The 57671-nt window shown below is 70.0% G+C and carries 51 protein-coding genes and 1 pseudogene (1 of these 52 running past the window's edge); 9 read left to right on the top strand and 43 right to left on the bottom strand.

What is annotated here, in order from left to right; translation table 11 throughout:
* The 3 genes from ACOJUJ_RS29955 to ACOJUJ_RS29945 all read left to right on the top strand — a co-directional run.
* On the top strand, positions 1-384 hold the final stretch of the coding sequence (locus ACOJUJ_RS29955) for a patatin-like phospholipase family protein (RefSeq protein ID WP_420130601.1). It extends 849 nt beyond the left edge of the window; the window shows 384 of its 1233 coding nt (coding positions 850-1233); its start codon lies beyond the left edge, outside the window; its stop codon occupies positions 382-384.
* Positions 385-501: 117 nt separating this feature from the next.
* A complete protein-coding gene (locus tag ACOJUJ_RS29950; RefSeq protein ID WP_420130600.1) occupies positions 502-726 on the top strand; it encodes a type II toxin-antitoxin system Phd/YefM family antitoxin in 225 nt (74 codons plus the stop codon).
* Entirely contained in the window at positions 723-911 is a 189-nt protein-coding gene (locus ACOJUJ_RS29945) for a type II toxin-antitoxin system VapC family toxin (RefSeq protein ID WP_420130599.1), read from the top strand. Before ACOJUJ_RS29950 ends, ACOJUJ_RS29945 begins: the two co-directional genes overlap by 4 nt.
* A gap of 311 nt (positions 912-1222) precedes the next feature.
* Here ACOJUJ_RS29945 and ACOJUJ_RS29940 read toward each other — a convergent pair whose 3' ends face one another.
* Positions 1223-1732: a DinB family protein gene (locus tag ACOJUJ_RS29940; RefSeq protein WP_420130598.1), complete on the bottom strand. Its 510-nt coding sequence runs from the start codon at positions 1730-1732 to the stop codon at positions 1223-1225.
* A 105-nt stretch (positions 1733-1837) separates the two neighbouring features.
* Between ACOJUJ_RS29940 and ACOJUJ_RS29935 the strand changes: the two genes are divergently transcribed.
* From ACOJUJ_RS29935 to ACOJUJ_RS29920, 4 genes are all read left to right on the top strand, one after another.
* On the top strand, positions 1838-2593 hold the full coding sequence (locus ACOJUJ_RS29935) for a DUF72 domain-containing protein (RefSeq protein ID WP_420130597.1): 756 nt from the start codon (positions 1838-1840) through the stop codon (positions 2591-2593).
* Entirely contained in the window at positions 2590-3168 is a 579-nt protein-coding gene (locus ACOJUJ_RS29930) for a hypothetical protein (protein WP_420130596.1), read from the top strand. The genes ACOJUJ_RS29935 and ACOJUJ_RS29930 overlap by 4 nt, the downstream gene beginning before the upstream one ends.
* A gap of 11 nt (positions 3169-3179) precedes the next feature.
* Entirely contained in the window at positions 3180-3965 is a 786-nt protein-coding gene (locus ACOJUJ_RS29925) for an alpha/beta fold hydrolase (RefSeq protein ID WP_420130595.1), read from the top strand.
* Positions 3966-4090: 125 nt separating this feature from the next.
* Positions 4091-5269, top strand: coding sequence for an acyltransferase family protein (locus ACOJUJ_RS29920; RefSeq protein ID WP_420130594.1), 1179 nt, complete (start codon positions 4091-4093; stop codon positions 5267-5269).
* A 199-nt stretch (positions 5270-5468) separates the two neighbouring features.
* On the opposite strand, the gene ACOJUJ_RS29915 is transcribed toward ACOJUJ_RS29920, so the two are convergent.
* The 34 genes and pseudogenes from ACOJUJ_RS29915 to ACOJUJ_RS29750 form a co-directional block, all read right to left on the bottom strand.
* A complete protein-coding gene (locus ACOJUJ_RS29915; protein ID WP_420130593.1) occupies positions 5469-5684 on the bottom strand; it encodes a type II toxin-antitoxin system HicB family antitoxin in 216 nt (71 codons plus the stop codon).
* Positions 5681-5869 (bottom strand): type II toxin-antitoxin system HicA family toxin, encoded by a 189-nt coding sequence (locus tag ACOJUJ_RS29910; protein ID WP_420130592.1) that lies wholly within the window; start codon positions 5867-5869, stop codon positions 5681-5683. Before ACOJUJ_RS29910 ends, ACOJUJ_RS29915 begins: the two co-directional genes overlap by 4 nt.
* A 335-nt stretch (positions 5870-6204) precedes the next feature.
* The gene (locus ACOJUJ_RS29905; RefSeq protein ID WP_420130591.1) at positions 6205-6726 is read right to left on the bottom strand and encodes an HPP family protein; all 522 of its coding nucleotides are present in this window, start codon (positions 6724-6726) and stop codon (positions 6205-6207) included.
* Positions 6723-10445 carry an ABC transporter permease/M1 family aminopeptidase gene (locus ACOJUJ_RS29900; protein WP_420130590.1) on the bottom strand — a complete coding sequence of 1241 codons (3723 nt, stop codon included), beginning with the start codon at positions 10443-10445 and terminating at the stop codon, positions 6723-6725. Before ACOJUJ_RS29900 ends, ACOJUJ_RS29905 begins: the two co-directional genes overlap by 4 nt.
* A gap of 281 nt (positions 10446-10726) precedes the next feature.
* Positions 10727-11590: pseudogene (locus tag ACOJUJ_RS29895) on the bottom strand (ABC transporter ATP-binding protein); the annotation flags it as partial.
* Between the two features lie 14 nt (positions 11591-11604).
* Entirely contained in the window at positions 11605-12354 is a 750-nt protein-coding gene (locus ACOJUJ_RS29890; protein ID WP_420130589.1) for a hypothetical protein, read from the bottom strand.
* Positions 12355-12752: 398 nt separating this feature from the next.
* Positions 12753-13535: a methyltransferase domain-containing protein gene (locus ACOJUJ_RS29885; protein ID WP_420130588.1), complete on the bottom strand. Its 783-nt coding sequence runs from the start codon at positions 13533-13535 to the stop codon at positions 12753-12755.
* The gene (locus tag ACOJUJ_RS29880) at positions 13532-14434 is read right to left on the bottom strand and encodes an alpha/beta fold hydrolase (RefSeq protein WP_420130587.1); all 903 of its coding nucleotides are present in this window, start codon (positions 14432-14434) and stop codon (positions 13532-13534) included. The genes ACOJUJ_RS29885 and ACOJUJ_RS29880 overlap by 4 nt, the downstream gene beginning before the upstream one ends.
* A gap of 43 nt (positions 14435-14477) precedes the next feature.
* Positions 14478-16163 (bottom strand): urocanate hydratase, encoded by a 1686-nt coding sequence (gene hutU / locus ACOJUJ_RS29875; RefSeq protein WP_420130586.1) that lies wholly within the window; start codon positions 16161-16163, stop codon positions 14478-14480.
* Positions 16164-16303: 140 nt separating this feature from the next.
* Entirely contained in the window at positions 16304-16864 is a 561-nt protein-coding gene (locus ACOJUJ_RS29870; RefSeq protein ID WP_420130585.1) for a Uma2 family endonuclease, read from the bottom strand.
* Between the two features lie 41 nt (positions 16865-16905).
* The gene (locus ACOJUJ_RS29865) at positions 16906-17502 is read right to left on the bottom strand and encodes a Uma2 family endonuclease (RefSeq protein WP_420130584.1); all 597 of its coding nucleotides are present in this window, start codon (positions 17500-17502) and stop codon (positions 16906-16908) included.
* 107 nt (positions 17503-17609) lie between these two features.
* Positions 17610-19133, bottom strand: a complete 1524-nt coding sequence (hutH, locus tag ACOJUJ_RS29860; RefSeq protein ID WP_420130583.1) for a histidine ammonia-lyase — start codon at positions 19131-19133, stop codon at positions 17610-17612.
* A 192-nt stretch (positions 19134-19325) separates the two neighbouring features.
* Positions 19326-20204, bottom strand: coding sequence for an SDR family oxidoreductase (locus ACOJUJ_RS29855; RefSeq protein ID WP_420130582.1), 879 nt, complete (start codon positions 20202-20204; stop codon positions 19326-19328).
* Between the two features lie 373 nt (positions 20205-20577).
* The gene (locus tag ACOJUJ_RS29850; RefSeq protein ID WP_420130581.1) at positions 20578-21759 is read right to left on the bottom strand and encodes a hypothetical protein; all 1182 of its coding nucleotides are present in this window, start codon (positions 21757-21759) and stop codon (positions 20578-20580) included.
* A gap of 569 nt (positions 21760-22328) precedes the next feature.
* Positions 22329-25301: a putative LPS assembly protein LptD gene (locus ACOJUJ_RS29845; RefSeq protein ID WP_420130580.1), complete on the bottom strand. Its 2973-nt coding sequence runs from the start codon at positions 25299-25301 to the stop codon at positions 22329-22331.
* A 38-nt stretch (positions 25302-25339) separates the two neighbouring features.
* Positions 25340-26113, bottom strand: a complete 774-nt coding sequence (gene tatC, locus ACOJUJ_RS29840; RefSeq protein ID WP_420130579.1) for a twin-arginine translocase subunit TatC — start codon at positions 26111-26113, stop codon at positions 25340-25342.
* Between the two features lie 395 nt (positions 26114-26508).
* Complete coding sequence (nrdR, locus tag ACOJUJ_RS29835) at positions 26509-27060, bottom strand: transcriptional regulator NrdR (RefSeq protein WP_420130578.1); 552 nt, start codon at positions 27058-27060, stop codon at positions 26509-26511.
* 30 nt (positions 27061-27090) lie between these two features.
* On the bottom strand, positions 27091-27861 hold the full coding sequence (gene ybgF / locus ACOJUJ_RS29830; protein WP_420130577.1) for a tol-pal system protein YbgF: 771 nt from the start codon (positions 27859-27861) through the stop codon (positions 27091-27093).
* Positions 27858-28469, bottom strand: a complete 612-nt coding sequence (locus ACOJUJ_RS29825) for an OmpA family protein (protein WP_420130576.1) — start codon at positions 28467-28469, stop codon at positions 27858-27860. The genes ybgF and ACOJUJ_RS29825 overlap by 4 nt, the downstream gene beginning before the upstream one ends.
* A 596-nt stretch (positions 28470-29065) precedes the next feature.
* Positions 29066-30364, bottom strand: coding sequence for a hypothetical protein (locus tag ACOJUJ_RS29820; RefSeq protein WP_420130575.1), 1299 nt, complete (start codon positions 30362-30364; stop codon positions 29066-29068).
* Between the two features lie 23 nt (positions 30365-30387).
* A complete protein-coding gene (locus tag ACOJUJ_RS29815) occupies positions 30388-31329 on the bottom strand; it encodes a hypothetical protein (RefSeq protein WP_420130574.1) in 942 nt (313 codons plus the stop codon).
* Between the two features lie 4 nt (positions 31330-31333).
* Positions 31334-31750 carry a biopolymer transporter ExbD gene (locus tag ACOJUJ_RS29810; protein WP_420130573.1) on the bottom strand — a complete coding sequence of 139 codons (417 nt, stop codon included), beginning with the start codon at positions 31748-31750 and terminating at the stop codon, positions 31334-31336.
* A gap of 2 nt (positions 31751-31752) precedes the next feature.
* Positions 31753-32457 (bottom strand): MotA/TolQ/ExbB proton channel family protein, encoded by a 705-nt coding sequence (locus ACOJUJ_RS29805; RefSeq protein ID WP_420130572.1) that lies wholly within the window; start codon positions 32455-32457, stop codon positions 31753-31755.
* A gap of 295 nt (positions 32458-32752) precedes the next feature.
* Positions 32753-34069, bottom strand: a complete 1317-nt coding sequence (hemA, locus tag ACOJUJ_RS29800; RefSeq protein WP_420130571.1) for a glutamyl-tRNA reductase — start codon at positions 34067-34069, stop codon at positions 32753-32755.
* A complete protein-coding gene (locus ACOJUJ_RS29795; RefSeq protein WP_420130570.1) occupies positions 34051-34692 on the bottom strand; it encodes a precorrin-2 dehydrogenase/sirohydrochlorin ferrochelatase family protein in 642 nt (213 codons plus the stop codon). Before ACOJUJ_RS29795 ends, hemA begins: the two co-directional genes overlap by 19 nt.
* The gene (locus tag ACOJUJ_RS29790; RefSeq protein ID WP_420130569.1) at positions 34689-35513 is read right to left on the bottom strand and encodes a cytochrome C assembly family protein; all 825 of its coding nucleotides are present in this window, start codon (positions 35511-35513) and stop codon (positions 34689-34691) included. The genes ACOJUJ_RS29795 and ACOJUJ_RS29790 overlap by 4 nt, the downstream gene beginning before the upstream one ends.
* An 85-nt stretch (positions 35514-35598) precedes the next feature.
* Positions 35599-36624 carry a LysM peptidoglycan-binding domain-containing protein gene (locus ACOJUJ_RS29785; protein ID WP_420130568.1) on the bottom strand — a complete coding sequence of 342 codons (1026 nt, stop codon included), beginning with the start codon at positions 36622-36624 and terminating at the stop codon, positions 35599-35601.
* Positions 36625-37301: 677 nt separating this feature from the next.
* Positions 37302-37781 carry a hypothetical protein gene (locus ACOJUJ_RS29780; protein WP_420130567.1) on the bottom strand — a complete coding sequence of 160 codons (480 nt, stop codon included), beginning with the start codon at positions 37779-37781 and terminating at the stop codon, positions 37302-37304.
* Positions 37778-38287, bottom strand: coding sequence for a hypothetical protein (locus ACOJUJ_RS29775; protein ID WP_420130566.1), 510 nt, complete (start codon positions 38285-38287; stop codon positions 37778-37780). The genes ACOJUJ_RS29780 and ACOJUJ_RS29775 overlap by 4 nt, the downstream gene beginning before the upstream one ends.
* A 654-nt stretch (positions 38288-38941) precedes the next feature.
* Positions 38942-40363 (bottom strand): hypothetical protein, encoded by a 1422-nt coding sequence (locus ACOJUJ_RS29770; RefSeq protein ID WP_420130565.1) that lies wholly within the window; start codon positions 40361-40363, stop codon positions 38942-38944.
* A 269-nt stretch (positions 40364-40632) separates the two neighbouring features.
* Positions 40633-42024 carry a hypothetical protein gene (locus tag ACOJUJ_RS29765; protein ID WP_420130564.1) on the bottom strand — a complete coding sequence of 464 codons (1392 nt, stop codon included), beginning with the start codon at positions 42022-42024 and terminating at the stop codon, positions 40633-40635.
* A 92-nt stretch (positions 42025-42116) separates the two neighbouring features.
* Positions 42117-43241 carry a winged helix DNA-binding domain-containing protein gene (locus ACOJUJ_RS29760; RefSeq protein ID WP_420130563.1) on the bottom strand — a complete coding sequence of 375 codons (1125 nt, stop codon included), beginning with the start codon at positions 43239-43241 and terminating at the stop codon, positions 42117-42119.
* A gap of 283 nt (positions 43242-43524) precedes the next feature.
* Positions 43525-44943: a Dyp-type peroxidase gene (locus ACOJUJ_RS29755; RefSeq protein ID WP_420130562.1), complete on the bottom strand. Its 1419-nt coding sequence runs from the start codon at positions 44941-44943 to the stop codon at positions 43525-43527.
* 64 nt (positions 44944-45007) lie between these two features.
* Complete coding sequence (locus ACOJUJ_RS29750) at positions 45008-45475, bottom strand: hypothetical protein (RefSeq protein WP_420130561.1); 468 nt, start codon at positions 45473-45475, stop codon at positions 45008-45010.
* 432 nt (positions 45476-45907) lie between these two features.
* Here ACOJUJ_RS29750 and ACOJUJ_RS29745 point away from each other — a divergent pair, with 432 nt between their 5' ends.
* Positions 45908-46261, top strand: a complete 354-nt coding sequence (locus ACOJUJ_RS29745; RefSeq protein ID WP_420130560.1) for a mannan-binding lectin — start codon at positions 45908-45910, stop codon at positions 46259-46261.
* A 302-nt stretch (positions 46262-46563) separates the two neighbouring features.
* Positions 46564-47856 (top strand): mannan-binding lectin, encoded by a 1293-nt coding sequence (locus ACOJUJ_RS29740; RefSeq protein ID WP_420130559.1) that lies wholly within the window; start codon positions 46564-46566, stop codon positions 47854-47856.
* Positions 47857-48042: 186 nt separating this feature from the next.
* On the opposite strand, the gene ACOJUJ_RS29735 is transcribed toward ACOJUJ_RS29740, so the two are convergent.
* The 8 genes from ACOJUJ_RS29735 to ACOJUJ_RS29700 all read right to left on the bottom strand — a co-directional run bounded on the left by ACOJUJ_RS29735 (position 48043) and on the right by ACOJUJ_RS29700 (position 57486).
* Positions 48043-49116: a CgeB family protein gene (locus ACOJUJ_RS29735; protein WP_420130558.1), complete on the bottom strand. Its 1074-nt coding sequence runs from the start codon at positions 49114-49116 to the stop codon at positions 48043-48045.
* Positions 49113-50195: a CgeB family protein gene (locus ACOJUJ_RS29730; RefSeq protein ID WP_420130557.1), complete on the bottom strand. Its 1083-nt coding sequence runs from the start codon at positions 50193-50195 to the stop codon at positions 49113-49115. Before ACOJUJ_RS29730 ends, ACOJUJ_RS29735 begins: the two co-directional genes overlap by 4 nt.
* Positions 50186-51382, bottom strand: a complete 1197-nt coding sequence (locus tag ACOJUJ_RS29725; protein ID WP_420130556.1) for a CgeB family protein — start codon at positions 51380-51382, stop codon at positions 50186-50188. Before ACOJUJ_RS29725 ends, ACOJUJ_RS29730 begins: the two co-directional genes overlap by 10 nt.
* A gap of 535 nt (positions 51383-51917) precedes the next feature.
* Complete coding sequence (locus ACOJUJ_RS29720) at positions 51918-53027, bottom strand: glycosyltransferase family 4 protein (protein WP_420130555.1); 1110 nt, start codon at positions 53025-53027, stop codon at positions 51918-51920.
* Positions 53024-53977: a Gfo/Idh/MocA family protein gene (locus tag ACOJUJ_RS29715; protein WP_420130608.1), complete on the bottom strand. Its 954-nt coding sequence runs from the start codon at positions 53975-53977 to the stop codon at positions 53024-53026. Before ACOJUJ_RS29715 ends, ACOJUJ_RS29720 begins: the two co-directional genes overlap by 4 nt.
* Before the next feature lie 499 nt (positions 53978-54476).
* Positions 54477-55466, bottom strand: a complete 990-nt coding sequence (locus ACOJUJ_RS29710; RefSeq protein WP_420130554.1) for an MDR/zinc-dependent alcohol dehydrogenase-like family protein — start codon at positions 55464-55466, stop codon at positions 54477-54479.
* A gap of 258 nt (positions 55467-55724) precedes the next feature.
* Complete coding sequence (locus ACOJUJ_RS29705) at positions 55725-56966, bottom strand: tyrosine-type recombinase/integrase (protein ID WP_420130553.1); 1242 nt, start codon at positions 56964-56966, stop codon at positions 55725-55727.
* Between the two features lie 184 nt (positions 56967-57150).
* On the bottom strand, positions 57151-57486 hold the full coding sequence (locus tag ACOJUJ_RS29700; protein ID WP_420130552.1) for a hypothetical protein: 336 nt from the start codon (positions 57484-57486) through the stop codon (positions 57151-57153).
* Between the last annotated feature and the right edge of the window lie 185 nt (positions 57487-57671).

Below are 57671 nucleotides of genomic sequence, written 5' to 3'. Positions count from 1 at the left end.
ATCGGCCTGCTGCTGGACGCCATCTTCCTGGAGCTGGTGGACCAGGACGTCGCGCGAATGGAGCGGATGAACGCGGTGCTGGAGCGCGTGCCGCCCGAGCGGCGTGAGGGGATGCGCATCGTGGAGGTGCTGGTGATGCGCCCGTCCAAGGACCTGGCCCGCATCGCCGCCGAGTACGAGCCGCGCCTGCCCCGCGGCTTCCGGCTGCTCACGCGCGGCCTGGGCACCCGCGAAACGCGCTCGCCCGACGTGCTGAGCATGATCATGTTCCAGGACGACTACGCCAAGCGCCTGATGGCCCTGGGCGAGTCCGACGCCGAGCGCCGCGCGGAGGAGATCGACCGCTTCATCAACGGCCACGCCGGCGAGGGCACGGGAGCGTAGATGATCGTACCGTTGCGCCGATGGGGGGCTGCGATCGCCACGAAGGCGCCCGACTTGCTGTGCAACGGAAATGGATCGGCGTATCTTTGAAGAACGGGCGCTTGCAAGGAGGGAGATATGGTCCCGGTTTCAGTTGAAGAGGCGCAGGACCGCCTGCCGGAGTTGATGGATGAGGCTGCAGGGGGTGAGGAAGTAGTCATCGCCCGCGCAGATGGCTCCTCGTTTCGGCTCGTACCCCTCGAGATTGCTCCCCGGCCGCGCTTCGGCAGCGCTCGCGGGCTGTTCACGATGGCGGATGACTTTGATGCGCCGCTGGAAGACTTTCGGGAATACGAACAGTGAACCTGCTTCTGGACACGCACGCACTGCTCTGGTTTCTGGCGGGAGACTCCCGGCTCACCGCGAGCGCACGGATGGCGATCGAGGATCTGGAGAATACGCGCCTTTTCAGTATTGCGGGCGCGTGGGAGATTGCGATCAAAGCCAGCCTGGCAAGCTCACCCTCACCGGTCCTTTCCACGAGCTGATCCCTGTTCAACTGCGGGCGAACGGCATACACCTGCTCCCAATCCGTCCGGAGCACCTGAATGGCCTGCTTGCCCTGCCGTTTCACCACCGTGATCCGTTTGACCGCATCCTCGTCAGCCAGGCGGTCTCCGAGAACGCGACCTTGATAAGCGCAGACGCCACGCTCGACAGGTATTCCGTACCGCGACTCTGGTAAGCACCAAAGACACAAACCGCCGTCCTTCCCGGGACGGCGGTTCGCATTTATTCGGAGGTCCCCAGCCAGCGCGGGGTACTGCATCCAGCTTTGTTCAACCGGAAGATCGGCCCGTCAGTTGCCCTGGCTGGAGGGTGGGGTCATGCCCTTGAGGCGCATGTAGGTGACGATGTTGCCGTAGTGCTCAAAGTCGTGGGCGGCGTTCATCGTCAGCACGCCCAGCTTGGTCATCGGGCGGCCGAAGAAGGTCATGGACTGCATCGCGGCCTCATCGCTCAGGTCGTATGCGGCGTCGCAGTACGCGGTGGAGGCGCGCAACGCCTCGACGAGCGCCGCCTTTTCCGTCACCTGCTCCCAGTTCTGCTGGCTGGGGCTGGCCTCGCCCTTGATCGCGGAGCAGAACATGTACTGCGCGTTGACCACATGGCCCACCACCTGCCCGAAGCTGCGGATCTCAGGGGTGGGCTTGAACCCGTAGTCCGCCTCGGGCATCTGCTCGGCCGCGGCGAGCACCCACGCCGCGCCCTGCGCGAACAGCGGCTTCACCGAGCCGGCGGCGGTGGGTGCCTGGGCGGCCGCGGGAACGGCACAGAGCGTGAGAAGGGCGACCATGATGCGCTTCATCGGAGCCTCGTCTGGAAATCGTGGAGGGGCGTGGAACGGTCGAAAGGACGGAGCAAGCGCGTGAAGATGGGCGGCGAGCCACACGAAAGGCAACCCTCTCCTTCCATGGAGGGCGTGAGCCGCTGCCTGGTGGGGTGCGCCGGGTGGACGCTGCCGCGCGACGTGCAGCCCGCGTTTCCCGCGGAGGGCACGCACCTGGCGCGCTACGCGGCCCGCTTTCCCGCCGTTGAAATCAACTCGTCCTTTCACCGCCCGCACCGCGCCAGCACCTGGGCGCGCTGGGCGGCGAGCGTGCCGCCCGGCTTCCGCTTCTGCGCCAAGCTTCCGAAAACCATCACCCACGAGCTGCGCCTAGTGGACGCGGACGACACGCTCGCCACCTTCCTGTCCGAAGCCGGCGGCCTGGGCGACGCGCTGGCGTGCCTGCTCGTGCAGCTTCCCCCCAGCCTGCAGTTCGACGCGGCGGCGGCGGACGCCTTCTTTGCCTCGCTCCGGGGCCGGACGGACGTCGCGGTGGTATGCGAGCCGCGGCATCCCACCTGGTTTGGGGGGGATGCGGACGATCTGCTCGCGCGATGGAAGGTTGCGCGCGTGGCGGCGGATCCGGCGCGCGTCCCGGAGGCGGCGGAGCCCGGCGGATGGCGCGGCCTGGCGTACTACCGGCTGCACGGCTCGCCTCGCACCTACTACTCGGCGTATGATGCGGCGTATCTGGATGCGCTCGCCGCCCGCATCCGCGCCGACCTGGACGCGGAGCGCGAGGTGTGGTGCATCTTCGACAACACCGCCGCCGGCGCCGCCACGCAGAACGCGCTGGACCTGGTGGCGCGGCTGGAGGGGACGATGGAGGAGCGCGGATGATCCGTAAGTTCCTGGCCGACCCGCAGGCGTGGGCGCAGGAGGCGATCCTGCGCGCCCAGTCGGAGCGGCGCCGCATCCACGGCATCGACGTGTGGCTGATCAACGACCGCCAGTTCGCCACCAGCGACGAACTGTTCGCCAAGATCGCCGCGTCGCTGCAGCTGGTGGCCGACCACGCGCCCTGGCGGCTGAAGGCAATGCGCCGCGACTTTGCCCGCATCTTCATGCACCGCCAGGACGGAGTTCGCGCGATGTTCGACCTGATGCGCAACTGCAGCCTGGACACGTACTTCGTCGCGACGTTCGCGGCGGAGCAGGTCGCGTCGTCCATCGTGCACGAGGCGGTGCACGCGCGGCTGCGCAACGGCCGCACCATCCCGCGCGACCTGATCGCGTGGGAGGAGCGGCTGTGCCGCAAGGCGGAGCTCGCCTTTGGCCTGCGGATTCCCGACGGCACCGCCGTGGTGGAGCGCGCCCGCGCCGCCCTTGCCCTCTCAGACCACGACGTTGCCCCGCTGGCCGGAGACATCCAGCTGCGCCAGCGCCGCCCGCGCGGCAACGGCGGCCTGGCCTGACGCGCGGCGTGATGGACTCGCTGCACGTGGGCGGCACGCGCCTGGAGTGCCGCTGGATCGGCCCCGCGCCGGACGAGGCGCCAACGATCGTCTTTCTTCACGAGGGCCTCGGCAGCGTAAGCCTGTGGCGCGATTTTCCGGACGCGCTGGCGGAGGCGGCCGGCTGCGGAGCGCTGGTCTACTCGCGCGCCGGCTACGGCCGCTCCGATTCCATCGCGCTCCCCCGCCCCGTCCGCTTCATGCACGACGAGGCCGAGGTGCTGCGCGCCGTCCTGGCGCAGAGCGGCATCCGCGAATCCATCCTGCTGGGCCACAGCGACGGCGCCTCCATCGCGCTGATCGCCGCGGGCAGCGCGCCGCCGATCCCCGGCCTGCGCGCGCTGGTGCTGGAGGCGCCGCACACCTTTGCCGAGCCGTGCGGGCTGGAGAGCATCGCGAAAATCGCGGACGTCTACCGCACCACCAACCTGCGCGAGCGCCTGGCCCGCCACCACGGCGACAACACCGACGTGGCGTTCTGGGGATGGAACTGCGTCTGGCTGGATCCGGACTTCCGCGTCTGGAACATCGAGGACGTGCTTCCCGGCATCACCGTCCCCGCTCTCGTCATCCAGGGCGAGAACGACGAGTACGGAAGCTGGAAGCACGTGGAATCCATCCAGCGGCAGTCGAGCGGCCCCGTGGACACGCTGCTCCTGCCCCGCTGCGGCCACGCCCCGCATGCCGAACAGCGCGATGCGACGCTGGCGGCGATGTCGCACTTCATCCGCCGCGTTCTCGATCCCGCCGGATCCTGACAGCGGTTGTCCATCCTCAGCACGTCCAATAGTTTACCGCGCAGATCCTCTCTGATCGGCGTACCCCCCTCCTTCGATCCCCGCGCTCGTTGAAACCTCCGGCCTCCGGGTTGCCGGCACCCACCGTGACCCTGCCCCTCCCGCCCACCGAGCCCCACGGCGGCACCGCGCCCACGGACGAGCCCGCACACATCCCCGCGCTGGACGGCCTGCGCGGGTGCGCGGTCCTGGGCGTGCTGCTGCTGCACTTCACCTCCGCGATGGGCGCACCGGCCGGCGCCCCCGCCCGACTCGTCAAGCAGGCGTTCAGCCTGGGCTGGACGGGCGTCGATCTCTTCTTTGTGCTCTCCGGGTTCCTGATCACCGGCATCCTGGCGGACGCGCGGAACACGCCGCACCGCTACCGCACCTTCTACATGCGCCGCGCGCTGCGCATCCTGCCGCTGTACTACGGCTTCGTGGTGCTGCTCTTCGCCGTCCCGCCGCTGGTGGGCGCGCGGGCGTACACCACCACCTTCGCGGACCAGCTTCCGTACTGGCTCTACCTGCAGAACTTTCGCCCGCTCCCCAACGCAGCGCTGGACTTTGCGGGGCACCTGTGGAGCCTGGCCATCGAGGAGCAGTTCTACCTTGTCTGGCCGCTGGTGATCTTCACCCTCTCCCGCACGAACGCGCTGCGGGTGTGCGCCGCCTGCCTGGTGGGCGCGCTGGCGTACCGCGTCACGGCCGTGCTCGCGGGGGCGGATCTGCACGCCGTCTACTTTCAGACGCCGGCGCGCCTGGACGGCCTGGCGCTGGGCGGCGCCATCGCGCTGATGCTGCGCGGCGCCGGTGGGCGCGCACGGCTGCGGCGGATCGCCCCCGCGGCGCTGGCCGCCTCCGCCGCGGCGCTGGCGGGCGCGGCGCTGCATCCGTCGGGCTTCGATCCCGGCGGCGCGTACATGGTCGCCGTGGGATACTCGGCTCTGGCGTTCTTCTTCGGCGCCGTGCTGGTGCTGGCGCTGGACGGCCGCTCCGCGCCTCTGCCGCGGCTGCTGTCCGGCTCGGTCCTCCGCTTCTTCGGCCGCTACAGCTACGGGCTGTACGTGCTGCACGTCCCGCTTATCGGGCTGGGGCGGCTGGCCGGCGCCTCTCCCGACCGTTTCGCCGGCACGCGGTGGGAGTTCCCCGGGCTGCTGGGCTATACTGCGCTGATGACCGCCGCGTCCATCCTGGCCGCGCTCGCCTGCTGGAACGCGTACGAAAAGCACTTCCTCAAGCTCAAGGCACGCTTCACCTACCGTCCTCCCGCAGCCGCGTCCTGAAGGAACGCGCCTGATTCCCACTCGCGTAACGGTGGGTATAGTCGCTCGCTGTCATTCTGAGGAAGGCGCCCACTGCGCCCCCGCGGAAAGCGCGGCACGCTTTTGTGTATACGGACAGGACCACGCGCGCGCCTTCCTCAGAATGACACCGATCCTCCGGATCGTGTCGATACTTTTTTCGCATTCCTTAGCACCCGGATCAGGAGCCGATGTGCACGTGCGCGTACTCGGTGCGCGGCTCGGGCACCCGCTGGCCCTGGTCCAGCAGGCCCAGCAGGTGGAACTCTACGGCTTCGCGGATGTTGGTCTCCGCCTCGTGGCGCGTGGCCCCGGTGGTCACGCAGCCGCGCAGGTCGGGCGTGTACGCCGAGTAACCCGTCGCCGTGGGCTCCAGCACCACCAGGTAGCGTCTCATGGCGCCACCCCCGCCTGCTCCAGCACACTCCGCAGGGCGCCGGGAGCCAGCTCGTCCGTCAGGTGCCGGCGGATGGTGAGCACGCCGGGCTTGGCCGGGTGAACGTACTGCCGGTGCGGACCGCGCAGCCGCACACGCGTCCACCCGTCCTTCTCCAGCCGGAGGATCAGATCGGGAAGCTTCATCTTCACCACGGGGGTTCAAGGTTCGCCATGCAACCTTCAACGATGCCCCAAAGCTAAAAACCTCCCGGCATCCCTCCAAACCGCGACCCGCCAACTCGCGTACCTGTTTTCCGCCACGGAGCCATCCCCGCAGACCGGCCGTAAGTCCCGTATTCTCAAGCACAAGCAACGGAGCTGGCGGATGGACCGACTCCGCTGGCTCCGTTGAATCCGTGCGACACCGCTCCTTTGGTGCTCACCAGCCTACCTCGTCGTGTCGAGAGCGGGACGCGGCGTGCGGTCTCGCCGCGCACGGTCCCGCCGCGCACCGCGAACGCGGGGTGTCCGCGACACGGTCATGGATTGGTGGCCGCGTATCGCCCCATCATCCACATCGCGGCACGCTGCATCAGCACCAGCCCGGCGGTGATGGCGACGGCAAGCCCGAACAGCGCCACGTTGCTCTCGTCGCCCGCGCGCAGGGCAAAGCTCAGCGCGGTGCTCACGGCGGGCGGGTGCACGGCGTCGGTCACGATCATCAACAGGATGGTCAGCACCATCGCCACCGCGGCCGCCTGGTAGCCGGGCCCCAGCACCACGAACCCCGCCAGCCCGATGAACGCCGCCGCCAGCTGCGAGATGACCAGCGTGCGGACGCGGTTGGTGCCGTGCTCCGGGTCCAGGTAGATCAGGAAGGCGCTGGACGCCAGCGAGGCGAACAGCAGCCGCTGCTCGCTCAGCACCTCCACCATGAACAGCACCAGCAGCACCGTCGCCGTGGGCAGCGCGGCCAGCATCAGTTCGCCCTTCAGGTGCAGCCGCTGCCGGACCCTGCGCGTGGCGCGGTCCCCCGGCCGCAGGCTCTCCTGCTCCGTCACGGCCGCGCCGGACGGCCCTGCGCGGGGTCGGCGGTGCCGGGCGGCCGCGGACGCGAGCCGTTCCGCCGGCCGGTGTCCGCCGGGGTGCGGCGGGGAACGGGCGTGCCGGGGCGGCGGGTGATCCCCGCCACGTTGTCGTCCACCTCGCGGTCGATCAGCTTGTGCAGCGGGTCGATGCCGGCCCGCCGCGGCCATTCGTCCACGACGATGCGGAAGGTGCGCTGGCGGCCGTCGTAGCGAAACTTGCGCAGCGAGATCGGCTCCTCCTCATCCGCGCCAAACACCCCGATCTCCACCAGGTCGTCCATCGGCACCGGCGTCTCGTCGCCCAGCGGGCCCGCGCGCAGCTTGCGCCCCGTCACCGTCACGTCCACCTGGTAGCGGCCGTCGCCCAGGTCCGTCCCTTCCGCGCGGGTGGCGCGCAGGTCCCACAGCGTCACCGTCTCGAACAGGTCCTCGACCACCGGCTGCAGCGAGTCGGGCGTGGCCGCGCGCAGGTGGCGCAGCAGGTCCTGCGACGTGGGATAGCGGCCGCGCATCCCACGCGCCTCGGTGATGAACGCCCGCAGCGCGCCGTTCACCCGCTCCTCGCCCACGTAGTCGCGCAGCGCGTACATCGCCAGCGCGCCCTTGTTGTAGTGGATGTACTGCTGGTTTTCGACCAGGGCCAGCGGCATCTCCGCGCGGCGCTCCGTGGTGCGCCCCTGCAGGTAGCCGTCCAGCTCGTGGCGAAGGAATCGGCCGATCTGCCCGCGCCCGTACTCCTTTTCCATCACCATCAGCGCGCCGTACTCCGACAGCGTTTCGCTCAGCATGGCGCTGCCCTGCACGTCGGCGCCCACCACCTGGTGTCCCCACCACTGGTGCGCCACCTCGTGCGCCGTGACGAAGAACGGGTAGTCGATGTCGTCCGCCTTGACGTCGGCGATAAAGCCGATCCCCTCGCTGTAGGGGATGGTCCCCGCGAACGACTGCGCAAAGTCGCCGTAACGCGGAAACTCCACGATGCGCACCTGGCTGTGCTGGTAAGGGCCGTACCAGCGCGTGTAGTAGTCCAGCGACGCCTTTACCGCCTTGATCATCCGGTCCACGTTGTACTCGTGTCCCGGGTGATGAAAGACCTCGATCTCCACGCCCTTCCAGCGGTCCTTCTTTACCGCGTACCGCGCGCTCAGGAACGCGTAGAAGTTCAGCATCGGCACGTCCATCACGTACCGGAAGTACCGCCGGCCGCCCTGCCGCCACTCCCGCTCCAGCCGCCCCGGCGCCAGCGCCGTCTGGTCCGCGGAGGTCGACACCGTGGCCGCGAAGCGGATCCAGTCCGCGTCGCGCGAGATGAAGTTGCGCGCCCGGCCGCGGGGATCGTCGATCGCCGCCACGCGGGGGCGCGGGGGCAGGCCGTGCCGCTCGCGCGCACCCTCGTCCGTCAGCTCGCCCTCGGCGTTGTAGCCGATGCCGGGAAGGTACTGGCTGTTGAAAAAGGTCCCGTTCTCCACCACGGGAAAGAACGACGGCTCGTCCTCGAACCCGCGCGCGTCGTGCGCCACCTCGAAGCGCAGCTCCGTGGAATCGCCCGGCGCCAGCGGGCGGGCCAGGCGATAGGCGTAGTAGCCCTTCTCCCTGTCCGCGATGATGCGCCGCGCGGGCACGCCCAGCTCCATCCGGCGGATGATGAGCGTGTTCAGCAGGTCCACGTGCACCTGGTCCACCGGCCGGCCGCCGCGGTTCACCAGCCGGTACGTGCCGCGCACGCGCAGGTCGCGCCGCTCGGGATAGATGTCCACGTCCAGCGTGACGGCGGTAACGCGGGGCTGCGGCAGCGTTTCGAAGCGCTTGTACCGCTTCTCGTACTCCGCGGTGATCCGCTCCCCCTCGTCCGCCGTCTCCCACTCGTTCAGCTGCACCGTGTTGTAGACGATAAAGCCGCCCGTCCCCAGGATCAGCGCCAGGGCCAGCGCCGACGCCATCAGCGCCGGACGGCGAAAGCGCGCCCGTGCCAGCCGCATGCGCCACGGGCCGCCCGTCTCCATCCCCCGCACCCAGAACAGGTTGCTCGCCACCGCCAGCAGCACCGCCACGCCTGCCCAGAACAGCGTGTACCACCAGAACGGCTGCACCGTGTGGCCGTACCCGTTCATGTCGCTGTAGAACGTCTCGGGCGTGAACGAGTAGTGGAACAGGTTGTGGGGAAGCACCGTGCCGTGCAGCCAGGGCGCGCCCACGTAAAAGACGATGGCCAGCAGGTGTCCCACGTACTTGTGGTTCACCAGCGACTGGATGGTCATCATCAGCACCGCCAGCAGCGCCAGGTTGGGCAGCGCCATCCCGAACAGCTCGCGCAGGTACAGCACCGGCTCGAAGCGGAAGTAGCCCTTGGCCGCCTGCACCAGCATCCCCGTGACCATCGCCACCCCCAGCAGCACCGCGCACATGGCCACCAGCGCCAGCGTCTTGGCCAGGAACGGAATCCAGGTAGGCACGGGGAGCGCGTCGTGGATCTGCGCCGCGCCCGTCTCGCGCTCCTCCCACACCAGCTCTCCGGCGTAGATGGTGATGATGATGACCAGGAACAGCGCGAACATCCCGCCCAGCATCTCCAGCACCTGGTAGGTTACCGGAAAGGTTTCGGTGCCGTAGATGCTCCCCAGCTCCGTCGCCATGATGAGGACGAAGGAGACGCACACGCCCGCCAGAATCCAGAACCACACCCCGCGCAGGATGCGCCGCGTGCCGTCGCGCGTGACCGCCGCCAGCTGCGTCAGCTGCGCCCGTGTGCCAAAGAAGCGCCGGGGCTGCGGAAGCGTGAGCCGCGCCGCCAGCCACGGCGCTTCTTCGCCCGCACCCTGCGGCGGACGTCCCGTATCTTCCTTCGCGAACTGGGCGAAGCGGAACTGGTGGATGCCGTACGCGAGGATGCCCAGGCCCACCGCCAGCCAGAGAGCACGGTTGGCCAGCAGCGGCGCGGTAAGGGGGATGCCGAGCGCGTTCTGCTCCGCCACCGTCCAGTAGCGCGTGGCCCAGCGCAGCGGCGCCGCGCCAAACGGGTCGGACAGGTGCGTCACCCAGTCTTCATCGATGGCGCTGGCGAACAGGCGCGACACCGTCCACCCCAGCAGCAGCACCATGCCGCCCACCTGGTTGGCCAGCACGCGCCGGGTGAGCGCCGCCAGCACCAGGAACAGCGCCGCCGTCAGCAGCACGTTGGGGATCACGACCAGCGCGAACGGCGCCGCGTACGCGTCCAGGCGAAACGGGCCAATGCGGTCCGCGTCGGTGAACGGCATGGCCGCCGCCACCATCGCCCCCAGCGGAATGGCCAGGAACACCAGCAGGTTGGTGACGACCGTTCCCAGGTAGCGCCCGCCCATGTACGCCGTTTTGCTCACCGGCGTGGTAAAGAACAGCGGGTGGATGCGCGTCTCGAAGTCGCGGTGCACGGCGCGCCCCGCCAGCGCGCTGGTGATGGGGACGGCCAGGATGGAGATCACGGCGATCAGGTTGGCCAGCGGCCGGGGCGCGTTGGCCAGCTGCACCCGCGAGCCCAGGTCGAAGTCCGGCCACACGCCCGCCATCGCCGCCATCATCACGAACGTCAGCGCGAACAGCAGCCCGGCGTACACCCAGGTGCTGATCAGCCGCAGCTCGCTTCGCACCTCGTACTTCGCGATCAACCACAGCGTCTTCATGCCGACGACCCCGGCCGGCGGAACAGCGCCCACGGGTCCTCTTCCTTGCGCGGCGTATCGTCTTCAGCCGACGGAAGTGGAGGCGGAGGATCGTCGGACGGCGGCACGTCGTCTTCAGCCGCGGCGGGACGGGCGGGATCGATCCGCGCCGGCGCGGAATCATCGGATCGCGCGACGTCCCCGCCCCGCATCGAAGCGCCGGGATGCGCGTCGTCTCCGCCCCACGCGGAGTCGCCAGGATGCACGTCATCCCCACCGCGCGCCGCGTCCTCGTCGAGCCGCACCATCACCGGCCTGGGGCGGGCGATGCCGATCCCCCGCATCACGGTGAAGTAGACGTCCTTCAGGTCCGGCTCCACCGGCTGAAAGCTGTCGTCCGGCGGCGCGTCGCCGTGCACGTGCACCACCGTGCGTCCACCGACCAGCGTGGTGGAGATGACGACGTGCTCCGCCTCGAACGCCTTAAGCTCCTCGCGCGCCACCTCGCGGCGCCACACGCGGCCGCGGACGGCGCGCACCGCCGCCTGCGGCTCGGCCTCCAGCAGGATCTCGCCCTGGCGGATGATGGCCATCCGCTGGCACAGGTCGCTCACGTCCTCCACGATGTGCGTGGACAGGATGACGACGGCGTTCTCGCCCAGCTCGCTCAACAGGTTCAGAAAACGCGCGCGCTCCGCGGGGTCCAGCCCCGCAGTGGGCTCGTCCACGATGATCAGCCGCGGGTTGCCGATCAGCGCCACCGCGATCCCGAAGCGCTGCCGCATCCCGCCGCTGAACGTGCCCAGCCGCCGGCCGCGCGCGTCCCACAGGTTGGTCTGCTCCAGCAGGGAGCGCACGGTTTCGCGCCGCTCGCGGCCGTCCGTGACCCCCTTGAGCACGGCGAAGTGGTCCAGCATCTCCTCCGCCGTGGCGCGCGGGTACAGGCCAAACTCCTGCGGCAGGTAGCCCAGCGTGCGGCGCACGGATTCCTTGTCGCGCAGCACGTCGATGTCGCCCAGTGCCGCGCGGCCGCTGTCCGCCTCCTGCAGCGTGGCCAGAATGCGCATCAGCGTGCTCTTGCCCGCCCCGTTGGGCCCCAGCAGCCCGAACATCCCCGGCGCGATGGTCAGCGACACGTCGCGCAGGGCGTGCACGCCGTTGGGATACGTCTTGGACAGGCGCTCGATCTTCAGTTCCACGGCGTCGCGGGAAGTCAGGGGGTCAACAGGGGGATCAGCGCCCCCAGCAGGTCGCGGGGTATGCCCTCGAACACCACGCCGGCCATCAGCGTGCGCACGGGCTGGTCGTTCAGCCGCACCATGTCCACGCTGCTGTCGGCGGGGAACGCGTACGCCCGCGCCGTCCCGAAGGCGCCGGAGACGTACAGATGCAGCCCGTGGTTCCCGCCGGTGCGGTAGGCGATGGCGGGAGCCCAGTAGCGCGGCGCCAGCTCGTCCGGTTCGCCCGCGTCGCGCGGTTCGGAGCTGGACAGGACGTAGTCCGGCGGCCGCCGGTACATCCACACGAAGCCCTGGGTGGTGTAGAACCCGGACCCATCCTTGGCCCGCATGCGCCCGGCCTGCACGTACGGCATGGCGTGCGTGCCGCCCAGCAGCACGCCGGCGCCCATGTCCAGCGGGGACACGCGTGTCGGCGCCTGCACGTACAGGTCCAGCTCCGACGAGATCAGGTTGATGGACCCGTTCACGCCCACCTGGTAGCCGGGGCGGGTGCCGCTGGCCGCGCGCCCGGTGTGGACGCCCAGCGCCCCCTGCGGAATCAGCGCCAGGTCGCACGTCAGGGTGTCGCACGGCGAGAAGCCCGCCCCGGCGGTAACCACCACGTGCGTGCCCCCCAGCACCGCCGGCCCGTGCGTAACCGTCGGCGCGCACGCCGCCGTGCCCGCCAGCGCCAGCAGCGTAACGATCGTGCGCGACGACAGGCGCGGGATCTGTGACTTCAATGCCCGGTCAGTTGATCGTGGATGTGGACGAAGATGCCGACGCCCTGCCACTCACCTCGGCGGTCGAGTCGGCAGAGGGCTCTCAAGATCGCGCATCAGGTGATCCGATCGGCGTGCGCTCCGCCGCTTCGGAAGCTCATCCGCCGATCCTCATGCCCGTCAGAAAAACGCGGATGGCCCCCTGCCGCATTCATTCTACCTCCCGTTCCCGACATCCCCAATCCGGCTGGTGCCGCGTCGGACGAGGAAACGGCACGAGCAAACTCCGTTAACTCCGTTGACTCCGTGTGAGGCCTATCTTGTTGTGAACTCGACACGAATCGGAGGAACCGGCACGTAAAACTCTGCTAACTCTGCTGACTCTGCGTGAGCCCCATTCTTTTTGCGGACGCGCACGATTACTCGCGACGTCCGGAAACCAGGACCAGCGTGGTGAGCGCAAAGAAGGTCCCCGCCTCGCCCAGCGCCCGCCAGCTCTCGTCCAGCCGGCGCACCTCGTCCGCCGTCATCACGCCGGCGCGCACCGCCTCTTCCCCCGCCACGTCCAGCCGCGAAAGCAGCCGCCAGAGCGCGTAGTCGGTCACGTACAGCGGCAGCGCCTCCGGCGTGACGTCCGCCAGTCCGGCGCGCTTCGCCATCCCGTACAGCCGCCGCCCGGAGTAGCCGTTGGCCAGGCACAGCTCCGCCAGCACGTGCGCCATCCGCCGCTCCAGTTCCGTCTCCGGCGTATCGACCGAGCGCGTCCCCCAGTCCGTGTCCACCAGCACCACCCATCCGCCGGGGCGCGTCACCCGCACCATCTCCGCCACCGCGCGCTCCGGCTCCGCCAGGTGCAGCAGCAGCCGCTCGCTGCGCACCCCGTCGAACGCGCCATCCGCGAACGGAAGCGCCGTCGCGTCGCCCACCCGGTGCTCCACCCGCCGGTCGACGCCGGCCGCACGCGCGCGCCGGTCCGCCTCCGCCACCATCTCCGGGTCGCGGTCGATGCCGGCGACGTGCCCCGACGGCCCCACGATCTCCGCCAGCGGCAGCGTGTCCGTCCCCGGACCGCACCCCACGTCCAGCACCGACGCGCCGGCGGACAGCCGCAGCCGTTCGTAGCTGCGCCGCTTTCCCTCCGCCGCCAGGCGCGCCGCGGCGTCCAGGTAGGCGGGGTCCACGTACCCGGTGCCGTGCGTCACGTCGGGAGGGGGGTGAGGGATGATGCGAAGGCGCGGATCTCGGCCGCCACCCGCTCGCGCGTCGTCAGGTAGAAGTAGTGCCCGCCGTCGACGGCCACCACGCGGCCGCTCGGCGCCTCGGCGAGAAAGCGCGCCTCCGACGTGCGCCGCCACGGCTCGCGCACCGTGCGCAGGTACGCCTCGGCACGCTGCAGGTCCGCGCGCGACATCGGCATCCGCCAGCCGAACTGCGTCTGCACGGATTCGTCCGCCACCAGCGCCAGCGCCGGGCAGCGGAGCGCCGCGTACGGCGTGGCGTGCAGCCCCGCGTCGTCCAGCAGCCCCATCAGCAGCTCCCACCGCCACGCGGCCGTATCGCCACCGGGGTGGGCCATCAGGTCCGCCTCCAGCGCGGGGCACCAGAATCCGGGGACGTAGCGGCTCATCCACTCGCGCGTCCCCTCGCGGTCCCCGAAGTCGGGGCGCGGCGGCGGCGGAAACGGGTTCTGCGTCATCACCTCGCCCCAGCGCGCGTAGTCGTGCAGCGCGTCCAGGTACACGATCCCGCGCACCCGCTCCGGGCTGCGCACCGCCAGCCGCGTCGCCACGGTTCCCGAAAGCGAGTGGGCGACGACGATGGCGCGTTCCAGCCCGTGGCCATCCATCACCGCCCGCACGTCGTCCGCAAAGCTTTCCACCGTGTAGCCGCCGGCGGGCGTCGCCGAGTGGCCGTGCGCGCGCGGCGTGACCGCGATCACCCGAAAGTCGCCCGCCAGCGCCGGGGCCAGCTCGCGGAACACGTGCGCGCTCTGCCCCAGCCCCGGCAGCAGCACCAGGCCGGGGCCGCCTCCCTCCCAGCGCAGCACGTGCAGCCGCACGCCGTCGCGCGTGACGAACGCGTTCGCCGGCGTGCCGCTCACGGCGGAGCGCGCCAGGGAGGGCGATGCGGCCGCCGCGCGGCGCTCACCCGCCCGCCATGCCCTCGCGCATGGGGATGCGAACCCCCTCCCGCTGCGCCGTCTCCACCGCGTCGTCGTATCCCGCGTCCGCGTGGCGGATGACCCCCATCCCGGGGTCGTTGGTCAGCACGCGCTCCAGCCGCTCGCGCATTTCCGGGGTGCCGTCGGCCACGATCACCTGCCCCGCGTGCAGCGAGTTGCCGATCCCCACCCCGCCGCCATGGTGAAACGATACCCACGAGGCGCCGCTGGCCACGTTCACCAGCGCGTTCAGGATCGGCCAGTCGGCGATGGCGTCGCTGCCGTCCTTCATGGCCTCCGTCTCGCGGAACGGCGACGCCACCGACCCCGTGTCCAGGTGGTCCCGCCCGATCACGATCGGCGCCGAAAGCTCGCCCGACGCCACCAGATCGTTCAGCGCCACGCCAAACCGGGCGCGCGCCCCCTGCCCCAGCCAGCAGATGCGCGACGGCAGCCCCTGGAACGCCACCTTCTCCCGCGCCTGCGTGATCCAGCGCCGCAGGTGCTCGTCCTCGGGAAACAGCTCCAGCACCAGCTCGTCCGTGCGGTGGATGTCGGCCGGATCGCCGCTGAGCGCCACCCAGCGGAACGGCCCCTTCCCCTCACAGAACAGCGGCCGCACGTACGCGGGGACAAAGCCGGGAAAGGCGAACGCGTCGGCGTACCCGGCGTCCCGGGCCTGCCCGCGCAGGTTGTTGCCGTAGTCGAAGGTGATGGCGCCGCGGCGCTGCATTTCCACCATCGCCTCGCAGTGCACGCGCATGCTCTCCATCGAGCGCCGCTGGTACTCCGCGGGGTCCGCGATCCGCAGCGCGTCCGCCTCCTCCGTCGTGAGCCCGGCGGGGACGTAGCCGTTCAGCGCATCGTGCGCGCTGGTCTGGTCCGTCACCACGTCCGGCGTTACCCCGCGCCGCACCAGCTCCGGCAGCACCTCCGCGCAGTTGCCCACGAGGCCCACGGACAGCGGCTCGCCCCGGTTGCGCGCGTCCATGATCCAGCCCAGCGCCTCGTCCAGATCGTGCGTCATGCGGTCGCAGTAGCGCGTCTGGATGCGCCGCTCGATGCGCCACGGCTCCACCTCCACGCACAGCACCGCGCCCTCGTTCATCGTCACCGCCAGCGGCTGCGCGCCGCCCATCCCGCCCATTCCGCCGGTGAGCGTCCACGTTCCGCGCAGCGAGCCGCCAAAGTGCTGCCGCCCCACCGCGCCAAACGTCTCGTACGTCCCCTGCAAAATCCCCTGAGTGCCGATGTAGATCCCCGATCCGGCCGTCATCTGGCCGTACATCGTCAGCCCCTGCCGCTCCAGCTCGCGGAACGTTTCCCAGTCCGCCCAGCGCGGCACCAGGTTGCTGTTGGCGATCAGGACGCGCGGCGCGTGCGTGTGCGTGCGGAACACGCCCACCGGCTTGCCGCTCTGCACCAGCATGGTCTCGTCGTCCGCCAGCGTGCGAAGGGTGCGCACCATGGCGTCGAACGCCTCCCACGACCGCGCCGCGCGCCCCGTGCCGCCGTAGACGACGAGATCGTCCGGCCGCTCGGCCACGTCGGGGTCCAGGTTGTTCATCAGCATGCGCAGCGCGGCCTCCTGCTGCCAGCCGCGGCAGGAAAGCTCGTTTCCGCGCGGCGCGCGGACGGTGCGTGGTTCGGCGAGAGTGGCGGTGGTCATGTGCGTGCGTTTGGATTGAAAACGGATGAACTATAACGTCTGGTTATAGTTCGTCCGTCCGTGATGACAATGCCTGGCGCGGCCGCGGGTGAGCGGTCGTTCGCAGGTGCAGGAGATACGGAGGTCGATCAGCATTCGGGCTACTCCAGATCGGACAGCAACTCGCTCATCACAAGTTCGAGCACCGCCCCACCCTCTGCCGGCTGCCAGCGCACGCGATCCGCGACTGCGATCGGCTGATCCGCATCCTCCTGCAGCCGATAGACTTCGATTCGAGGCCGGAACGGATCGACGATCCAGTACTCTGGTATTCCGTGGCGCGCATAACACTCGCGCTTGATTCCCCGGTCGCGGGTTTCGGTGAACTCCGACAGCACTTCGACCACCAGTTGGACGAGGGGCCCGGTCTTCGCGCTGGCATACGGCGCCCGCCGGCCTGGGAAGACGGCGATATCGGGTACCAGGTAATCGGCGTCGGCGAACACCAGCGGCGGCCGAAAGAGCACCCTTCCCACACGCTCCCGCTTGGCGAACGCGCTCAGTTCCACGAACACGCCCGCGCTGAGATCCTGGTGAGCCGGCGAGAGCCAGGGTGTCAGGTACAGCCCACCGTTAATGATCTCGAACTTCCCGTGCTCGTCCAGGAGCCAATCGGAATCCGTGTAGCTCCACCCGGCTTGCGCAGCCATCACGTTGTTCATCGCGCGGCTCCTGCAGCGTCTGTTCGGCGGATACGACCAGCTCAGCTCGTGAACCGCGGCTTGGTGTAATCGTTCGCGGGCCGGAACAGGTGCTGCACGTCGATCACGAGTTCCGGACCGCCGGGCGTGGGACGGTAGCGGAGTGCGTCATCCTCCACCGCCACCCGCCTCAGTTCGTCGAAAATCAGGCGATACACCTCCACCTGCTTCTCGTCCGCGTCCACAATCCAGTACTCGGGCACTCCATAACCGGCATACCGCTCGCGCTTGATTCCGCGATCGCGGAGCTCCGTGCTGTCGGACAGAATCTCCACGATCAGATCGGGCGTGCCCACCACTCCACGGTCGTCGAGCACTGCATCCGCGTTCTCCGCGCGAACGAAGACCAGGTCTGGCTCCACGTAGTCGCCTTTCGCGAAGATCACGTCGAAGGGCGCGGCGTAGACTTCGCCGGCCCCGTGCTCCTGGCAAAAGGCCTCGAGCAGGTGGACGAGGCGGGCGGATACCTTCTGATGAAAACGGCCGGGTGCTGGCGTCACGTACAGTTCTCCGGCGATGACTTCGTAGCGATTGCCATCATCGGGGAGACGGGCGAACTCCGCGTACGTCCATTCGCGGACTGCCGGGTGTGTGCTCATCGTCTCTCCCTCCGTGAAGTTGCCGGGCTGTGGGCGGGCCCCGTACTCAAGATCACCCGATCCGCGTTCACTTACAAGCGGCTCGCCAGCCGCCAGCCGGCGCAGCGCTACCAATCGACCAGAACGCCCTCGCGCACCAGCGCGGCGGCGGTTTCGATGTCTGGCGCCAGCACGCGGTCCCCGTCCAGGGGGCCGATGCGCTCGCGGAGCGTGTCGTACGCGCGCTCCACGCCGCGCCCAGGGCGCAGCGGCTTGCGGAACTCCAGCGCCTGCGCGGCGCACAACAGCTCGATCCCCAGCACCGCCTCCGTGTTGCGCAGCACGCGGCGGGCCTTGATGGCGCCGTGGGCGCCCATCGACACGTGATCTTCCTTGTTGGCCCCGGTGGGAATGCTGTCCACGCTGGCGGGCTGGCTGAGCACCTTGTTCTCGCTCGCCAGCGCCGCCGCCGTGATCTGCGCGATCATGAACCCCGAGCACACGCCGGGGTCGCGCGTCAGAAACGCCGGCAGGTCGCCCGAAAGGTCGGGGTTCACCAGCCGCTCCGTGCGACGCTCGGAGATGGAGGCCAGGTCGGTGAGCGCGATGGCCAGCAGGTCCAGCACCTGCGCCACCGGCTGGCCGTGAAAGTTGCCGCCGCTGATCACCAGCCCGTTCTCCCCTTCGTCGGGAAAAATGAGCGGGTTGTCGGTGGCGCTGTTGCACTCGGTCTCCAGCACCTGGCGGACGTACGCCAGCGCGTTGCGCGCGGCGCCGTGCACCTGCGGCATGCAGCGGATGGAATACGCGTCCTGCACCCGCGGGTCGCCGTAGCGGTGCGATTCGCGGATCTCGCTGTCGGCCAGCAGGGTGCGCAGCCGCTGGGCGCTGGCGGCCTGGCCGGGGTGCGGGCGGGCGCGCATGATGGCGGGATGGAACGCGTCCGGCGTCCCCATCAGCCCCTCCAGCGACATGGCGCCCGCCACCTCGGCCGCCTCTACCACCCGCTCCGCGCCCTTCAGCAGCAGCGCGCCGATCCCGGCCATGAACTGCGTGCCGTTGTTCAGCGCCAGCCCCTCCTTGGCCTGCAGCCGCACCGGCTCCAGCCCCGCGCGGCGCATCGCCTCCGCCCCCGGCAGCACCTCGCCGCCCACCTCCGCCTCGCCCTCGCCCACCAGCACCAGCGCCAGGTGCGACAGTGGCGCCAGATCGCCCGACGCGCCCACGGAGCCCTGCTCGGGGATCACGGGGTGCACGCCGGCGTTCAGCATGTCCAGCAGCCGCTGCACCACCACGGGGCGAATGCCGGAGAAGCCCTTGGCCAGCACGTTGGCCCGCAGCAGCATCATCGCGCGCGTCTCGGCGCGGCTCAGCGGCGGGCCAAAGCCGCACGCGTGGCTGCGGATGAGGTTGATCTGCAGCTCCTCCAGCCGGTCCGCCGCGATCGGCGTCTCCGCCAGCCGCCCAAAGCCGGTCGTCACGCCGTAGACCGTAGCCCCTTCCGCCAGCGCGCGCTCCACCACGTCGCGCGAGCGCTGCATCCGCGCCTCCGTCCCCGGCGCAAAGGCGACCTGCGTGCGCGGATCGGTGGCGACGAGCTCGATGTCGTCCAGCGTAAGGGTGTCTCCGTCGATCTCGATCCGGTGGGGCATGGTCCTTTGCGGTTCTGGGCGGGAAAGTCCCGGAAAATAGACGCCCCCGGCGGCCGGGACAACCGCCGGGGGCACGTGCGGGAGGGAGGGAGTGCGTTAGTGCGTTAGTGCGTTAGTGCGTTAGTGCGTTAGTGCGTTAGTGCGTTAGTGAGGGAGTGCGTCAGTGCGAGGCAGGCCCGGGTGCCGGCCGGATCACTCCGGGGCGTATGAGCCGGTGCGAAGCTCGTCGATCACGGAGGGGCGCGACGGCCTCCATCCCAGGCCAAGGGCGTGCTCGCAGGAAATCTGCTGGTCCAGCGCCAGCGCGTCGGCGTAGGGGCCCAGCTTCTCGCGCGCCTCGTCCAGCGGCCACGATTCGGTCTCCGCGCCGTTGGCCTGCGCGGCGGCCTGGGCCACGTCGCGGACGGAAAGCGCGGGGCCGTCCGCCGCGTTCAGCACCGTGTCGGTGGGCGCGTCGACGGCCAGCACGTACAGCGCCGCCAGGTCGTCCACGTGCACGAACGGCCAGCGCTGCGTTCCGTCGCCCACGTAGCGCACGACGCCCTTGCGCCGCGCGGCGGAGACGAACATCCCCGGCGTCCCCCCGCCGCGGCCGTAGACCACCGCCGGGCGGACGATCACGGAGCGGATCCCCCACGCCGCCGCGTCGCGCATCGTGCGCTCCACCTCCGCGCGCCACGCCACGATCTCGGTGGGGTGCAGCGGCGCGTCCTCATCCGCCACCCGGCCACCCGTGTCGCCCAGCACCCAGATGCCGCTGGTGTAGATGAACGGCTTTCCCGTCCCTTCCACCGCGTTCAGCATGGCGCTTACCGCGGCGGTGTCGACCTCCGCCTGGTCCTCCTGCCCCGTCGCCCCCAGGTGGATCACCGCGTCCGCCGCCCGCGCGCCCCGGTACAGCGCCGACAGTTCCGTCAGCGAGCCCCACACCACCTCCACGCCCATGGCTTCGAGCTTTGTCGCCGCCTCGACGGAGCGCGCCAGGCCGCTTACGTCGTGCCCCTCCACCCGCAGCGCCTCCACCACGGCCGTGCCAATGTACCCCGTTGCCCCCGTCACAAAAACGTTCATCCACCCCTCCTCCTCGACCCGTTCCGCGAAAATTCAGAAAGACAGCGAACAGCGATACGCGTTCCTCGCCCTCCGCGCAACCACGCGCCGCCCGATATACCAGCGGCCGCTCCCGGTATCAAGAGTCAACGGAGTGAACGTCATTGGCTGCGCCTTCCCTTTGATCATGCCCAGTCGCGGAATTGCAGGTCTCACGCGGAAACGCGGAGGGCGCGGACACACGGAGAAGTTCTCCGCGCCTCGCGTCCTCCGCGTCTCCGCGTGACACCCGTTCGTTCAGGGCCCTGCGGTCGATGGAGGTCATGATGACGGATGCAGCAAGCGGAGGCCGCCGAAGCAGCCTCCGCTTTTCATCCGCCGATGATCGTGCCGGTCAGCGGGCGCCGACCGAGAGCTGCGGCTCGTTGGGCCGCGTCTGGTACGCCCAGTCAAAGATCATCAGGTCCTTGCCGTCGTGGGTGCCCAGCATGGTCACCCGCAGCACCGCAACGTGCGGCTGGCCGTCGCTGCCCGTCACGCGGAATACGTAGCTGTACTCCGCGTCCACGCCGATCGGCGACGTGGTGTAGCCGGCGGTGGGCGCCGTGCGGGCGGCCGTGCACTCGGCGTCGGCGCCGGGGCCGCAGACCAGGGCCGTGGTGCGGCCCCACTCCGTGACCTGCGTGCCGTTAAGCGGCACGATGCGCCAGCCGTTCACGTCGCTCTCCAGCCGCCAGTGCGCGCTGGCGGAGGTCCCGCTCATCACCGGGTAGTCCGCCTCGTCGGACTGAAAGCGGAAGCCGCTGAGGGCGGCGCTGTCGGCCAGCGCGTAAACCAGCTCACCCGAAAAGTCCGGCCGCGGCGAGACGAACACCTCGCTGCTCAGGTTGCTGTAGTGGCCCAGCGAGTCCAGCGCGGCGATGCGGTAGCCAAAGCGCGAGCCGTTCTCGGCGCGCTGGTCCAGAAAGCCGTTGCCGTCCGTCTGCCCGGCCTGGTACAGCGAGGCCTCGCCGTCCACGCTGGTAAGGTACACCACGTAGCGCGACACGCTGCTGCCGTTGGCCGGGTTGGCGGTCCAGCGCACAAAGGCGGCGTTGTCCAGCCCCACGCCGTCCAGGCCGGTGGGCGCCGCGGGCCGCGGCGTGCCGGGCACGGTCACCACGTCGCGAAAGTCCGACTCCGTCTGCAGGTCGCTGCTCTCGTCGTACGCGGCGACGTAGTACTCGTAGTTGCCGCCGGGCTGCACGTTGCGGTCGGTGTACACGCAGCCCGCGTCCGAGCACGAGGTCACGGTGGCGACCAGGGTAAAGCCCGCGTCCGAGGCGCGCTTGCCGTACACGCGGAACACCTCGTCGTCCCAGTCGCTGGGCGGAAGCCAGGTCACCTGCACCGAGGGGTATCCCACGGGCTGGCCGTTCTGGAAGTCTTCCAGCACCCAGGCGTAGGTGGCAAACAGGTCGGTCGGCATTCCCGGCGGGTCATCCGGATTGACGATGACGACGTTGGGGTTGGTTTCACAGGCCGCGGCCAGCAGCAGGCCCGCCGCGGCAATGTACGTTCTGGCGATGGTCTTCATGGGAAGATCTTTCAACACGAGTGCGGATGCCAACTGCTCCGGCCATTCCGGGAGGCAATGCCCGCGCCGAGCGAGGACAATCGAAGGCCGCATCCCAAGTCATTGGATCACAATCACTTGATGATTTTGCCCCTGATCCGTCCCTGTCCCGGGTGTCTCGCAGGTACGGCGATCCTCCGTCACCGGAAGGGGACACGAGCGGCGAGGCTTCAGAACAGAGGTCAGGATACAGAGGAACGGACAACAGCCAGAGGAACAGAGGAGGAATGCGGATCACCTCTGTTCCTCTGGCTGTTCTCGGTCCCCCTGTACCTTCCGATGTTGCTTTTCCGGATTCGGTATCTGAGAGCATCGTGGTACGCGACGGGTCCCGTGCACCGGGAGAGGAGGTCCTTCAGTCGGCGCCACGGTTGCGGCGCCAGGGGATGTTCCCACGTGGCGCCTCCCTCAGCAAGTCAACGTCGGGATCGGTGTGAGGCCGCTCACCACCGTCACCCGTTCACCCGTTCACCCGTTCACCCGTTCACCCGTTCACCCTCACACCCTCACACCCTCACACCCTCACACCCTCACCGGTCGTTGTCCACGTCCGGCCGGTCCGCCCCGAGATTCTGCCGGCTGTAGTCCGCCTTCAGGTCCGGCAGGTCCTGCAGGTGCACGGAAAAGGAGAACGACGTGTTGCCGTTGGGCGCGCGCACGAAGTCGAAGTTGGCCTGCCAGCGGTACAGGTCGCGCTTGAAGTTGAGCACGTGCGTGCCGAACTCGTTGTCGGTCACCGAGTAGTCCGTGTACCAGCTCACCGCCCAGTTGCGGGTGGGAAAGAAGCTGACGTTCCCCGAGATCTGCTGGTTGCCGCCGTCCGCGCGCGCAAGCTCGCCTACCGCCAGCGGGCGGGTGCGGCGCAGCGAGTAGCTCAGCGACACGTTCCACGATCCGCCGCCCGTCCCCATCGGCCGGCCGGTGGAGGTCTGCGAGCCCGGCGGCTCCGCCGTGGGAACGCCTTCTTCCGACGGCGTCTGGCCGCGCTCGCCGCGCCGCTCTTCCTCCGTGGCCCGGCTAAAGCCCAGGTACCGGAACAGTGCCGACCCCGCGCCAAAGCTCAGCGACGTCTGCACGCCGGTAAGGAAGGGCGAAAAGGTGCGCCGCCCGCCGCCCAGCAGACCGGCGCCCCCGCCCAGGGGGTCGGTGGATTCACCCAGCTCCTCCCTGAACAGGTCGTGCGAGATGGTGAAGTTAAGCCCGCCCAGCAGGTCCGAGCGAATGCTGTTGGTGAGGTCAGCCGTGGTAAAGCGCCGGCCAAACAGGTCGGGGACAAAGCTGTACACCAGCGACGAGGTGTTGATGGCCAGCAGCGTGACCTTCTCCGCCTGCTCCGGCGCCGCCGCGCCCGCGCTGTCCGCCCCGGGCGCGCCGGCGCTGGCGGTGTCGCGCAGGGTGGCCTGGTTCGGGTTGAGCTGGGCGTTGGCCGTGTCCGTCTGCGCGCCGGGGTTGCCGGTCTCGGCGCCCTGGGGGTTGCCCGTGCCGCCGCGCTCCTCGTTGCCCCGGCGCGGCGCGCGCAGCTTGCCTTCGAAAGTCTGGTTGAGCGTGAACGTCACCTCGTTCTGCTCGCGCGCCTCCTGCGTGCCGAACACCGCGTTCTGCAGGCTGTTCTGCACCACCTGGGGCGTAAACCGGTAGCTTAGCGCCGGCGACAGGTGGTGCCGGATCGCCGAATACGAGGCAATGCCGGGAAAGAACCCGAACAATTCCGTGCGCAGGCCGGCGCCAAAGTTCACGCGGGGCTGGCCGGCCACAAACTGGCCGTAGCGCTGCAGGTTGATGGGGCCCGGCGCCAGCCCGCCGTCGAACGCCGTATCGCGCCGCACCACCTGCTGCGAAAGGCTGATGCTGGGGGTAAGGCGCGTGGAGCCGATCAGCCGGAACTCGTATCCCGTGCTGGCGCCCCAGTCCAGGGTTTCCGTCCCGTAGCCGGGCAGGAAGGCCGCGCGCCCCGTCTCCACGCCGTCCACCAGCTGGGCGGTGTCGACGGCCGCCAGCTCGCCGCGCGACTGGCGGTTGTAGCGCGTGGTCCCCGCCACGCTGATGGGTCCAAAGCGCACGCTGCCGCTCACGCTGGCGTCCGCGTTCTGCTGCCCCTGCTGCCGCCGCGTAAGCGCGTCGCCCGGCGACACGCGGTCCGCGCTGCCGTCCATGGTGATGGTGAGCGCCGCGTCGTTGTACCAGCGCGGCTCCGCGCCCTCCGGCGTGCCGAACAGGGTGATGGTCTCGGGGCTGAGGCTGAGCCGCGTACGCAGGTTGTTGTCGCCGGTGGCGATGGACTGCCGCAGCTCCGCCCCGGAGGTCAGCGTGCCCCAGTCCATCCGCCGCGAAAAAGAGAGCGTGCTGCTCACGTCCGACGTCTGCCGGAACGGGTCGATAATGCGGTCGCGCTCGAACTGCGTGCTGCTGGCGTAGTTGATGGCCGTGCTGATGTCGGTGCGCTCGTTGGGCTTCCAGCTTCCGCTGCCCAGCAGGTTGAACTGGTTGGCGCCCTCGTCGCGCCAGAAGCGCTGCAGACTGGCGTTGCCCGACAGGAACTTGCGCGCCCAGTTGAACTGGTACCCCACGTCAAGCCCCACCCACGACTGGCTGCGCCAGTTGAGCGCCGCCTGCAGCCCCATGTACTCGTTGATGGCCCAGTAGTAGCCCACGTTGCCGATCTGCCGCCCCGTGCCGCGCGTGCCGCGGCCGCGCTGGTCGGTGCGCACCAGGTCGTTGATCTCGAACTCGGGGATCAGAAATCCGCTGCGCCGCCCGCGCCCCAGGTCCTGCACGATAAAGGGGAGCACGAACACGGGAACGCCGCGGAACACCAGGTACGCCGGCCGCCCCACCAGCACCCGGTTCTTGATCACCTTGAGCCGCGAGGCGCGAAAGAAGTACGCCGGCTCCTCGCGGTCGTCGGAGGTAAAGGTGCCGCCCGTGGCGTACACCCGCTCGCCCTGGTTCTCGGTGGTTACGTTCCCCTGCACGTACCAGGTGGCGCCTTCCGTCACCGTCGTCCGCGCGTTCTGCACGCTGGCGCGGCGGTTGGCCAGGTCGTAGAAGATGACCTCGCCCTCGATGTCCTGCCCCTCGCCCGTGACGCGCGGGTCGCCGTACACCTCCACAAAGTCGCTGCGCTCGCGGTACACGATGCTGTCGCGCGCCTCGATCTTGTCCGAGCCACGGGTGACCACCGGGCTGCCGCGCAGCCGCAGCGTGCGCTCGCGGTTGTCGAACTGCGCACTGTCGCCCTGGTACTCCACCGGCACGTAGCCGGGCAGGCGCAGCAGCGCGTCGATGGCGCTGTCCTGCACCACCGGGCGGGCGGTGCCGCTGTCCTGTGGCACCGTGTCGCGCGCGGGCTGCCGCGTGGGACGCGCATCGCTGGGCGGGCGCCCGGGCGTAACGCGGCTGCGGGGTCCGGTGGGGATGTCCTGCGCCGCCGCCGGCACGGCCAGCAGCGCCAGCGCGGCAACGATCAGGGCCGCGCGCGAACGGCCGCGGACGATGGACTTCACGGTCCGGATCGGAAGCAGAGGAAGCACGGGGACCTCGCTTACGCCTGCGCGCCGGCCGCCGCCTCGGCAACGCGCCGGCGGCGGGTGACCACGCGCGACAGGATGATGCTGAACTCGTACAGCAGCACCAGCGGCGCCATCATCATGAGGGTGACGGTGATCACGTCGCCGGGGGTGAGTACGGCGGCCAGGATGGTGATGCCCGCGACGGCGTGGCGGCGCTTGCTGGCCAGGAACTCGGGCGTCACCAGCCCCAGCGCCGACAGGATCAAAATCACTACCGGCAGCTCGAAGACGATGCCGAACGCCAGCAGCAGCCGCGTGACCATGGCCATGTACGGGCCGATCACGATGGACTGCTCCAGGAACTCCGTCTGAAAGCCCATGGTGAACCGGAGCGTCATGGGAAGCACGATCTTGTAGCTCATCACCACGCCGCCCAGAAACAGCACCACGCCCATGTACAGCGCGGGGACGATCACCCTCTTTTCCGACGGCATGAGCGCCGGCGCCAGGAACGACCAGATCTGGTAGATGACGATGGGCGACGCCAGCACCAGCCCCGCGATCAGCGACAGCTTGAGCGTCACGAAAAACGGGTCGGTGGGGCTGAGGTACTTGAGCTTGCCCCCTTCCAGGAACGGCTCGATGGGGCGGATGAGCAGCGTCATCGCCTCCATCCTGTCCACCAGGATAAAGCCGACGATGGCCCCCACGACGATGGCCAGCAGGCTCCACAGGGCCCGCCAGCGCAGTTCCTCGAGGTGGTCCAGAAAGGGCATCTCGCCCGGGTTGCGTCCCAGCATGCTCATCTATCCTTCAATCCTTCGATCATCCACGGAGATAGGCGGGGACGCAATTCCCGGCGCCGCCGTGCCAGCTATCCTTCAATCCTTCGATCATCCACGGAGATTGGCGGGGACGCAGTTCCCGGCGCCGCCGTGCCGGCCCACCACCGGAACCGGCCAGCCGGGCACAACGGCGCCACGACGCGACGCCGTGGTTCCAGCAACGGCGCCGCGCCGAGCATCTACGTTCAGCCTGAACGGGACCGGTGGCAAGCCCCCGGGCGCCCGCCAGCCCCGCCGACACACAATCCTAACCAAACACCCACGCCGGCTGAATCCGGGCAACGCGTCCGCACAGAGTACGGTGCGACGCGTCCCGCAGGATCTCTGCTCCCGTGGCGGCAGACGTCAGAGGCGGGTCACGGTCGTTCGTCCGCGTCCGCGGCGGTGTTGTCCGCCGCCTCGGAGGCGGGGTCCAGCGGCAGCTCGTAGTGCGCGCGGTGCATCTCGCGCTGCGCCTGCCGGTCGGCCAGGTCCCGGAACTCGTGGTAGAATTCCTCGGGATCCTGGAAATTCCGGTAAACGCTGGCGAAGCGAACGTAGGCGATGTGGTCGCGCGACTTGAGGCGGTCCATCACCATCTGCCCCAGCTCCTGGCTTTCCACCTCGCCGCTCTCGCGCCGGTCCAGCTCGCGCTCGATGTCCTCCACCACACGGTCGATCTCGGTGGGGCTCACCGGGCGCTTGGCGGTGGCGGTGCGAATGCTGGTGAGCAGCTTTCTGCGGTCGTAGGGCTCGCGCTCGCCGTCGCGCTTGAGCACCTGCAGCGGCCGCTCTTCGATGTACTCGTACGTGGTAAAGCGCCGTTCGCACCGCAGGCACTCGCGGCGGCGGCGCACGGCGCGGCCCTCGCGCACGCTGCGCGAGTCGACCACGCGGTCGTCGGTATGATGGCAGAAGGGGCAGCGCACGGGCCTAGAACCCCGCTCCGGACCGGCGGTTCATCGCGACCCCATCCGCTGCAGCTCCGTCCGCGCCTCGCCCGCCTCGGTGCTGCGCGCGTACCGCGACACCACCGCGTTGAAGTGGGTGCGCGCCTGTGTGCGATTCCCGCGCCCAAGCTCCAGCCGCCCCATCCGCAGCAGCGCCGCGGCGGCCCTGGGTGACGTGGGATACAGCTCCACGACGCGGGCGTAGGCGGTGATGGCGTTGGCGGGTTCGCGCCCCTGCTCGTAGCTCTGGCCAATGTTGTACTGCGCGTCCGGGGCCAGCCGGTGCTGCGGGTTGGCGCGCAGAAGCTCCTCGAACCCGCTGCGCGCGGTGCTCACCGAGCCGCGGCGCAGCGCGCCCAGCGCGGCGTCGTACAGCTCCTGCGGGTCGCCGCCCTCTTCGGCCCCGCCTTCATCCCCGCCGTTGTCGCGGGCGGCGGCCGCGGCGGCTTCCTGCGCACGGCGGGCCTCGGTGGCGCTCTGCTCGATCTGCTGGCGCAGGCCGGCCAGCTGGGCCTGGTTCTGCCCGCTGAGCTCCTGGATCTGCACCAGCTGGCGGTCGATGGCCAGCAGCCGGTTGGCAAAGTCGCCGCGCAGGCGCACGTTCTGGTCGCTCAGCGAGTCCAGCATGGCCTCGGTGCGCGAGATGAGGGCGCGAAAGAGCGAGTCCTGGTGGGCGCGCTGGGCGGTCATGTCCAGCCGCAGCTCTTCCACGTCCTGCTTGGTGGCCACGCACGCCGCCAGCGGCAGCAGCGCGGCGATCAGAACGAGGCGGCGGATCATCGCAGCTCCTCCGGCACCACCGTCACCTGCCCGCCGATGATGCCGAACTCCGCGCGCCGGTTGCGCGACCACGCCTCTTCGTCGTCGCCCTCCACCAGCGGGCGCTCCTTGCCCATGCTGACGGTGGTAAAGCGGTCGGGGTCGATGCCGTAGTTGGCCATGAAGGCGCGCACGGCCTCAGCGCGTCGCTGGGCCAGGGCCAGGTTGTACTCGGTGGAGCCCCGCTGGTCGGCATGGCCCTCGATGCGCAGGCGCACGTTGGGGTTGGCGGCCAGGACGGCGGCCTTGAGGCGCAGCTTGTCCTCGGCCTCGCTGCCGATCTGGTCGCTGTCGTACTCAAAGAAGACGATCTCCGTCAGCACCTCGCGGGCGCCGGAGGTTTCGCGCTCCAGCCGCTCACGTTCCAGGCGTTCGCGCTCGGCCCGCTCGTTCGCAAGCCGCTCGCGCTCCGCGTCGGCCACGCGGATGCTGTCCTCGCGGCTGGTGCCGGACCCGTCGACGGTCGTGGTGCCGCCATCGGGCGTGGGCGCGGTCTGCGGGCGCTTTTTGCACGCGCCCAGGGCGGTCAGCGGGACGAGGGCACAGACGAGGACGTGGCGCAGCTTCATCGGTTCTCCTGGCGGTCGGGAGTCGGGTTGGGCGTTTGCTGATTCAAAAAACGATAGCTTCCGGAGCGGCGAGCATGGGTGCCAAGAGGCAGGCCCCACGGTACGCCCCCTCCGCTCGCTCAGGCTCGCATCTCCCCCAAAAACCCTTGGGGAGGTTGGTGTTGCCGACGGATCGAGGCTCGGCGACTTCGGTCGAACTGGCGCCCGGCGGGGTGCCCCTCCCCCGGCCCCGCCCCCTCCCCGTTCGTTCCTCACGGAGAGGGGAGAACTTCCGTGCGGTTCAGCAGGCGTCCCGCTGCGTCCGCGGGGGCCCTCACCCGCTCGCTCAGGCTCGCACTCTCTCCCGCAAGCGGGAGAGGGTATAAACTTCGATCCCGTTGCGACAGGGTGCATCGCACCTCCCTCCCCCGCGCAGTTTGCGGGGGAGGGCCGGGGAGGGGGGCGCCTGCCTCTCGCTCCACACCGGCCGAAGCACCGGGTCCCCTGCCCCGCAACCAACCTCCCCCGGTCTTTTTTGGGGGAGGTGGGGGGGTGGTGCCCGCCCGGAGGGGGCGCCGCCCCTTGCGCCTGGCCTTCCGAAGCGGATGGTGCCCCGACTACTGCCCCGCCCGCTGCAGCGTGGGCGACCAGTCGGGAAGACCAAAGCCGCGGCCGCGCAGCAGGGGGCGGATTGTGCCCGTCACGCTGTCGAGCACGAACAGGCCGCCGCCGTCGCGGTCCGAGGCAAAGACGATGTGCCGGCCGTCAGGCGCCCAGCTGGGATCCTCGTTGTGCCCGCGGTCCGTCAGCATCCGCGGGGTGCCGCCATCGGCGCTGACGGCGGCGATCTGCATCCGCCCGTTCACGCGCGTGTGGTACGCGATGGCCGGCCCGGCGGGCGACCAGTCGGGCGACGTGCTGTAGCCGCGGCCGCCGTACGCGTAGCTCGACACCAGGCGCGGCTCGCCGCCGCCGGGGCTCATCACGTAGATCTGCGGCTCGCCCAGGCGATCGCTGACAAACGCGAAGCGGCGCCCGTCCGGCGACCAGGTGGGCGACAGGTTCTCGTAGCCGCGGCCGCGCGTCTGCTGCCGCAGCCCCTCGGCGCCGATCGTCGCGATCTCCGTGTGGCCGCCCACGGTGGTCGCGAACGCCACCGTCCGCCCGTCCGGCGCATAGGAGGGGGTGATGTTGATCCCCGCGCGGTCCGACAGCACGCGGTCGGCGCCGGTGCCCAGGTTGCGCTCGTACAGCAGCGGCGCGCCGCCGCGGAACGAGGTGTACGCGATCCGCCCGCCGTCCGGCGACCACGACGGCGAGAGCGAGATGGAGCCGTCGTTCGTGATGCGCGTAACGTTCTCGCCGTCCGAATCGACGACGTAGATCTCCTTGGACCCACGCCCCTGCGTCACGAAAGCGATGCGCGACGCGGCCATCCCCGGCTCGCCGGTGGCCCAGCGGACCACGGCGTCGCTGGCGGCGTGCACGGCCAGGCGAAACGCGCGGCTGCCGGACGCGGGGAGGGTAAAGGTGCCCTGCCCCTTCACGGTTCCGTACGCCGCGTCGTGCAGCGTCAGGCGCAGCGAACTGCCGGTAAGGGCGCCTTCCAGCACCCAGGTGGCGCCGCGCTGGCTCCAGGCGTCCAGGTCCAACGCCTGCCCGGCGCGGGCGCCGGTTGCCTCGGCCATCTCAAAGCGGTCGCTGCGCTCCAGGTCGCCGCGCAGGATGGCGGAGATCTCCGCCCCCGCGCCGCCCGCAACGGGGAGGACGACAAAGCCGGGGGAGCGCGCCGTCTCGTACTGCGCGCGCAGGCGCACCACGACGCTGTCCTGGGCGGCGGCCGGCGCGGCGGCCAGGGCCGTGGCGGCAAGCAGGAACGCGAACGCGCACGGGGCGCGAAATCTGGAGAACGTCACTCGAATCAGGACTGCTCTGGGGTTCAGCTTCGCGGGGTCAGCTCCACGCACCATCTCCACCGCGCCGGGTCGAACGCGCCGGGGAGCGCGCCGAAGGCGCGGCGGCTGCCAGCGGCTTCGGCGGCTTCCATCATCGCGATCCGAAAGGCGGCGCCGCCACGTACGCGCTGCGTCTCGATGGACGTCACGCTGCCATCGCGCTGGATGCGGAAGCACACCTCGCCACGGCCACTCGTGCTCTCCGGCGGCGGGCGAAAGAAGCGGTTCACCTGGCGCGTCACGTTCTCGCAGTAGCCGGCCACGGGACAGGGATCACCTTCCACGTGGATGTTCAATCCCTCGCCGCCGGGGCTGGACGCGACCGGGTTGTTTCCCGTCGCCGGCCCCGTACGCGTTCCCGTCCCCTGCGTGCGGTTCGGGCCGCTCCCCGCCCCGCTCTGCCCGCTGGTCCCGCTCGGCCGGTTGGTGGCCGGGCGGTCCGTCGTGGAGGGCTGCGTCGCGGGCCGGTTCGTGCTCGGCGTCGCGGTCGACGGACGGCTGGGCGTCGTCGCCGGGCGCTGCTTGGGCTGCTCGGGCGGGGGCGTAGGGCGCGCTTTGGGCTGCTCGGGCGGCGTCCTTCTAGGCTCGGGAGCCTTCACAGGTTCCTTCGGCGCCTCCCTGGGCGGCGCGGGCTCCGGGTCCGGCACGGGCGGCGTCGGGTCCGGCGCGGGGGGTGTCGGCTCCGCGGCCGCGGGCTCCGCCGCGGCGGCGGGGCCGGGCTCCTGCGTGGCGGGCGGCTCGGCCGGCATCTCCCCCGCCACGTTGGGCGGCGGCGAGACGATGTCTACCGCGTAGACCCTGGTCTTCGGCGGCCTGGGCGGCGCGCCTTCGGCCACGACGGCAAAGCCGACGATGGCGGCGTGCAGCAGCAGCGACGCCCCCAGCGCGGTCCTCGTGCGTCCGTCCCCCCGCCGCCGATGGTCCATATCGTCAGCCCCCGTCCTGCTCCGGTTCGGCGATCAGGCCCACGCTGGCCACGTCCGCCGCCTTCATCGCCCCCAGCACGCGGATCACGCTGCCGTAGGGCACGCCCTCGTCCGCGCGCAGGTAGACGCTGCTGGCGCCCTTTTCCTTGACCAGCTGCGGAAACAGGGTCTCGAACTGCTCCCACGCCACGCGCGCCGAGCCCACGTAGATCTGCCCGGAGCGGTCGACCGAGACGATCAATCCCTCCGCGCTGGGAACGGACTCGGTGCGGGCGCGCGGCACCTTGACCTCTACCCCGCCCTGCATCATGGGCGCGGTGATCATGAAGATGACCAGCAGCGTAAGGACCACGTCCACCAGCGAGGTGACGTTGATCTCGGCGCTGTAGCCCAGCTCCGACCGGTTGCGGCGGCGCGGCACGGCTAGATTCGCCCTTCGCGGGCCAGCGCGCCGATCAGCTCGGTGCTGATCCCCTCCAGCTCGCCCGTAAAGCGGTTGAGCCGTGCGGTAAGGTAGTTGTACGACATCGCGGCCGGGATCGCCACCACCAGCCCGCCGCCGGTGGCGACCAGCGCCTCCGCCACGCCGGGCGCGACGACGGTGATGGACGACGATCCGCTGGCCGCCACGCCCAGGAACGAGTTCATCACCCCCAGCACGGTGCCCAGCAGACCCAGCAGCGGCGACGCGGTGGCGATGATGGCCAGCCAGCTGAGCCCCCGGGCCAGCTCGTCGCGCTCTTCGGACTCCTCCTTCTCCAGCACCATCTTCATCACCTCCAGCTGCGCCGGAGACAGGCCGCGCACGTCGGTGCCCTGTTTGGCGGCGCCGGGACGCAGCTCGCCAAAAAAGCCCATCCCCCGCTTGAACAGCCGGGTGAACGGCGAGTCCTTGAGGCCGCGCACCCAGGCGTACGCCTCGTCCAGCCGCTCGGCGGCCTGCACGCGGTCCAGAAACTGGTCGGCCTCGCGGTGCAGGCGCCGGAACTGGATGAGCTTGAGGGCGATGATGGTCCACGACGCTACCGACATGATGGCCAGCGTGGCCATGATGATCTTGGTGGACGGCGTGCCCTGGGCGATCATCTCCCAGGCGGCGGCGAACTCGTTTCCGGTGTGCTGCTGCATCAGGGCAGTGCGAAAGTAGGTACGAAGGTACGAGAGTACGAAGGTACGGAAATGCGTTCGCGTCTTCGGCTATACGGCGTACGGCGATCCTGGCGCAGGGTTCCGGCGGCTGCTGCGGATCCGCTCGTGCTGCCTGCGGATACGGCCGGGAACTGGCCCGGGAGCGGACGCGCGGTTGCCTGGAACGCCGCAGATGGCGGGGCCGCCGAGTCCACGCTGGCCTTCGCGAAGTTCCAGCGGAGACTTCAGTCGCTCCAGCGGGCCGACCGCGGGGCGCCCGGGCTTCAGCACTCCGTCACCCGTTGCCGTCCTTGCCCGGTTCGCCGGAGCCGTGCGCATCGCGGTCCAGCTCGAACAGGTAGCGCACGGTGTCGAGCACGCCCGTGCCGCGGCCGTTGCCGGCGGCGTCGCGCAGGCGGGCGGTGGGGGCGTGCAGCACCTTGTTCACCAGCGACCGGGTAAGGGCGTCGATGGCCAGCTGGTCCTCGGGCGACAGGTGCGAAAGCTGGCGCAGCGCGCGCTCCACCTCGGCGCGGCGCATGGCCTCGCCCCGGTCGCGCAGGGCACGGATCGTCGGCACCACGGCCAGGCTGCTGTACCACGCCCAGAAGTCCTCCACCCCCTGCGACACGATCGTCTCCGCCTGGGGCAGCTGCGCGCGGCGGCGCCCCAGGTTGTCGTCCACGATCTGCTGCAGGTCGTCGATGTTGTACAGAAAGACGTTGGGCTGGTCGGCCACCGCCGTCTCCACGTCGCGCGGGATGGCGATGTCGATGATGCACAGCGGGCGCCGCGGCCCGTGCGGCAGCGCGGCGCGCAGGCGCTCCACCGTGAGCACCGGGTGCGGGGCCGAGGTGGAGCAGATGACGATGTCCACCTGCGGCAGCGCGGCGCCGAACTCCTCCCAGTGGATGGCCTCGCCCCCCAGCCGCTCCGCCAGCTCCGCCGCGCGGTCGAAGGTGCGGTTGGCGACGATGGCCGTCCGCACGCCTTCGTCGCGCAGGCACTCCAGCGTGGTCTCGCTCATCTCCCCCGCCCCCAGGACCAGCGCGCGGCGGCCCTTGAGCGAGCCGAAGATCTTTTTCGCCAGGTCCACCGCCGCGCTGGAGACGGAGGCGGCGCCGATCCCCAGCCCCGTCTCGCTGCGCACCCGCCCGCCGATGGAGAACGCCGTCTGGAAAAGCCGGTGCAGCGCCTGGCCCACCACGGGGCCGTTCTCCCCCGCCACCTCGCGGGCGGCGGCGTACGCCTCCTTGACCTGCCCCTGGATCTGCGGCTCGCCCAGGATCATGGAATCCAGGCCGGACGAGACGCGGAACAGGTGCTCCGCGGCCTGCCGGTCACGGTGGACGTAGAAGTAGCGCGCGGCGGCGGACGGATCGTGCCCGATGCGGGCCGACAGCAGGGCGCGCGCCTGCTCCACCCCGTCCGAGCCGTCGGGCAAGGAGAGGTAGACTTCGGTGCGGTTGCAGGTGGAAAGCACCACCGCCTCCGAACCGTCCGCGGCCAGCCCCAGGAGCGCGCCCGGAACTTCGGCGCGCCCCAGGGCGAACCGTTCCCGGTGCTCGATGGGCGCCGTGCGGTGGCTTGCGCCTACGACTGCGAGAGGCATCGGCGGATGGACTGCTCCACGTCATCGTCCCGTCCCGCGACCGCAAGGTCCAGGAACTCGGGAGTGATCAAATCGAACCAGAAGGCGCGCCGCCGCGATTCGTCCGCGGACCAGCGCGCCTGAACTTCCGCGCGCACCGCCGCCAGCCTGCGCGCCGCGCGCCCCAGCCCGGGGGTAACGACCGTCGCCAGCCGCTCGCGCAGTCGCCGCGCCAGCAGCGGCGACGCGCCCCCGGTGGAAAAGGCGACCACCACGTCGTCCTGGCGCAGCTGCGACGGGACGTGAAAGTCGCTCTCCCCGCCCTCGTCCGCGCGGCTCACCAGCGCGCCGGCCGCGCGCGCGTCGTCCGCGACCCGCTGGTTCACCGCTTGGTCGTTCGTCGCGGCGAACACCAGGTGGTGGCGATCGACATCCATCGAATGATAGGTCCGTGGATGCCAGACGAGCCGCAGGCGCTCGATGGACGCCCGCAGCTCGTCCGTGGCCGAGGGGGCCACGATGGTGGGGCGCCCGCCGGCGTCCGCCAGCCCCGCCACCTTTCGCGCGGCGACCGCGCCGCCGCCCACCACCAGCACGCGCAGCCGCGCCACGTCCAGCATCAACGGATACGCCGCCGCGCTCACAGGAACCCCGCGCCGGCGCTCTCCGCGGCGCGCAGCAGCACGTACGCCGCCACCACCACCGCGAAGCCCACCACCGAGACCAGCGCCCCGCGCCGCGCGCGCGCCGCGCCCTCGCCCGCGCGGGCGATGAGCGCCGCCACAAAGACGATCCAGGTGATTACCCCCCAGACGATCTTGGGGTTTCCGGCTTCCATCGCCAGCCCGAAGCGCTCCGCCCACGCCCACCCCACCAGCAGCGCCACGGTCAGGAAGGGCAACCCCACCATCAGCGCCCGCCGCCCGATGCGGTCCAGCGTGTCGAGTGGGGGAAAGAAGCGGAACACGGCCCCGAAGCGCTTTCCCTTCAGCTCGCGAAACTGGAGCAGGTACATCAGTCCCGCGGCGAAGGCCACGGTCAGCCCCGCGTAGCCCACCATCGCCAGGACGACGTGAAAAACGAACCAGGGGCCGCGGAACGCCATCTCCTGGTGCGCCGGCCGCACCCCGGCCACCTCCGCCACGCCCGCCAGCGCGGCGGCCACGGGGACCAGGACCAGCCCCAGCGGTCCCGTACGTCCCAGCGTGGCCAGGAGCAGGGAGCCGATGGCCACCAGCAGCGCCAGCACGGAAAGCGACGGGCCCAGCCCCACCAGCGGCAGCTCGCCGTACTGCGCGGCGAACGAGGCCAGCGCGGCGCCGTGCGCAACCACGCCGCCGGCCAGGCACGCCGTGGCGGCGGCGGGAAGGCGGCGGGCGCTGCGGGCCAGCGACACGCCCAGGAGCGCGGCCGTCAGCGCGTAGAAGGCCAGCGCGGCCACGTGCAGCAGCTGCGTCAGCTCCATCGCGCACCCTCCGGACGCAGAGACGCCCTCCCCGGGGGAAGGGCGCCGAACGCACCGCCGGGCCTGCCCGCCCGTGCCTGCTCGGTCACGGCATCCGCGCCACGCGGCGCACCGGCAGTCCCACCGCAATGCGGGGCTGCTCCAGTTCCGTCACCCGCACCGACGCCGTGCCCTCGGTGACTTTGACCACCTGCCCGCGCGCGACCGGCACCTCGGGGCGCGTGCCCCAGCGGCGCTGGCTGGAGGGGTCGTACAGCTCGAACTCGTCGCCCACGCCCACGCCCGCGCTGCGGCCGATGTCCAGGAACACGATGGACTCGGTGCGCTGCAGCGGGGTGTCGTCGCGGAACGCCAAAACGCGGCCCTGCAGGTCGGCGTCGACGGCGGCGGGACGGTCCAGGGTGCGGATGGGGAACGCCTCGGGCTGGATGGCCGCGTCGCCCGGCCGCACCTGGTCGAACATGCCCACGATCACCACGGTCGCGGTACCGTCGCTCACCGCCGCCACGGTGCCCACGCCGGTGGGCAGGTACACGCGGCGCCCGCTGCGGCGGATCTCGCGCCCTTCGCGCAGAAAGTGCAGCCGGTCGCCCACGGCGACGCGCGCGGGGTCTACCCGCACGAACACGCGGTCGTACAGGTTGAGCTGCGGCGTCATCTGCAGCTGCATCACCGACTGGTACTCCGCCTCTTCAAGCCGGCCCACCAGCGGCACCTCGCGCGGCTGGGCCACAAAGGCGGCGCGGTAAAAGTCGCCCTCCAGCACGGCGGGCTGTTCCACCGTCACGCCCAGGCGCAGCGTGGGGCCCCGCGGCGCCTGCACGGCCGGGCCAAAAACCGGGCCCTCGTCCACGGCCTGCCCGGCGCAGGCGGGAAGGACCAGGCGCTCGCTGGGATAGATGCGGGCGGGGTCTTCGACGGTGCCGATGTTGAGCCGGAAGATCTCCGGCCACAGGAACGGGTCGGACAGGCAGGCGCGGGCAATGTCCCACAGCGTCTCGCCGGGGCGCACCACGTGGACCTGCCCCTGCCCGGCGGGTTCGTCCTGCGCGGCGAGCGGCGCGGCCGCGAGCAGCGCGGCGGCGGCGAGTACGGATGCGGATGTTCTCACGGGACCCCGAAGGCGGTAGCGTGCGGGCGTGGGATTCACCGGATTCTCGCTGGGGGATGGGGCCGCGCAAAAGAAACGGTGCAGGGCGGCCCGGCGTAGCCCAAGTGTAAGCTGCGCCCCAGCGAATGGCAAGGCGAATCGCGGAAAAACGGTTGAATGGACAGCTTCGCGCCGCCAATCCCGTGCCGGATGCGCCCTCGTGCGCATCTCCAGCAACGGCGCCGCGTTTGGGCGAAGCAGCGGATTGTGGGGACGCTGATACTGGTGCAGAGTCGGCAAAGTTTGCACGATCCCGTGCATTCTCCACGGTCGGTTGCGACGAGCAAAAGATGGAGCTCACGCGGAGGCGCGGAGGACGCGGAGGCGCGGAGGCGAGATCTCCTCGGCTCCGCCCTTTTCAGGATCAAAGCGCTGATTTCCTGCGGGAAGCCCCCGCCCGGCCGCTGCCGCGTCCGCGCGCGGCTTCACCTGCTCGCGTGGGCCCGGTCCGCATATCGTGGTAGGCCCGTCGTAATGCAGGCGAGATCCTTCGGTCGCGCACCGGCCGTTGTGCGGGCAGATGGTTCGGTGTGGCGCTCCTTCAGGAAAGTGCAATCACGGAAATCCCAGATGCCGCAACGACGAAAGCCGACGGATTCGCATCCGCCGGCTTTCTCGTCCGTAACCCGACGGTCCGGTCAGCGGCCCAGGATGAGGGACACCGGGTAGGTGAAGTATCCCTCGCTGCTGGAGACGGCAAAATGCAGCGTGACCGCCACCTCGCGCGGCGACACCACCACGCCTTCGGCGCGGACGCGGGGACCGCCGTCGGAGGCGTCGAGCAGTTCGAACGTGATGATGTCGCCGCTCGCCCGCCAGGCGCCGCTGTACGTCGTGGTGGCCGGCGCGCCCGCGGTGCCGTTCCCGGCGACCAGGCGGGTCTTCAGCTCCACCACGGCGTTGGGGGGATCCAGATCCAGGCGGGCATCCACCACCTGCAGCGTTCCGCCGGCCGCGGTGCCGCGCACCGCAACCGGCGGGCGCTTGCCGTTGACGGCCTGCACGGTGTAGCGGCCTTCGACGCCGCCGGGCTCGGAGGTTCCTTCGCAGGCGGCGGCCAGGGCGAGCAGCGGGAGCAGCGCCCGGATCAACCCGATCTTCATGGCGCGGCGGCTCACGGGTCAATCCCCGGGCAGCGCGCGGGCTGGGTGGCCGGCGTGTATTCCAGCCGCGCGGGTGCGCCCGTGGCGCTGCGCGTGTTGCGCACCAGCATGTCGTCGCCGATCTCCAGCGTGTCCAGCCGCAGCCGCCCCGTCTGGCCCAACAGCGCCGGCTCCACGATCAGGAGCAGGCGGCTGCCCTGGATGCGGTAGGGCACAGACCACGTGGAGCAGGTGCCGGAATGCGCAAAACTTCCAGAGGCGTACCGCGTCATCGTGCTCCGGGAGATGGTGTAAAGCGCGCTGTCACCATCCATGATCTCCACCGAGCTACGCTCCAGGCCTTCCAGGGTATACGTAATTCCGTCCTCCCACACCACGGAATCCAGGGTGGCCGGGAGCGGGCGCCCGTTCACGCTCGTGAGGTTGTAGATGCCCTGAACCGGTGTGGAGCCCGTGGACGATTCGCACGCGGCCAGCGTCAGACAGGCGGCGGTCACGTGGACAATGCTTCGCAGATGCATGAGGGGCGTCAGGGGAATGGAAAGCACCCGGCAGAACCGCCAGGGTGCGGAAACATGCGGAGCTGTCCGGGGACACACAAGTCAGCGAGAACGCGCTAGCCACGGAAACCTGGACGACGCGAGCCGGCGGATGTGCATCCGCCGAAGCCGGTTTGGAAGCAGATGTGGGCGGTCGAGTTCAGCGCGGCTCAGCCGGCTCCGAGTTCGGCGGTTGAAACCGCGGCTGGAACGTCACGATTCCGCCTGCGCGGACTCGGCGGCACGGGGGTGTGCGACGGCCCGGGCACCGGCGCGTCCGCAACGGGTGCGCGGTACCGATGGTGGCGTGCCGGCCGCCTTGCCAGGGCGAATAAATTCGCGGCAACAACTACACGAAGTCCGCCTGCGGGGACTCGGCGGCACGGGGGTGTGCGGCGGCCCGGGCACCGGCGCGTCCGCAACGGGGGAGCGATACCGATGGTGGCGTGCCAGCCGCCTTGCCAGGGCGAATAAATTCGCGGCAACAACTACACGAAGTCCGCCTGCGTGGGCTCGGCGGCACGGGGGTGTGCGGCGGCCCGGGCACCGGCGCGTCCGCAACGGGGGAAATGGCGTGGAGCCGACGGCAGCATCTGCGCGTCGGCTCCACGTTGGTCGTCCGGCGGTGACGGAAGGCTACTCGTCGTCGCTGCCGGCGGAGGTTTCTACGCCGGCGCCGCTGCGGCAGACGGCGACGTACTCGGGTTCGGCGCCCTGGCACGACTCGCTGCGCTGGGCGGGGGCGTTCACCAGCGTGCCGATCATCTCCCCCACCGCGCGGTAGCACTGGCTCTTGGTGTCCCCACCGGCGACGGCGCGGCAGAAGCGCAGGCCCTCGCCGGGATCGGCGGCGACGTTCACCAGGTTCTGCACCACGCCCACCGTGCACCACAGCTGGCCCCGGCCGCCCGCCTGCCCCGCGGTGCGCCCGCACAGCTCCAGCGAGCGCGCGTGCTGCTGGCTGGCCAGCGCGGTGATGTCGCGCCCCAGGCTGCCGAAGCAGAGCGCCTGCATGGAAGCCGGGGCGCCCTCGCACGCACGGCCCGTGGCGGCCACGTCGCCGCCGTTGAAGTACAGGATGGCGGACGTCTGCATCATGTAGCACGCCTCCTGGTACTTTTCCGCGACGGCGTTGCACGGGTACAGCGGGTCGTCGCGGTTCAGCGGACGCCACGGGGTGTGCTGCATGGCCGCCTGCGCCTGCTGGCCGGCGGCGCCGTGGCCCGCGTGCGCATCGGCCCCGGCGTGGGCGTGCTGGCCGGCGGCGCCATGAGCCGCGTGGGCGTCGGCGGCGGGCTGTGCATCGTGCCCGCCATGCGCCTCCTGCGTGCCGGCGTGGCCCTCGGCGGTGTGGTGCGGATGGGTGACGCTCACCACGTTCTCCATGAACACGCCGCCGTAGCAGGAGTCACGGATGAACTTGTCGCTGGCCAGGTCGCACGCGTCCAGCGACATGGGCACGTGGTTGTCGTGCACGGCCATCAACCCGTGCCCCACGCCGTGCGCACATTGAAAGAACAGGAACGTGGTGCCGCGGTGCGGCTCGCACATCGCGTTCAGTTCCGGCGTGCCGGGAAGCCGGCCCTGCCGCGCCAGTGAAAGAAAGTAGCCCTGCACGACACCGTGGTAGCAGCCGGACATCTGCGTGGGCGGGCAGGCGGCAAAGGTGGTGGCCAGCGTTTCCGGCGTACGGTATGCGGCAATGCCCAGCCCGTGCGCCAGCGCGTGGGCGTTGAAGCGCACGTCGCCGTCCACGTTCACCAGCGTGTCGAGCACCTCCATGGTGCGGCCGATGCCGGTCTGGTCGATGAGCGCCACCAGGGTGCGCTCCACGCACGCCTGCTTGTTCCGAAAGCGGCTGCCGCACTCCCGCCGCACCCAGCGCGAGATCTCGCTGGCCGGCGACTCGGCGGTCCATACGCGCGTATCGGGCGCGCTCTGGAGGTCCGGCGCGGGGCCGCCGGCGCCGGAACGCGCGGAGGGCGTACACGCGGTGAGCAGGGCCGCGCACGCGGCAAACGCGGCGCACACAAAGCGCCGGTGCAAGGAAAACGTCATCGTCGCCTGATTGGATGGGAATCTGGGCCGGAGCGATCCATCCGGCGCACGCAAAATTGGCTCCGGGCGCGGGCATTCGCAACCGTGCGCCGGGGCTGGCATGATGCCCAGACGCGGGCAAACCACAGCGGGAAGGTACACAGGGACGGAGAACAGCCAGAGGAACAGAGGTGATCCGCCTTCTCTCCTCTGTTCCTCTGGCTGTTGCCTGTTCCTCTGTACCCTGACCTCAGTTTCCTGTAGTCGTCTTCCCGCCCTCGGAATGCGGGCTACCTGTCCGCCCGCTGCGTCGGCGGATCGACCTCCGCCGCGCGGCGGCAGGTGGCGACGAACCCCGGCTCGGCGGCGGCGCAGTGGCGCGCGCGGGCCTGCACGTCGTTGCCGATGAGCGTGATGGTGAAGCCGCCGACGCGCGCGTAGCAGGTTTCCTTGGCCTCCGCGCCCTGCACGGCGTGGCAGAAGCGGATGCCGTCCTGCGGGTCGGCGGCCTGGTTCATCAGGGTGGCCACGGCGCCGCCCTCGCACAGCACCTTTCCCTTGCCGCCCCCCAGCGCGCCGACGCGGCCGCACATGGCGAGCGTGCGGGCGTGGTCCTGGTCGGCCCAGGCGGTGATCTCGCGGCCCAGGCTGCCGAAGCAGGTGGCCTGGAACGCCTCCGGCACCTGCTCGCACGCCCGCGCGGTGGCCGCGACGTCGCCGCCGTTGAAGTACATGATGGGCGACGGCTGAAATCCGTAGCATTCGCTCTGGTACTTTACGTCCACGGCGTTGCACGGGTACAGCGGATCGTCGCGGTCCAGCGCGCGCCACTCGCCGTGCCGCATGGCCTGCGCGCCGCCCGCGGCCCCGTGCCCCGCATGCGCATCGGCCCCGCCGTGCGCGCCGTGCCCCCCGTGCGCGTCCGCCGAGGCGTGCGATCCCGCGGCCTCCTGCGTCTGCGCGTGGCCGGCGGCGGTGTGGTGGGGGTGCGTGGCCTGGATGGCGTTCTCCATGAAGGCGCCGCCGTAGCAGCTTTCCCGGATGAAATCGCTGGTGACCAGGTCGCACCCCTGCAGCGCCGTGGGCAGGTGGTTCTGGTGCAGCGCCATCAGCCCGTGCCCCATCCCGTGCGCGCAATGGAAGTAGATGAACTGCTCCCCCGTGTGCGGCGCGCACAGCGCATCCACTTCCACCGTGCCCACGGGCTTGCCCTGCCTGCCCAGGTCCAGAAAGTAGCCCTGGATGACGCCGTGGTAGCACCCGGACATCTGCGACGTGGGGCAGGCGACGAACGTTTGCGCCATCGTCTCCGGCGAGCGATAGGCGTAGATGCCCAGCCCGTGCGCCAGCGCGTGCGCATCATCGCGCACGCCGTCTTCGCGCAGGGCCAGCGTGTCGAGCACTTCCATGCTCTTGGCGACGCCCGCCTGGTCCAGCAGCCCGGTCAGCGCGCGCTCCACGCACGCGTCCGCGCCCCCCGGCGCGCGCCGGCACCCCGCCTGAACCCAGGCGGCGATCTCGGGCGCGGGGGACTGCGCGGTCCACGCGCGCGGCTCCAGCGTTGTCCCCGGCTCCGGCTCCGGCGTTGAACCGGTGGAGGCGCGGCCGGGCACGCACGCGCCAGCGAGGACCAGTGCGCAGGCGGCGAACGCCGCGCGAAGGGAGGGGCTGGACAGGATCATGGCAACGATGGATCGGGACGGGTCGTGTAGCGAACGATCGTGTCCCAAGCTGGTTTGCGCCGCCACCTCCCGCAAGCGGCTGCGCGGCGGGATCACGCCGGCGGGCCGAATCGCACGTCGTAATCGCTCGCGTCGGCGTGGGCGAAGCGGAGAAGCGCCATCGCCTCCTTCTCCAGCGCCGCGCGATCGGCGGCCGCCAGCGGTTCGAAGGGGGAGATGAGGAGCGTCGCGGCGCCGCGGCTTCGATCCATCTTCCACATCCCCCGCACCATCCCGTCGACCAGGACGGTGGGGCGGATGATGCCGTTGACGGTGAACACCCGCTTGCGGCGCTCTTCGCTGATGACGCGGGCGCGGTCGGCGTGGGAAAGCAGCACGTTGTCGAACTCGGGGAGCAGACGCACCGGCGCGGGGACGTCGGCGTCCGGGCGCGGGGCGTCGGGCAGGTCGAACAGCTCGGCGCCGGCCTCGCTGCGGAAGGTGCGCAGGCGCGGACGCAGCCGGTCCAGCACCTGGCCCAGGCGCTTGAGGCCGCACCAGTGCTGCACGTCGCGCGCGGTTGCGGGACCAAAGGCGGCCAGGTAGCGCAGCACCATGGTGTCCACGGAGGGCTCCGGGCTCAGCGGCTGGCCGAGCCACGCTTCGGCGGTGGTGTGCGCGGCGGGGCCGCCCTCGCCCCAGATGCCGCGCGGGGGCACCTGCACCAGCGGAACCAGGTTGCGCACCATGTTGCCCAGCGCGGACGGATCCGCGCCGGGCCAGCGCTTCCCCAGCAGCTGGCCCAGCTCGTGGAAGGTGCGCGGCTGCTCCTTAGCCAGCGCGCGCCCGGCCTTTGCCAGCGCGTCCAGATCCACCCCCGCCAGCCCCCTGGCGTGCACGCCGAGAGCCCAGTCGCGCAGGGCCGCATCCAGCACCGGCCGCAGCGCCAGGCAGTCGCGCGCCGTGACGAGGAAGAGCGTGGACCGCATCAACGCGATGCGCACCGCCTTCCGCCCACGGATCAGCGTCGACAGGTCCTCCAGGCGAAAGCCCTTCAGCCGCGTCCACAGCCCCAGGTACGGCGGATCGGGCGCCTGCGCCTGCATCCCCACCAGCCGCTCCAGCGCGTCTTCCACGGAAACGGGCACGCGCCCAAGCAGCATCTGCCGCTCCAGCAGCGCCCGGTTCAGGACGCGGTTGGCGAGCACTTCGGATGAGGCCGCGGTCTTCGCGGGCATTCGACCGATCGACGAAGAAGGATGGGCCGTACACGGAGTCAACGGAGAGGATACCGGGTTCCGGTGCTCGCGAGGGGAATATGCGGACGGTACCGGACAGGGGGGAAGATGCGGTTCAACAACGACAGCGGCGCCGATCCGGATCGGCGCCGCTCGTCATCATGGGCACTGCCATTCATTCGGCACATCAACCCGGCCCCCTCAATCCGATCCATCGAACCGCCATCCATCCGGCTGCATCGAACCGCCATCCATCCGGCCCCATCAATCCAGCTGACGATCGTTACGTCGTGGAGGCGGGAAGCGTGGAGAGGTAGTTCAGGCCCGTGATGCTGGGAAAGAAGACGTAGGCCCCGCCGCGGGTGGTGATCATCCGCGAAAAGCCGGTGACCTTCTGGTTGGACGGCTCCTCCGGCAGCGTGAACGAGCTGGTGGACGGGTCGTTGACGCCCAGGAACACATCCTCGCCGCTGATGTTGTTGACCGCGTTGCCCGGCGGCTGGCCACCCGGCGACTTGGCCGACTTTACGAAGGTGGCTTTGAGCGCCCACTGCCCCTGGATGAACTGGAACTGGTTGAACACGCTTGCGTTGATGAAGTAGCCGATCAGCCCGCGCGGCACGTCGACCGGGTTGGCGGGGTCGTACGCCGGGCCGTACGGCATGGCGCGGCGCGTGATGCGGTGGTGTGTGCTGTCGGTACCCGTCACCAGCATGTTGCGCGGGTTGGTGCGCCGGATGTGCGAGCCGATGGGGCACTTGAGGCCCAGCGTGTCGTCCGGCGGCACGGTGGCGGCGACGTAGGTGAAGTCGTTCAGCTGGTCCGTGGGGAGCACCGTGCCGGGCTCGGTGGGCATCAGCTCCAGCGGGTTCCCGTTGCGCCACCGGCCGCACACCTTGGCCGCCAGCATCTCCGGGTCCACGCCCGCCCGCGGCGCGTACGTCTGAAGAAACTCCTCGAAACCCACGACGTCCTGGTCCAGGATGCGGAACGCGGCGTAGCTGCTGTTGGTGGAAAGCTGCTGCGGCGTCACGGTATAAGCGTAGCCGGACGCGTTGGGATAGCCCAGCAGAAACTCACCGGTGGGCACGGGCGGCTGGTCGTCGGGGATGTCGTGCTTGCGCGGCGGCGCACCGATCACCGTGGGCTGCGCGATGTTGTCGCGGTAGCCAAAGTGCACGTGGTTGTCGGGCAGTGCCGTGGCGTCGTGAAAGAGCAGTTCCTTCATCCCCGCCGCGAACCCCGCCCGCAGGCTGGCGCTCTGGCTTTCCAGCACCGCCGCGTCCTCGTGCACCCACAGGCTCAGCACCACGTGCGCGTTCTGCCAGGTCTGCATGCCGCCCAGCCAGCACTCCGGCGCGCTGGAGCCCGTGTCGCCCACCGCGGTGGCCACCGCGGCGTCCGTGGCGCCGGCGACAAAGGCGGGATCGAAGGTCGCGAGCTCCGTCTCCGTGACCCCCAGCGCCGCCAGCCCGGGCGCGGTAAAGGAGATGTTGACGAAGCAATCCGGCTTGTCTTTCCAGCGCCGCGCCCGGGTGATCCGGGGTACGCCGCCGGTGCCGTTCACCAGGTTGCCGATGAACACGCCCGCAGCCGCCGCATCGGTGATCTGCAGGATGAAGTGGCGGGCCAGGTCAACGCGATAGCCGCGCAGGATGGTGCCCTGCACGTCGTTGTAGTCGATCTCGGGGGTTGTCGCCATGAAGGGAGGGACGGTGGGAGGAGAGGGAGCGCACACCGGGTGCGCACGCTCCCGCCGGGCCGCTTCAGACGTCGAAGGCGGCGATGATCTGCTGCACCGTCTGCGGATACGCCGAGTACAGCCCTTCGTTGGGCTGGTGCTCCGACGCGTCGTTCGCCGAGACGAACGCGGAGAACGCGGCGACGTTGCTCTGGACGGGGGTGACGGCCGCGCCGCCCACCACGAACTGCAGCAGCGCGTTGAACACGTCGCCGATCTGCGCCACGAAGTCGCCGATGTACGCCTGGAAGCTGCCGTCGTACTCCGTGATCACCGCCAGCACCAGCTCGTTGGACGCCGGGGCGCCGGGGGCAAGGTTGGGCTGAAGATTGGGGACGGACCGGTCCAGCAGCAGAAAGCGGGCGTAGTGCACCGTGCCGATGGAGGTGAGCGCACTGTTGATCTCGGCGTTGTACTTCGCCAGCGCGGCGCCGATCGCCAGGGGGCTGGTGCCGGGGATGATGGGCATCAGGAGGGTGAGCGGATTGGCCATTCTGGGGGTTCTCCGAATCGGAAAGATGGGTGAGTCAAAACCTGCGGGAGAGGACCGGGCGTGAGGATCTCGTGCTCCGGAATCCGGTAACAGAGTACAATGGAAGAGGTGCGTTAGTCAATCCTTTCACGACGTTACATCGAAACATTACATCTGCTCGCCAGTGTGCACTCTCCCCGCACAAAACCCTGCCCGAAAGAAGCAACTGCCTGCAGCCGGCCCGCACCCGCAAACGCATACCAGAAAAGCACTTGCACGCACCGCAACATTGTGGCGCCGTTGCCGGGCGGCGTGTGGAACGGGCCATGCCTTGAATGGGGCCGTCACAGTCGGAGGCGGGGAGCTTTCCCCGCCACGCGTGACACCCACCCGCACAATGAGGTGCGGATGGACGGGCGAAGGCCCAAAACATCATGCAAGGAGTTCGGAACCATGAGCAGCTCATTCACGGTGAGCATCCCCGCGGGCCCGATCTGGAGCAACGACGACGCCCAGACCAAGGCGCCGATCGTCGCCGCGGCCCACGGCGGCAAGTGGAACGGCCAGTGGCGGACGGTGGTCGATTCGGTGATGAGCACCGTCGACGTGGAGTTCCCGGCGCCCGCCAACGGCAGCGGCGGCGTCACGTTTACCATGGACGTGCCGGCGGGGCCGATCTGGAACAACGAGGATGCCCAGACCAAGGGCCCCATCGTGGCGGCCAGCTACAACGGCACGTGGAACGGCCAGTGGACGACCACCGTCGAGGGCGCGATGAGCGTCATCGGCGTCACCTTCCACTGGTGACACCGCCACCCGCGTAACGCCCTGGGCAAGCCCTCCAGCACGACAGGAGAAAGGCCGCCCGGCGGAAAGCGGATCGGGTGCACGTGCCGGGCGCGGTGCCCGGCACGTGCACCCACGGCGCGGCGCGAGCACCGGGGTGTGAACCCGGTTGCATGCAGGCGAGAGGGGTGCCGGGTACGGGATGCGCCCGGGGCCCACCTGCGCCCCCCTCGACAGCCCAATCGCGGCTTGTCGTCACACCGTATCCCCTCCTCGGATAATATCCCGGAATCCCGGAATCCTGGAAAGGATGATCCCCGATCATGAGCACTCGCGTCGGACTTTATGGAACGGGGCTCTTCAACGAGACGAACCCCTCGCCTTCCTATGCGGAGCAGATCACCCAGCTCACGAAGGGAGGCTTTACCACCGTCCTTCTGTGGTCGATCCACGTTCAGGCGAACGGCGATTTCTACTACAACGACACCCCCATGGTGAGCGGAGGCAAGCTGCAGCTCGGCTCCGACTTCGCCGACAACGTAAACGCCCTGGTGTCGGGCGGCGTCAGCGAGATCCTGCTGTCGGTGGGCGCATGGGGAACGGCGAGCGACTTCGTGAACCTGCAGGCAACGTGGGACACGGCAGGCGCAAAGAACCTGCAAGCCCTCTGCGCCGCCTTCCCCGTCACCGCCGTCGACTTTGATTACGAGCCACAGGCGCAGTACGACCCGACGGGGAAGCTGATCAAGCCGGCGTATACGCCCGCGGAGGCAGCGATGATCATCGACCTCACGATGAAGGTGAGCAGCCTGGGCGTGGGCGTCACCTACTCCCCGTACGAGAACATTCCGTTCTGGACGTACTGCCTCCAGCAGTTGTACCAGCTGAACGGCAACGTGCAGCCCGTGCAGTGGCTCAACCTGCAGTGCTACGCCGGCGGCGCGGGCAACGACCCCCTCGACTGGATCACCGCCGTAAACCTCGCGGACGCGGGCATCGCCGACTCCGGCGCCTTTGTGGTGCCCGGCTACTGGGTCACCGGCGGGGAGGGCACCACGTGCCCTTCGGACCTCCAGAGCACCTTCCAGGGGCTCAGCGGGAGCGGCATCACCGGCGGCTTTCTGTGGAACAGCGGCGACCTGTTTCAGTACGAGAGCGCGAACAGCCCGTCGTGCGGGGGCGCCACGTACCCGGTGGACTACGCGAACGCGATCGTGAACGGCCTGGGCGGGCAGAGCCCTTCGGCGAGCCCGTCCGCAAGCACGAGCAACACGTTCGCCGTGAGCATTCCCGCGGGCCCGATCGAGAGCAACGATGACGCGCAGACCAAGGCGCCGATCGTCGCCGCGGCTCACGGCGGCACGTGGAACGGCCAGTGGAGTACGGCGGTCAGCTCGGTGATGAGCACCGTCGGCGTCGAGTTCCCGGCACCCGCCAGCGGCAGCGGCGGCGTCAGCTTTACGATGGACGTGCCGGCGGGGCCGATCTGGAGCAACGACGACGCCCAGACCAAGGGCCCGGTTGTCGCGGCAAGCTACAACGGCACGTGGAACGGCCAGTGGGCGCCGATCGTCGCGGGCAAGATGAGCGTCATCGGCGTCACCTTCAACTGGTGACGCCACCCGCGGCGCAACGCGCTGAGCACGCACTCCGACGCGCGCCGGTAGAACGGCCGCGCGAGGAGGCGGATCGCGCAACACGTGCGAACGAAGGAGCCCGCCGGCTGGTCCGGCGGGCTCCCTCTGTCCGTTCTACCTCGCGATCCAGGTGGCGGCCACGAGGCCGTTTGCGCCACCGCGAAATCAGACCGACGCCTCGGCCCCCACCAGCGCCTCCAGCTCCTCCGCGCGGTGCGCGGCGGTGTGCTCGGCCAGGATCCGCGCGCGCGCGGCAAGGCCGATCATCCGCCGGTCGTCGTCGTGGGTGGTGCGGAGGATGTCGATGACCTGCTCGGTGCTCTCCGGAAGCAGGATCTCCACGCCGGGGGTGAAGAAGTGGTCGATGCCCGGCCAGCGGTCGCTGATCATGGCGGCGCCGCAGGCGGCCGCCTCGAACAGGCGCACGCTGGGCGACCAGCCGGCCTGCACCATGTCGGCGCGGGTGGCGTTGAGCTGCCAGCGGGCGCTGCTGTAGAAAGCGGCGTGCAGCGACGGCGGCAGGTGCGGGTTCAGCAGCACGTTGGCCGGCCAGCGGATGTCGTCCGGGTACTGCGGGCCGGCCACGTAGAACCTGCGCTCCGGCATCCGCCGCGCCGGCTCTACCAGGAACCGCTCCAGCACCGGCTGCCGGTCGGGCGCGTACGTCCCCATGTACGCCAGGTCGCTCACCAGCAGCGGATCGACGTCCGTGGGGTGATAGCGATCCGTATCCACCGAGCAGTACAGCGGCCGGGCCTCGCGCGCGCCCAGCTCCCCCTCCAGCACCTGGTGCAGAAACGGTCCGCCGGTGAACGACAGGTAGCGCGTGAACAGCGGCACCTGGTCGCGCCGCAGGTACTCCGCCCCGCCGCTCCGCAGCGCCGCCACCGTCACCGGCGTGTCGATGTCGTAAAAGAAGAGCGGGTCCACGCCGGCTTCGGCCAGGTCGTCGATCACCCGCGGCCCGTCCTTGACGTAGGAGCCGACGAGGATGGCGTCCGCCTCCTTTGCCTCGGCGATGGCCTGGGCGGATACGGCGGCCCAGTCGTCGTAGAGCTTGAGGGTAACGTAGCCGGGGTGCTTGAGGTCGCGGTTGCCGCTGTACCAGGGCGCGTCCCACTCGTAGAACACGATCTCGTGCCCCCGCGCGGCAAAGGCGCGCAGCAGTGCGCGGTAGGTGGTCGCGTGGCCGTTCCCCCAGCTGGAGGAGAGGGTCAGGCCGAAGACGACGAGCTTCATGCGGCCTCCACGGGCGCGGCGCGCAGCACGGCATCCATCTGCCGCGCGCGCCGGGTGTAGGTGTGGTCCGCCAGCGCGCGCGCCCGCCCCGCCCGCCCGATGCGCCGCGCCCGCTCGTCATCCACCGAACGCACCAGCTGCGCCACCTCCTCCGCGCTGGCGGCGACCAGGATCTCCTCGCCGGGCGCGAAGAAATCTTCGATCCCCTGCCACGCGTCCGTCACCTGGCAGCTGGCCGCGCCCGCCGCCTCGAACATGCGTGTGGCCGGGCTCCACCCGTTCTGCACCATGCTGTCTCGGTGGATGTTGAGCACCAGCCGCGCGCTCGCGTTCACCGCGTTGTGGCGGCCGGTGGGGACGTGGCCAAGATACGTGACGTTCGCCGGCATGTCCGTCTTCCATCCCCACCCCTCACCGCCGAGCAGGAACCTGTGCTCGGGGCAAAGCGCGGCGGCGCGGAAAAAGAACTCTTCCACCCGCGCCTCGCGGTCCGGCAGGCGGTTGCCCATGAAGAGGATGTCGTACTCCACGGCAACGCCCTCCGTGGGCCGGTGCTCGTCCGGATCGAGCGCGTTGTAGATGGGCGTGCACGCCCGGGCGCCCCAGCGCTCGTACTCCTGCACCACCGGCGGACCGCCGCCGTAGGTGAACACCTGGTCGTAGCGGGGGATGTGCATGCGGAACGGGTCCGCCGGGTCCGCGGCGATGCGGCCGAGCGTCGCGGGGGCGTCCACGTCCAGAAACGCCGTCATCGCCCGCCCGCCGGAGCGCTCGGCGACCGCCTCTTCAAGCTCGGCGTCCCACACGCCCACGCCGCTGCACTTGATCACCCAGTCGCTTTCCGCGAACGCCTGCTCGATCAGCGCGTCGCGCTCCGCCTCCGTCGTGTAGACGATGACGCGCGCGTATGCCGGATCCGTCGCCAGGTCGCGGTTCTTCTGCCGGTCGTACGCGTCCGGCTCGCAAAAGGTGACGGTGTGGCCAAGGCCGTGCAGCGCGCGGATGAGTCCGCGGTAGTACGTGGCGGCGCCGTTCCAGTACGACGAAACGAGCGACGAGCCAAAGAACGTCAGGTGCATGCCGCCTCCGTGGAGCGTGAATCCGTCTGCGTTTGCAGGCTATTTCCTATTCCCTGTTCGCTATTCCCTTCTGTTCCACCCGCCGCGCCGACGCTTCCGAGCTCTTCGACGATTCCAAGCAGCTGCTCCGCCCGATGCCCGCACGTATGCCGCGCCAGGATGGTTTCCAGTCCGCGCGCCGCCTGCTCCGCCCGCGCGTCGTCGTCCGTGGCCAGGCGGTGCAGCGCCAGCCACATGGCCTCGGGCGAATCCACCGACACGTAGTCCCCGGGGCGGAACAGGTTCTCCGAATCCAGCCACGGCGCGCTGACCAGCGGAATGCCGCACGCCAGCGCCTCGAACACGCGGATGGTGGGGATGCCCCGCAGCGCCTGCACGTACGCGCGCCGCGGCACGTGCAGCGTCACCCGGCTGCGCGCGAAGGCGGCGGGCACGTGGACGGACGGTGCCCAGCCGCGGAACTCCACGCCCGCCTCGGCCAGCTCCGCCAGCGCGTACTCCGGGTAGCGGACGCCGTGCGCCACGAACGACAGCTCGGGATACCGCCGCGCGGCGCCCAGCCAGTAGTCGCGCAGCTCCTGCGTGCGCTCCTCGTCGCCCCAGTTGCCGATCCAGATGACGTCGGTCGACTTCGGCAGGTCGAGCGGCCGGAAGCGTTCCACGTCCGCGGCCTCGTGAAACGTCCACGCGCGCCGCACCCCGAAGCGATCCAGGTACACGTCGCGCAGCACGTCGCCGAACGCCAGCACGCCGTCGTACGCCCGCAGGTCAAAGCGGGCGATGGACTCGGGGTCGCTCACCGGGCGGTGGTGCGTGTCGTGGAAGAGCGGGATGCCGCCGGCCGCGCGCACCAGCGGCGGCAGCGCGTTCACCACCCGCGGATCGTTCCACTCGTGCACCAGCACCACGTCCGCGCCCGCGACAGCCCGCGCCAGGTCGTCGTTCAGCGACGGGGACGCGGGATCGTAGTCGCGGACGTCGATCTCCGGATACGCGCGGGCAAAGTCGACGATGGGGGCCACGCCATGGTCGCGCAGCAGGTTCTCCACGGACCAGGCGCCGCGCGGCTCGTAGCTCACTACGCCGTGCCCCATCCGCGTCAGCGCGCTCATCAGCCCGCGGACAAAGTGCGCGTTGCCGTGGTTCCAGTCGCTGACGGCGCTGTGGATGAAGAAGACGAACTTCATCGCGCCCCTCCTTCCTCGCACGACCGCACGTCAACTACTGGAGATTCGCGGCTCGGCGACATGCATCGTGCCGGCGGCGCGCCCCCTCCGGGCTCGTAAACCTCGCCCACCTCCCCCCAAAAACCCTGGGGGAAGTTGGGTACGGGGCGATTCAGTCGGTTACGCGAACCCGCCGGGTCCAGGAGCGAACGGATTCGCCGCTGGAAAGGCACGAAGTCCGCCTGCGCGGACTGTGGCCGCGAGACAGGGACGCTGCGAAACGCCACGAGTGGCAGCGAGTAGATTTCTCGGTCGCGCGCGGGCGATCGCGTGACAGAGGGTGCAGCGCGGCGCTCCCTCGAAATGAAAGTTCGGGGCGCGGCTATGGCGTTCGATGCGCAGGGTCGTCCCCTGGTAGCGGACGCGCAGGTGTGTGGAGTGCCGCACGCGGCCGGGCCGCCGAGTCCGCGAGGGCGGACTTTGCGATTGTCCAGCGGCGAATTCATTCGCTCCCGCGGGCCGGGGGCACGTTGCCCGTTCGGAGCCGACGCCGGGCTCATGCGACCGCCTCGGTGCGGGGGGCGGGGCGGACGTGGGTGCGGATCATCTGCTGGTACAGGTCGATGTATTCGGATGCCATGCGCCTGGCCGTGTAGCGGCGGGCGGCGCGGGTGGCGGCGGCGCGGGCCAGGCGCTGGCGGCGCGCGTCGTCGTTGCAGACGCGGCGGATGGCCTGCGCCAGCGCCAGCGCGTCGCCGCTGGGAAAGAACTCGGCGCAGCCGTCCCACAGCTCGCGAAAGGTGCCGATGTCGCTCAGCACCAGCGCGCACCCGTGCAGCGCCGCCTCCAGCGGCGCCAGGCCGAACGGCTCGTAGCGGCTGGGCGCCACGTACACGGAGGCGCGGCGCATCCACTCGTCCACCTGCGCGCGCTCCACCCGCCCGTGCGCCGTGACGTTCCGCACGCTGAACGTTTCCCCGTGCGGCGCCGTCGCCTCGCCGATCACGTGGATCTCCGGCGCCTCGTCCCCCAGCAGCCGCGCGGCCTCGTCCAGCAGGTCCACGCCCTTGCCGCGGTCCCACAGCCGCCCGACGCTCAGCACGATGCCGCCCTCGCGCGGCCGCGGCGCCTCGTCCCCGAAGTGGATGCCGTTGTGGATGACGCGCGTGATCTCCACGCCGTAGTACCGCATCGCCAGCGCGCCCTGGTAGGCGGTGGGGGTGACGACGGCGTCGGCCGCGCGCAGGCCGGCGCGCAGCCAGCCGGCGTAGGTGCCCCACTCGTCCATCGGCGCCTCGACGCCGTTTACGTGTGGCCACCAGCTGACGACGTCGCTGTGCACCGCCACCAGCACCGGCGCGGCAAAATCGTGCACCGCGTAGGCGATCTGGTTCAGGTGCACCACGTCGGGGCTCCACACGTCGGCCAGGCCGCGCAGCCACTCGCCCGCGGCGCGTACGTCCTCGGCGGCATCCTGCATCCACTCCAGCTTGTACGCGCGCCACACCACCTGCACGCCCGCCGGCAGCGCCGCCAGCCGCTCGTCGCGCGGCTCGCCGATCACGGCGACCAGCACCTCGTGCCCCGCCGCGTCCAGCTCGCGCGCCAGGGTGACTGTGTGGTCCCACACCCCGCCAACGGTGTCGGTGGTGAGGAGTACTTTCATCGGCCGTAGATGCGGTCCAGGACGGCGGCCACGTCCACCAGCCGCTCGGCGGCGGGGTCGAAGCGGGCGCCCTCGCTCAGCCGGCGCGCCCAGTCCACGGCGGCGCGCCCACCCCACTCGTCCGGCGGCGTAGACAGCGTCTCGCGGCTGGTACCGTGGTACGCCTCCGCGGTAAAGTCGTAGAACGAGCCGTTGACGTTCCGGAGCGCCGCACCGCCGCCGGTTCCGTAGAACGACGCCCCGATCACCGCGTCCTGCCCCGCGCTGACCTTCCACGAGCAGGCGAGATCCACGGCGGTGCCGTCAGCCAGGTCCACGCGGGCCGTCGCGTAGTCCTCGCAGCGATCCGCGCCCGCCAGCACCTCGCCGCCCGCGAACAGGCGCGAGGTCACGTTCTCCACGCCAGGAAAGTCCAGCGCCCACAGCGCCAGGTCCACCAGGTGGACACCCAGGTCCATCACGCACCCGCCGCCGCTGAGCGCGGGATCGTAGAACCACGGCTTGTCGGGCCCGTACGCGTTGTGAAAGACCAGATCGACCGCGTACACCTTCCCCAGTTCGCCGCGGGCGATGCGCTCGCGGATGGCGCGCATCCCCTCGGTGAAGCGATACGACAGGTCCACGGCCAGCAGGCGGTCCGCGGCGCGCGCGGCATCCACCACCTGGCGCACCTCGCCGGCCGTGCGGCCCAGCGGCTTCTGGCAGAAGACGGCGGTGCCGGCCTGCAGCGCGCGGACGGACTGCTCGGCGTGCATGGCGCTGGGCGTGGCGATGACAATGCCGTCCAGCCCCATCGCCAGCAGCCCGTCCAGCCCGTCGGCCACCTGCGCGTCCGGCGCCGTCTCGCGCGCGGCACCAATCATCTCCGCCGACGTGTCCGCCACCGCCGCGATGCGCCCGAAGCCGGAGTTCGCGATGGCCTCCATGCGGTGGCGGCCGATCCAGCCCACGCCAAGGAAGCCGAGTGCGGGAGTGCGGGAGTGCGGGAGTGCGGAAGTGGGCTCCGCCTCTGGAGACTGTGATTCTGCCTGGATCAGGACGTCGGTCACGAGATGCTCGTTCCTGGTAAACGTGACGGTGCTTCTACAATGCTGCGCGTGCTGCGCCCGTGGGCGGAGACTGAGGCATTTCGACATGCCTCGAACTGCGCCCGACAGTATGCCCCTCCCCCGGCCCCTCCCCGCTCGTTCCTCGCGGAGAGGGGAGAATTCGATCCCGCTACGGAAGCCGCGGCTCGCATTCAACCTCCCCCGGCAGTTTCGGGGAAGGTGGGCCGGTGGTGCCGGCCCGGAGGGGGCCTGCGCGAAGCCGTCTGAAAGGCCCTCAAGCCTGCCCCACCCCAACCTCCCCCAGTCTTTTTTGGGGGAGGTGCGAGCCTGAGCGAGCGGAGGGGGCGCCGCGGGTCGCACCACACTCGCCCTCACCTCCCGCCCCACTTCCGCACTTCCCTCAGTCCATCCGCACCAGCGCCTTGAGGAACCCGTCCGGCCGGTCGCGGGTGTCGTTGAGCGCCTGGTCCAGCTGATCCAGCGGATACGTGTGCGTGTACAGCGGCGTGGGATCCAGCCGGCCGCTGGCGACGGCATCCACCGCCATGCGGATCCCTTCGATGTAGACCTCGGGGTCGCGCTCGTGGGCGTTGATCACGTCCAGGCCGCGCCAGTTCCACATCTGCATGTTTACCTGGCGCGGGCCGTCCTGGTGGTAGCCCGCGATGATCAGGCGGCCCCGCTCCTTGGTGATCTCCGCGGCCAGGTCCAGCGGCCACTGCTTGCCCACCGCCTCGATCACCCGGTCCGCCAGCACGCCGCCGGTAAGCTCCTTCACCTTTTCGATGATGGCCCAGTGGTCGTCCATGGCGATGGTCTCGTCCGCGCCCATCTGCCGCGCCACGTCCAGAGAAAACGGGCGGCGGCTGATGGCGATCACCCGCGCGCCGGCATCCTTCGCGAGCCGCGTGAGCAGCGCGCCCAGAAAGCCGATGCCGACGATGGCCACCGTCTGCCCCGCCTGGATGTCGCTGCGGCGAAAGATGTTCATCGCGCACCCCAGCGGCTCGCCGGGGAATGGCTGGCCGTCCAGCGACGCCGGCAGCTTTACCGTGGCCGATGCGTCCGCCAGGTCGTACTCCGCGTAAGCACTGTACGACAGCGCCGCCACGCGGTCGCCCACGGCGAACCCGTCTACGCCCTCGCCCAGCGCGTCCACCACGCCCCACCCCTCGTGCCCCAGCGCGCCGGGGTCGGTGGGGTACTTCATCCACTCCGCGCCGCCCCACGGCGTAAGGTTGCTGGCGCAGACGCCGCATCCTTCCAGTCGGATGCGCACCTGCCCCGGCCCGGGCTCGGGGAGCGCGACTTCATCCAGCGAAATCTCACCGGGCGCCGCCAGCCGCGCCGCCCGCATGGTAGAAACAGCCGTCAGTGTATCGACAGTCATCCGAGAGCAGTGCCCAGGTTCAAGTACCAAGGTTCACGAGCCGACGCGAACGAAGGTTCAGCGCGCGGAACTGGCCGCGGCGCGCCCCCTCCGCTCGCCAAGGCTCGCACCTCCCCCAAAACCCCTGGGGGTTGTTGAACCGGGCGGGCCGCGCAAGCGCCGTTGCACTCGCTAAGTCCTTTCCAGTTTGCCACTTAGGGCGTTTCCCCGTCCAGCCTCGGAAAGCGAGGGTGTCAACAACTGGTGTCAAAGGCCCTTTTAGGCCCTTCTGCGTTCCTTGCGGAGCGTTTCCATCGCCTCCACAAGCACCTCGTACGGCACTTGGTCGTACACTTCTTTCAACACTTCGTAGCTCGTTCCGGTCAACCGCTCCTGTACCTTGGGCGCGAAGTCGCGGAACCCGTCCGTGCGGATGCCAGCCCGCTTGTAAGCGTGGAACCCTAGCCGATCCTCGTTGATGCCTGCGGCCTTCTTGGCCTCCTGCATCCAGTTGTTGAGCACGGCCCGCGAGACGGGCTTGGACGGGTCGTGCTCGGACGGGATCAGCCACGGCGACAGGACGGAAGGGGTAGGCACTGCTTGGATGGCCTCCAGCGCTTCCGGCGTGAGCGGGCTAACAAGATCACGCTCCGTCTTGTCAAATTCGGCGGGCCAGTTGATCCGGCCGCGCGCGAAGTCCACGTCCTGCTTGCGAAGCTGCCGCACGGAGTTCATGCGGTGCAGCGTCTCCCGACAAAGTACGGCCACCAGCGCAAAGCGCCAGTTGGGAGAGTGCCGCATCAGCGCGGCGTGCTGCTCGTCGCCCATTCCGGGGCGGCGGGGGTCCTTCTCCTTGGGCATGACCATCTTTTGCGCCCTGCGGCGTTCCCAGCGCCACGGATTGCGAGCAAGGAAGTACGGCGCGTCCTCGTCTGCGCCGCTGGCCCAATTGAGCACCGAGACAAGGAATTTCAGATCGCCGCGAACCTGACTGGCCCGGCAGCGCCGGTTCCATCCGGTGATCTTCCCGTCTCTGCGCGCCGCAACGAAGCCGTTCCAATCGGCCTTGTCCAGCGTGCTGGGGTGGCGCTCCGGCCCGCGCTCCTTCTCTCCGGCCTTGGCCCTGTCTTGGAAGTAGGCCAGAAAAACGCGTTCGCTGCGGGCGTCCTGTAGCCGCTTGCTCTCCTTCTTGGTGGGCGTGACCTCCTTCAAGTAACGGGCGATGAGCTGCCGCAGCGACGTAACGCGGGCGGTGGTCGATCCGGTGAGCAGTTCGGCGGCCTTGGCCTTGGCGGCTGCCTCGGCCTTGTCGCGGTCCCTGTGGCCCAAGCTGACGCGCGGCTTGGTCTTGACGGGCTTCCCCGTCTCGGGATCGCGCACGGGCTGTCCTTGCTCGTCCAGGGCGGTCTCGAACCATTCCAGCATGATGATTCCGCCTTTGGCCTTCTCGTACGCACGGCACCAGTTTTCGCCGCGCTCGCCTGCGTTGTAGCTCCAGCACTGATTTTTGATGCGCGCCATGGGGAAACTCGCTTTCTCCGTTTCGACGCGCACACGCAACCTACACCCCTAATCTAGCGCAATGGGGTGCAATAGTCAAGGGTGTTATTGCGTGTGCTTGCGTCTATTGCAAAGGGAAAAACCACCACAAACAAGGTTCTTCCCTTCGTTTTCTCCCGTGGGTTTTCTTTGCCGGTATTGCATGCTATTGCACTCCGGCGGTCGGTAGCTGGAGCCGCACGGCGCCCGGCTTCCGGGGCAGATCGGCGGCGCGGAACAGAGGGCGCGCCTCGGTGCCGTAGTTGGTGAGCGTGCGCGCCACCAGCATGCGCCGCAGGTGGCCGCGCGTGTATCCGGAGAGGGCGACGGCGGCGGCCATGTCCACCAGCTCGGGCACGTCCACGGCGCCGCCGCTGGCGGATACATCCGCCTCCAGTTCTTCGGCCAGGCGCTCCATGAGGGCGGCGGCGCGCCGCGCGCCCCGGCGCCGCAGGACTGCGGCGTCCTCACGCCAAAGCTTGATGCGGTCTTGGATGGTCATGGCGCCACACTCCACGCATGCACCAGCCGGGCACCTTCCCGGCCGTCCGCACTTACTCGGCAACGGTGGAGGGACGTTCTACGGGCTGCGCGCGGCGCCCAGCCGGAGCGCGCCGTAGCCGCGCCCCGGCACCGATCACACCCGCCGCCCCAAAACGTGGGGGTGTGGGGGCCACTCCCCCCCAC

The organism is Longimicrobium sp. (assembly GCF_048594345.1).
GTDB lineage: Bacteria > Gemmatimonadota > Gemmatimonadetes > Longimicrobiales > Longimicrobiaceae > Longimicrobium.
The sequence above is the reverse complement of the archived record's forward strand: the minus strand, read 5'-3'. Positions and strand labels throughout refer to the sequence as shown.

Coding starts and splice junctions, on each gene's coding strand:
- ACOJUJ_RS29705 (WP_420130553.1), bottom strand. CDS start 56,966: ATGGCGCGCATCAAAAATCAGTGCTGGAGCTACAACGCAGGCGAGCGC.
- ACOJUJ_RS29740 (WP_420130559.1), top strand. CDS start 46,564: ATGAGCACTCGCGTCGGACTTTATGGAACGGGGCTCTTCAACGAGACG.
- ACOJUJ_RS29755 (WP_420130562.1), bottom strand. CDS start 44,943: ATGGCGACAACCCCCGAGATCGACTACAACGACGTGCAGGGCACCATC.
- ACOJUJ_RS29950 (WP_420130600.1), top strand. CDS start 502: ATGGTCCCGGTTTCAGTTGAAGAGGCGCAGGACCGCCTGCCGGAGTTG.
- ACOJUJ_RS29745 (WP_420130560.1), top strand. CDS start 45,908: ATGAGCAGCTCATTCACGGTGAGCATCCCCGCGGGCCCGATCTGGAGC.
- ybgF (WP_420130577.1), bottom strand. CDS start 27,861: ATGATCCGCCGCCTCGTTCTGATCGCCGCGCTGCTGCCGCTGGCGGCG.
- ACOJUJ_RS29775 (WP_420130566.1), bottom strand. CDS start 38,287: ATGCATCTGCGAAGCATTGTCCACGTGACCGCCGCCTGTCTGACGCTG.
- ACOJUJ_RS29850 (WP_420130581.1), bottom strand. CDS start 21,759: ATGAAGACCATCGCCAGAACGTACATTGCCGCGGCGGGCCTGCTGCTG.
- ACOJUJ_RS29815 (WP_420130574.1), bottom strand. CDS start 31,329: ATGGACCATCGGCGGCGGGGGGACGGACGCACGAGGACCGCGCTGGGG.
- ACOJUJ_RS29720 (WP_420130555.1), bottom strand. CDS start 53,027: ATGAAAGTACTCCTCACCACCGACACCGTTGGCGGGGTGTGGGACCAC.
- ACOJUJ_RS29730 (WP_420130557.1), bottom strand. CDS start 50,195: ATGCACCTGACGTTCTTTGGCTCGTCGCTCGTTTCGTCGTACTGGAAC.
- ACOJUJ_RS29805 (WP_420130572.1), bottom strand. CDS start 32,457: ATGCAGCAGCACACCGGAAACGAGTTCGCCGCCGCCTGGGAGATGATC.
- ACOJUJ_RS29770 (WP_420130565.1), bottom strand. CDS start 40,363: ATGACGTTTTCCTTGCACCGGCGCTTTGTGTGCGCCGCGTTTGCCGCG.
- ACOJUJ_RS29930 (WP_420130596.1), top strand. CDS start 2,590: ATGATCCGTAAGTTCCTGGCCGACCCGCAGGCGTGGGCGCAGGAGGCG.
- ACOJUJ_RS29935 (WP_420130597.1), top strand. CDS start 1,838: ATGGAGGGCGTGAGCCGCTGCCTGGTGGGGTGCGCCGGGTGGACGCTG.
- ACOJUJ_RS29700 (WP_420130552.1), bottom strand. CDS start 57,486: ATGACCATCCAAGACCGCATCAAGCTTTGGCGTGAGGACGCCGCAGTC.
- ACOJUJ_RS29940 (WP_420130598.1), bottom strand. CDS start 1,732: ATGAAGCGCATCATGGTCGCCCTTCTCACGCTCTGTGCCGTTCCCGCG.
- ACOJUJ_RS29825 (WP_420130576.1), bottom strand. CDS start 28,469: ATGAAGCTGCGCCACGTCCTCGTCTGTGCCCTCGTCCCGCTGACCGCC.
- hutH (WP_420130583.1), bottom strand. CDS start 19,133: ATGCCCCACCGGATCGAGATCGACGGAGACACCCTTACGCTGGACGAC.
- ACOJUJ_RS29710 (WP_420130554.1), bottom strand. CDS start 55,466: ATGACTGTCGATACACTGACGGCTGTTTCTACCATGCGGGCGGCGCGG.
- ACOJUJ_RS29750 (WP_420130561.1), bottom strand. CDS start 45,475: ATGGCCAATCCGCTCACCCTCCTGATGCCCATCATCCCCGGCACCAGC.
- ACOJUJ_RS29925 (WP_420130595.1), top strand. CDS start 3,180: ATGGACTCGCTGCACGTGGGCGGCACGCGCCTGGAGTGCCGCTGGATC.
- ACOJUJ_RS29865 (WP_420130584.1), bottom strand. CDS start 17,502: ATGAGCACACACCCGGCAGTCCGCGAATGGACGTACGCGGAGTTCGCC.
- ACOJUJ_RS29855 (WP_420130582.1), bottom strand. CDS start 20,204: ATGAACGTTTTTGTGACGGGGGCAACGGGGTACATTGGCACGGCCGTG.
- hemA (WP_420130571.1), bottom strand. CDS start 34,069: ATGCCTCTCGCAGTCGTAGGCGCAAGCCACCGCACGGCGCCCATCGAG.
- ACOJUJ_RS29910 (WP_420130592.1), bottom strand. CDS start 5,869: ATGAAGCTTCCCGATCTGATCCTCCGGCTGGAGAAGGACGGGTGGACG.
- ACOJUJ_RS29790 (WP_420130569.1), bottom strand. CDS start 35,513: ATGGAGCTGACGCAGCTGCTGCACGTGGCCGCGCTGGCCTTCTACGCG.
- ACOJUJ_RS29915 (WP_420130593.1), bottom strand. CDS start 5,684: ATGAGACGCTACCTGGTGGTGCTGGAGCCCACGGCGACGGGTTACTCG.
- tatC (WP_420130579.1), bottom strand. CDS start 26,113: ATGAGCATGCTGGGACGCAACCCGGGCGAGATGCCCTTTCTGGACCAC.
- ACOJUJ_RS29870 (WP_420130585.1), bottom strand. CDS start 16,864: ATGAACAACGTGATGGCTGCGCAAGCCGGGTGGAGCTACACGGATTCC.
- ACOJUJ_RS29765 (WP_420130564.1), bottom strand. CDS start 42,024: ATGATCCTGTCCAGCCCCTCCCTTCGCGCGGCGTTCGCCGCCTGCGCA.
- ACOJUJ_RS29725 (WP_420130556.1), bottom strand. CDS start 51,382: ATGAAGTTCGTCTTCTTCATCCACAGCGCCGTCAGCGACTGGAACCAC.
- ACOJUJ_RS29760 (WP_420130563.1), bottom strand. CDS start 43,241: ATGCCCGCGAAGACCGCGGCCTCATCCGAAGTGCTCGCCAACCGCGTC.
- hutU (WP_420130586.1), bottom strand. CDS start 16,163: ATGACCACCGCCACTCTCGCCGAACCACGCACCGTCCGCGCGCCGCGC.
- ACOJUJ_RS29735 (WP_420130558.1), bottom strand. CDS start 49,116: ATGAAGCTCGTCGTCTTCGGCCTGACCCTCTCCTCCAGCTGGGGGAAC.